Source organism: Chitinophaga agri (assembly GCF_010093065.1).
In the GTDB taxonomy this organism is placed as follows: domain Bacteria; phylum Bacteroidota; class Bacteroidia; order Chitinophagales; family Chitinophagaceae; genus Chitinophaga; species Chitinophaga agri.
Genome location: NZ_CP048113.1, coordinates 5,478,789 through 5,536,459 on the forward strand (window position 1 = coordinate 5,478,789; position 57,671 = coordinate 5,536,459).

At 45.1% G+C, this 57,671-nt stretch carries 52 protein-coding genes and 2 tRNA genes (2 of these 54 cut by a window edge); 24 read left to right on the forward strand and 30 right to left on the reverse strand.

The genetic code is table 11. The annotated features are described in order from the left end of the window. On the forward strand, positions 1 to 708 hold the 3' portion of the coding sequence (locus tag GWR21_RS21895) for a hypothetical protein (RefSeq protein ID WP_162333812.1). Its footprint begins 531 nt before the window's first position; the window shows 708 of its 1,239 coding nt (coding positions 532-1,239); the start codon falls outside the window, past its left edge; its stop codon occupies positions 706 to 708. Between the two features lie 159 nt (positions 709 to 867). On the opposite strand, the gene GWR21_RS21900 is transcribed toward GWR21_RS21895, so the two are convergent. The 9 genes from GWR21_RS21900 to GWR21_RS21940 all read right to left on the reverse strand — a co-directional run bounded on the left by GWR21_RS21900 (position 868) and on the right by GWR21_RS21940 (position 10,531). Then, the gene (locus GWR21_RS21900) at positions 868 to 2,436 is read right to left on the reverse strand and encodes a helicase HerA-like domain-containing protein (protein ID WP_162333813.1); all 1,569 of its coding nucleotides are present in this window, start codon (positions 2,434 to 2,436) and stop codon (positions 868 to 870) included. A 138-nt stretch (positions 2,437 to 2,574) separates the two neighbouring features. After that, on the reverse strand, positions 2,575 to 2,925 hold the full coding sequence (locus GWR21_RS21905; RefSeq protein WP_238429945.1) for a co-chaperone GroES: 351 nt from the start codon (positions 2,923 to 2,925) through the stop codon (positions 2,575 to 2,577). A gap of 102 nt (positions 2,926 to 3,027) precedes the next feature. Further along, positions 3,028 to 3,867, reverse strand: coding sequence for an MBL fold metallo-hydrolase (locus GWR21_RS21910; RefSeq protein ID WP_162333814.1), 840 nt, complete (start codon positions 3,865 to 3,867; stop codon positions 3,028 to 3,030). A 35-nt stretch (positions 3,868 to 3,902) separates the two neighbouring features. Further along, positions 3,903 to 5,207, reverse strand: a complete 1,305-nt coding sequence (locus tag GWR21_RS21915) for an MFS transporter (protein WP_162333815.1) — start codon at positions 5,205 to 5,207, stop codon at positions 3,903 to 3,905. Positions 5,208 to 5,285: 78 nt separating this feature from the next. Continuing rightward, complete coding sequence (locus GWR21_RS21920) at positions 5,286 to 5,906, reverse strand: ABC transporter ATP-binding protein (protein WP_162333816.1); 621 nt, start codon at positions 5,904 to 5,906, stop codon at positions 5,286 to 5,288. Further along, the gene (gene lpxA / locus GWR21_RS21925; protein WP_162333817.1) at positions 5,903 to 6,697 is read right to left on the reverse strand and encodes an acyl-ACP--UDP-N-acetylglucosamine O-acyltransferase; all 795 of its coding nucleotides are present in this window, start codon (positions 6,695 to 6,697) and stop codon (positions 5,903 to 5,905) included. Before lpxA ends, GWR21_RS21920 begins: the two co-directional genes overlap by 4 nt. A gap of 9 nt (positions 6,698 to 6,706) precedes the next feature. Continuing rightward, positions 6,707 to 8,122: a bifunctional UDP-3-O-[3-hydroxymyristoyl] N-acetylglucosamine deacetylase/3-hydroxyacyl-ACP dehydratase gene (locus GWR21_RS21930; protein WP_162333818.1), complete on the reverse strand. Its 1,416-nt coding sequence runs from the start codon at positions 8,120 to 8,122 to the stop codon at positions 6,707 to 6,709. A 33-nt stretch (positions 8,123 to 8,155) separates the two neighbouring features. After that, positions 8,156 to 9,205: a UDP-3-O-(3-hydroxymyristoyl)glucosamine N-acyltransferase gene (gene lpxD / locus GWR21_RS21935; protein WP_162333819.1), complete on the reverse strand. Its 1,050-nt coding sequence runs from the start codon at positions 9,203 to 9,205 to the stop codon at positions 8,156 to 8,158. Between the two features lie 99 nt (positions 9,206 to 9,304). Continuing rightward, complete coding sequence (locus tag GWR21_RS21940; protein ID WP_162333820.1) at positions 9,305 to 10,531, reverse strand: HD domain-containing protein; 1,227 nt, start codon at positions 10,529 to 10,531, stop codon at positions 9,305 to 9,307. A gap of 295 nt (positions 10,532 to 10,826) precedes the next feature. On the opposite strand from GWR21_RS21940, the gene porX reads away from it, so the two are divergent. From porX to GWR21_RS21975, 7 genes are all read left to right on the forward strand, one after another. Then, the gene (gene porX, locus GWR21_RS21945) at positions 10,827 to 12,380 is read left to right on the forward strand and encodes a T9SS response regulator signal transducer PorX (RefSeq protein WP_162333821.1); all 1,554 of its coding nucleotides are present in this window, start codon (positions 10,827 to 10,829) and stop codon (positions 12,378 to 12,380) included. Positions 12,381 to 12,411: 31 nt separating this feature from the next. Then, positions 12,412 to 12,747 (forward strand): hypothetical protein, encoded by a 336-nt coding sequence (locus GWR21_RS21950; protein WP_162333822.1) that lies wholly within the window; start codon positions 12,412 to 12,414, stop codon positions 12,745 to 12,747. After that, positions 12,744 to 13,508 (forward strand): MBL fold metallo-hydrolase, encoded by a 765-nt coding sequence (locus GWR21_RS21955; RefSeq protein WP_162333823.1) that lies wholly within the window; start codon positions 12,744 to 12,746, stop codon positions 13,506 to 13,508. Before GWR21_RS21950 ends, GWR21_RS21955 begins: the two co-directional genes overlap by 4 nt. A 178-nt stretch (positions 13,509 to 13,686) precedes the next feature. Then, positions 13,687 to 14,052 carry a hypothetical protein gene (locus tag GWR21_RS21960; protein ID WP_162333824.1) on the forward strand — a complete coding sequence of 122 codons (366 nt, stop codon included), beginning with the start codon at positions 13,687 to 13,689 and terminating at the stop codon, positions 14,050 to 14,052. A gap of 109 nt (positions 14,053 to 14,161) precedes the next feature. Beyond that, positions 14,162 to 15,091 carry a ComEA family DNA-binding protein gene (locus GWR21_RS21965; protein WP_162333825.1) on the forward strand — a complete coding sequence of 310 codons (930 nt, stop codon included), beginning with the start codon at positions 14,162 to 14,164 and terminating at the stop codon, positions 15,089 to 15,091. After that, the gene (locus tag GWR21_RS21970; RefSeq protein ID WP_162333826.1) at positions 15,088 to 16,227 is read left to right on the forward strand and encodes an acyl-CoA dehydrogenase family protein; all 1,140 of its coding nucleotides are present in this window, start codon (positions 15,088 to 15,090) and stop codon (positions 16,225 to 16,227) included. The genes GWR21_RS21965 and GWR21_RS21970 overlap by 4 nt, the downstream gene beginning before the upstream one ends. A 192-nt stretch (positions 16,228 to 16,419) precedes the next feature. Beyond that, positions 16,420 to 18,045, forward strand: a complete 1,626-nt coding sequence (locus GWR21_RS21975) for an NADP-dependent glyceraldehyde-3-phosphate dehydrogenase (RefSeq protein WP_162333827.1) — start codon at positions 16,420 to 16,422, stop codon at positions 18,043 to 18,045. A gap of 415 nt (positions 18,046 to 18,460) precedes the next feature. Here the strand turns inward: GWR21_RS21975 and GWR21_RS21980 are convergent, their stop codons facing one another. After that, entirely contained in the window at positions 18,461 to 18,670 is a 210-nt protein-coding gene (locus GWR21_RS21980) for a hypothetical protein (RefSeq protein ID WP_162333828.1), read from the reverse strand. Positions 18,671 to 18,757: 87 nt separating this feature from the next. Here GWR21_RS21980 and GWR21_RS21985 point away from each other — a divergent pair, with 87 nt between their 5' ends. Then, the gene (locus GWR21_RS21985) at positions 18,758 to 19,453 is read left to right on the forward strand and encodes a hypothetical protein (RefSeq protein WP_162333829.1); all 696 of its coding nucleotides are present in this window, start codon (positions 18,758 to 18,760) and stop codon (positions 19,451 to 19,453) included. Positions 19,454 to 19,563: 110 nt separating this feature from the next. Here GWR21_RS21985 and clpX read toward each other — a convergent pair whose 3' ends face one another. The 9 genes from clpX to GWR21_RS22030 form a co-directional block, all read right to left on the reverse strand. After that, complete coding sequence (clpX, locus tag GWR21_RS21990) at positions 19,564 to 20,799, reverse strand: ATP-dependent Clp protease ATP-binding subunit ClpX (protein WP_162333830.1); 1,236 nt, start codon at positions 20,797 to 20,799, stop codon at positions 19,564 to 19,566. A 105-nt stretch (positions 20,800 to 20,904) separates the two neighbouring features. Further along, positions 20,905 to 21,609, reverse strand: a complete 705-nt coding sequence (clpP, locus tag GWR21_RS21995) for an ATP-dependent Clp endopeptidase proteolytic subunit ClpP (protein WP_162333831.1) — start codon at positions 21,607 to 21,609, stop codon at positions 20,905 to 20,907. Next, positions 21,599 to 22,975, reverse strand: coding sequence for a trigger factor (locus GWR21_RS22000; protein WP_162333832.1), 1,377 nt, complete (start codon positions 22,973 to 22,975; stop codon positions 21,599 to 21,601). The genes clpP and GWR21_RS22000 overlap by 11 nt, the downstream gene beginning before the upstream one ends. A gap of 232 nt (positions 22,976 to 23,207) precedes the next feature. Then, a tRNA-Leu gene (locus GWR21_RS22005) sits at positions 23,208 to 23,289 on the reverse strand. Positions 23,290 to 23,392: 103 nt separating this feature from the next. Further along, positions 23,393 to 24,310 (reverse strand): arginase family protein, encoded by a 918-nt coding sequence (locus tag GWR21_RS22010; RefSeq protein WP_162333833.1) that lies wholly within the window; start codon positions 24,308 to 24,310, stop codon positions 23,393 to 23,395. Positions 24,311 to 24,399: 89 nt separating this feature from the next. Further along, entirely contained in the window at positions 24,400 to 25,599 is a 1,200-nt protein-coding gene (locus GWR21_RS22015; protein WP_202928977.1) for an MFS transporter, read from the reverse strand. 37 nt (positions 25,600 to 25,636) lie between these two features. After that, positions 25,637 to 26,806 (reverse strand): M20 metallopeptidase family protein, encoded by a 1,170-nt coding sequence (locus tag GWR21_RS22020; RefSeq protein ID WP_162333834.1) that lies wholly within the window; start codon positions 26,804 to 26,806, stop codon positions 25,637 to 25,639. A 17-nt stretch (positions 26,807 to 26,823) separates the two neighbouring features. Further along, positions 26,824 to 27,828, reverse strand: a complete 1,005-nt coding sequence (locus GWR21_RS22025) for a helix-turn-helix domain-containing protein (RefSeq protein WP_162333835.1) — start codon at positions 27,826 to 27,828, stop codon at positions 26,824 to 26,826. 108 nt (positions 27,829 to 27,936) lie between these two features. Beyond that, on the reverse strand, positions 27,937 to 29,103 hold the full coding sequence (locus GWR21_RS22030) for a DUF1624 domain-containing protein (protein WP_162333836.1): 1,167 nt from the start codon (positions 29,101 to 29,103) through the stop codon (positions 27,937 to 27,939). 120 nt (positions 29,104 to 29,223) lie between these two features. On the opposite strand from GWR21_RS22030, the gene GWR21_RS22035 reads away from it, so the two are divergent. Beyond that, a complete protein-coding gene (locus tag GWR21_RS22035) occupies positions 29,224 to 29,583 on the forward strand; it encodes a SnoaL-like domain-containing protein (protein ID WP_162333837.1) in 360 nt (119 codons plus the stop codon). Between the two features lie 361 nt (positions 29,584 to 29,944). Here the strand turns inward: GWR21_RS22035 and GWR21_RS22040 are convergent, their stop codons facing one another. Then, positions 29,945 to 30,427 carry a DUF4240 domain-containing protein gene (locus tag GWR21_RS22040; protein ID WP_162333838.1) on the reverse strand — a complete coding sequence of 161 codons (483 nt, stop codon included), beginning with the start codon at positions 30,425 to 30,427 and terminating at the stop codon, positions 29,945 to 29,947. A gap of 182 nt (positions 30,428 to 30,609) precedes the next feature. On the opposite strand from GWR21_RS22040, the gene GWR21_RS22045 reads away from it, so the two are divergent. Next, positions 30,610 to 32,541: a gamma-glutamyltransferase family protein gene (locus GWR21_RS22045; RefSeq protein ID WP_162333839.1), complete on the forward strand. Its 1,932-nt coding sequence runs from the start codon at positions 30,610 to 30,612 to the stop codon at positions 32,539 to 32,541. A gap of 288 nt (positions 32,542 to 32,829) precedes the next feature. Here GWR21_RS22045 and GWR21_RS22050 read toward each other — a convergent pair whose 3' ends face one another. Next, a complete protein-coding gene (locus GWR21_RS22050; protein WP_238429947.1) occupies positions 32,830 to 34,155 on the reverse strand; it encodes an amino acid permease in 1,326 nt (441 codons plus the stop codon). Between the two features lie 110 nt (positions 34,156 to 34,265). On the opposite strand from GWR21_RS22050, the gene GWR21_RS22055 reads away from it, so the two are divergent. The 3 genes from GWR21_RS22055 (at position 34,266) to GWR21_RS22065 (ending at position 39,785) form a co-directional block, all read left to right on the forward strand. Continuing rightward, positions 34,266 to 34,339, forward strand: a tRNA-Ala gene (locus tag GWR21_RS22055). Positions 34,340 to 34,613: 274 nt separating this feature from the next. After that, positions 34,614 to 38,921, forward strand: a complete 4,308-nt coding sequence (locus tag GWR21_RS22060) for a T9SS type B sorting domain-containing protein (RefSeq protein WP_162333841.1) — start codon at positions 34,614 to 34,616, stop codon at positions 38,919 to 38,921. 111 nt (positions 38,922 to 39,032) lie between these two features. After that, complete coding sequence (locus tag GWR21_RS22065) at positions 39,033 to 39,785, forward strand: helix-turn-helix domain-containing protein (RefSeq protein WP_162333842.1); 753 nt, start codon at positions 39,033 to 39,035, stop codon at positions 39,783 to 39,785. A gap of 80 nt (positions 39,786 to 39,865) precedes the next feature. Here the strand turns inward: GWR21_RS22065 and GWR21_RS22070 are convergent, their stop codons facing one another. From GWR21_RS22070 to GWR21_RS22090, 5 genes are all read right to left on the reverse strand, one after another. Beyond that, positions 39,866 to 40,285 (reverse strand): response regulator, encoded by a 420-nt coding sequence (locus tag GWR21_RS22070; RefSeq protein ID WP_162333843.1) that lies wholly within the window; start codon positions 40,283 to 40,285, stop codon positions 39,866 to 39,868. Further along, the gene (locus GWR21_RS22075) at positions 40,269 to 41,366 is read right to left on the reverse strand and encodes a sensor histidine kinase (RefSeq protein WP_162333844.1); all 1,098 of its coding nucleotides are present in this window, start codon (positions 41,364 to 41,366) and stop codon (positions 40,269 to 40,271) included. Before GWR21_RS22075 ends, GWR21_RS22070 begins: the two co-directional genes overlap by 17 nt. Before the next feature lie 65 nt (positions 41,367 to 41,431). Further along, a complete protein-coding gene (locus GWR21_RS22080; protein ID WP_162333845.1) occupies positions 41,432 to 43,558 on the reverse strand; it encodes a sensor histidine kinase in 2,127 nt (708 codons plus the stop codon). A gap of 20 nt (positions 43,559 to 43,578) precedes the next feature. After that, complete coding sequence (locus tag GWR21_RS22085; protein WP_162333846.1) at positions 43,579 to 44,289, reverse strand: hypothetical protein; 711 nt, start codon at positions 44,287 to 44,289, stop codon at positions 43,579 to 43,581. A gap of 107 nt (positions 44,290 to 44,396) precedes the next feature. Continuing rightward, entirely contained in the window at positions 44,397 to 45,500 is a 1,104-nt protein-coding gene (locus tag GWR21_RS22090) for a ThiF family adenylyltransferase (RefSeq protein WP_238429949.1), read from the reverse strand. Positions 45,501 to 45,916: 416 nt separating this feature from the next. Between GWR21_RS22090 and GWR21_RS22095 the strand changes: the two genes are divergently transcribed. After that, positions 45,917 to 46,657, forward strand: a complete 741-nt coding sequence (locus GWR21_RS22095) for a superoxide dismutase (RefSeq protein WP_238429951.1) — start codon at positions 45,917 to 45,919, stop codon at positions 46,655 to 46,657. Between the two features lie 62 nt (positions 46,658 to 46,719). Here the strand turns inward: GWR21_RS22095 and GWR21_RS22100 are convergent, their stop codons facing one another. The 3 genes from GWR21_RS22100 to GWR21_RS22110 form a co-directional block, all read right to left on the reverse strand. Continuing rightward, positions 46,720 to 48,345 (reverse strand): ArnT family glycosyltransferase, encoded by a 1,626-nt coding sequence (locus tag GWR21_RS22100; protein WP_162333848.1) that lies wholly within the window; start codon positions 48,343 to 48,345, stop codon positions 46,720 to 46,722. A gap of 28 nt (positions 48,346 to 48,373) precedes the next feature. Continuing rightward, a complete protein-coding gene (locus GWR21_RS22105) occupies positions 48,374 to 49,036 on the reverse strand; it encodes a phosphatase PAP2 family protein (protein WP_162333849.1) in 663 nt (220 codons plus the stop codon). Between the two features lie 155 nt (positions 49,037 to 49,191). Next, positions 49,192 to 50,628: an LptF/LptG family permease gene (locus tag GWR21_RS22110; RefSeq protein WP_162333850.1), complete on the reverse strand. Its 1,437-nt coding sequence runs from the start codon at positions 50,626 to 50,628 to the stop codon at positions 49,192 to 49,194. A 190-nt stretch (positions 50,629 to 50,818) separates the two neighbouring features. Here GWR21_RS22110 and GWR21_RS22115 point away from each other — a divergent pair, with 190 nt between their 5' ends. Continuing rightward, the gene (locus GWR21_RS22115) at positions 50,819 to 51,430 is read left to right on the forward strand and encodes a hypothetical protein (RefSeq protein WP_162333851.1); all 612 of its coding nucleotides are present in this window, start codon (positions 50,819 to 50,821) and stop codon (positions 51,428 to 51,430) included. Between the two features lie 14 nt (positions 51,431 to 51,444). Here the strand turns inward: GWR21_RS22115 and GWR21_RS22120 are convergent, their stop codons facing one another. Next, positions 51,445 to 51,825 (reverse strand): START-like domain-containing protein, encoded by a 381-nt coding sequence (locus GWR21_RS22120; protein ID WP_162333852.1) that lies wholly within the window; start codon positions 51,823 to 51,825, stop codon positions 51,445 to 51,447. A gap of 369 nt (positions 51,826 to 52,194) precedes the next feature. Here GWR21_RS22120 and GWR21_RS22125 point away from each other — a divergent pair, with 369 nt between their 5' ends. From GWR21_RS22125 to gatA, 8 genes are all read left to right on the forward strand, one after another. After that, the gene (locus GWR21_RS22125; protein WP_044218015.1) at positions 52,195 to 53,064 is read left to right on the forward strand and encodes a sigma-70 family RNA polymerase sigma factor; all 870 of its coding nucleotides are present in this window, start codon (positions 52,195 to 52,197) and stop codon (positions 53,062 to 53,064) included. A gap of 219 nt (positions 53,065 to 53,283) precedes the next feature. Next, positions 53,284 to 54,609 carry a signal recognition particle protein gene (gene ffh, locus GWR21_RS22130; RefSeq protein WP_162333853.1) on the forward strand — a complete coding sequence of 442 codons (1,326 nt, stop codon included), beginning with the start codon at positions 53,284 to 53,286 and terminating at the stop codon, positions 54,607 to 54,609. A gap of 131 nt (positions 54,610 to 54,740) precedes the next feature. Next, entirely contained in the window at positions 54,741 to 55,181 is a 441-nt protein-coding gene (rpsP, locus tag GWR21_RS31955; RefSeq protein ID WP_162333854.1) for a 30S ribosomal protein S16, read from the forward strand. Between the two features lie 81 nt (positions 55,182 to 55,262). Beyond that, positions 55,263 to 55,784, forward strand: coding sequence for a ribosome maturation factor RimM (rimM, locus tag GWR21_RS22140; protein ID WP_162333855.1), 522 nt, complete (start codon positions 55,263 to 55,265; stop codon positions 55,782 to 55,784). A gap of 54 nt (positions 55,785 to 55,838) precedes the next feature. After that, positions 55,839 to 56,510, forward strand: coding sequence for a tRNA (guanosine(37)-N1)-methyltransferase TrmD (gene trmD / locus GWR21_RS22145; RefSeq protein ID WP_162333856.1), 672 nt, complete (start codon positions 55,839 to 55,841; stop codon positions 56,508 to 56,510). Positions 56,511 to 56,620: 110 nt separating this feature from the next. Next, entirely contained in the window at positions 56,621 to 56,968 is a 348-nt protein-coding gene (gene rplS, locus GWR21_RS22150; RefSeq protein ID WP_162333857.1) for a 50S ribosomal protein L19, read from the forward strand. Between the two features lie 240 nt (positions 56,969 to 57,208). Then, positions 57,209 to 57,394: a Sec-independent protein translocase subunit TatA/TatB gene (locus GWR21_RS22155; protein WP_238429953.1), complete on the forward strand. Its 186-nt coding sequence runs from the start codon at positions 57,209 to 57,211 to the stop codon at positions 57,392 to 57,394. Positions 57,395 to 57,589: 195 nt separating this feature from the next. Then, positions 57,590 to 57,671, forward strand: the 5' portion of a protein-coding gene (gene gatA / locus GWR21_RS22160; protein ID WP_162333859.1) for an Asp-tRNA(Asn)/Glu-tRNA(Gln) amidotransferase subunit GatA. 1,358 nt of this gene lie beyond the right edge of the window; only the first 82 of its 1,440 coding nucleotides appear in the window; it begins with the start codon at positions 57,590 to 57,592; its stop codon lies off the right edge, out of view.

A 57,671-nucleotide genomic window follows, 5' to 3' on the forward strand; every position in this document is an offset into this window, starting at 1 on the left:
GATGTCACTGGAATTGATACTTACAATATCAGCCTATTACAGCGCAGTAACCTGGAGCGTGCTATCCGGCTTATAGCCACGCATTGTCCTGTATTCTATCGCCTGGTATGCATGACGAACGGAAAGATCGTGATCTTCGACAGTGCGTCTGTCGACAGCTTTGTAGCCAGCGATCTTCAGGGAACGATCTTTATAAATGCGAATGAGCGCAGTAGTGTCGCCTTTTTTCTGGATGACCTGGTACATCAATGGTCGCATAATATGCTGAACGCTTACCTTTTTGACAGGCATGAATATTTTCTGATCAATCCTGAGTTAAAGCAGTTATCAGATTATACAGGGGCAGTAGCTGATCCGGGAAACATTTATGATGCTTTCCACAGTTTGTTTACGGTAGCAAGGCGTGTGCAATGCTTCGATATACTGTTCCGTTTAAAGGAGGAGTTTTCCAGGCAGGAGCAGCATGAACTGATCGCCCGTTATTGTGATCAGAGCAGAAGATACGATATAGGAATGCAGAAGGTGGTCTTATCAGAAGTATACACCCCTGCAGGTGAACATTTATATACCTCCCTGTATGACAGTATTGAAAGAACGTTGGATCAGATCAGGCATATCCTGGACCGGGCGGACCTTTCCAACCAGGTATTCACATTCAGTTACCCCAGCTTTTGCGTACTGAATGATTACTCAATAACCAGTGAGTAACACGCTTCCTTCCTGGTATATGGCTATGAACGATCGGGAGCGCTGTAAAGACATTCAGATTTACCTGTTTTTAGCCTTATTAGCCAGTTTTTATAGGCAGGACGGTAGTAAAGGCAATCCCGGTGCATCCGGTTTGAAATTTAGCCGTTATTTGAATGTTCAGAACCAGCTACTTTCTTTCTTACTGCTTTTGCCACCCAGCCCAAGGGCGCCCAGCAGACTACGGGTAATGATATTGGCGGCGGTACGACCTACCTGTCTGGCAGTGGAGCTGGTGAGTACGGTTTCCAGCACGCCTTTCTCTTCTTTCTTTTTGCCACTATTGCCTTTAGCTGCCGCATTTTCCTCTTTCGCTGCTGTTGATTTTTCCGCTGCTTCCTCGAGTTTAGCGGTCAGGATCTCATAAGCGCTTTCATTGTCCACTTCCCGGTTATATTTCTTCACCAGTTTAGATGTATGAACAAGTGCTTCGGCTTCTGCGTCAGTCAACACATCCATACGGGAGCGTGGCGATACAAGCATGGTTGCGGCGAGGGGCGTAGGCTGGCCTTTTTCATTGAGGCAGGTAAAGAGGGCTTCACCTATACCTATCTGCGTCAGGAGGTCATCTGTTTTATAGTATTCCGATAGCGGATAGTTCTCAGCTGTCTGTTTGATCGCCTTCCTGTCATTCGCAGTAAATGCGCGCAGTGCATGCTGTACCTTCATACCGAGTTGTCCCAGCACTGCAGGAGGGACGTCCATAGGGTTTTGTGTACAGAAGAAGATGCCGACACCTTTTGACCGGATCAGTTTAATGATAGTTTCTATCTGTTGCAGCAGGGCAGTACTGGCCTCCTGGAAAATGAGGTGTGCTTCATCAATGAACATGACCAGTTTTGGTTTTTCCAGGTCTCCTTCTTCCGGAAGGGTGGCATAGAGTTCAGCCAGGAGGCTTAACATGAAGGTGGAAAACAGTTTTGGGCGGTCCTGGATATCGGCTACTCTTACAATAGAGATCATACCACGTCCGTCATCACTGATGCGCATAAGATCGTCTACTTCAAATGAAGCTTCGCCAAAGAACAGGTCAGCGCCCTGCTGTTCCAGTCCTATGACTTTCCTGAGAATGGTACCGGCAGAAGTCGTAGATATCTTACCGTAGTCTTTTTCCATGGCAGCTTTTCCTTCATCACTTACATATTGCAGTACTTTTTTGAAGTCTTTCAGGTCGAGCAGAGGAAGTTTATTATCGTCACAGTATTTAAAGATCATTGATACCAGGCCTTCCTGTGTATCATTCAGCTCAAGTATTTTGGAGAGCAGGATTGGTCCGAATTCACTTACGGTTGCACGCAGGCGGGCGCCTTTTTCATTGCTCAGCGAGAGTAATTCTACGGGGTAGGCAGCAGGCGACCAGCTGCCACCTATTTTCTGATAACGTTCTTCAATTTTGGGGTTACTGGTACCGGCAGCAGCCATTCCACTAAGATCCCCTTTAATATCCATCAGGAGCACAGGTACGCTGGCATCACTGAGCGCTTCTGCAATGACCTGCAGGGTTTTGGTTTTACCTGTTCCGGTGGCACCGGCAATGAGGCCATGTCTGTTCAGTGTTTTCAGCGGAATGAATACATCTGCACCGGTTACAACGTCGCCATCCAGCATGGCGCATCCCAGTTTAATGTGTTCACCTTTAAAGAAATAGCCGTTACGGATGTAGTCGTGGAATGCTGCTTTCGTAGCCATGGGGTAATTTTTACTGAAGTTAACGAAAAGCGATTTCGGACAACCCTAATGGACAAAAAAATTACGAATGCCTGTTGCGTAAAAGGTTGAGCTTTAAACGCAACTGACATTCGTAATACCTGAAGGATACACCCGTTATTACAGGTCTTCTTCACGTTCCAGCAGCAGAATAGCACCCTGCGGAACGATATAATATTTTTCTCCCTGATAGGAAACTTCGGTAGAGCCGCTGAGGAGGAAGATCGCAAGGTCGCCTTCTTTGGCCTGTAACGGAATGTATTTGACTTTATCTTCTTCCGCTTTCCATGCTTCATCTTCTTCAGAAGGAAGCGGCAACGCATAACCGGGACCTGTTTTGATCACATATCCCTGTTGTACCTTTTCTTTTTCCTGCATACCGGGTGGAAGGTATAAGCCGCTTTCTGTGCGCTCATTTGCAGTCGTCAGTTTTATCAGTACTCTGTCTCCTACTACTATTAGTTTCTTCAATTTATTGTCTTGAGTCAAATGTATAGCCATGGTAAAATAACCTCCTGTAAAGATATTACAAAATGTGTGCAGCAGGGACGCGTGGTGCCAATATGGCACTCTTTACAGATCAGACAGGCGTAAGGTATCGGCTATTCTGATGCCTTTGTCTGTCTGTTGCAATGTGCAGCACTCTGTCACAGGATCGTGTTCAAAAAACAAAATATATTTATTCTCAAGGGCTTCCTGCAGGAAGCTTTTTTTCTCCTGTAGGGTCGTGAGCGGGAACATATCATAGGCCATTACATAGGGAATGGGAATATGTCCCTTGCTTGGCAGCAGATCAGCCATATACAGGATTGTCTGGTCTTTGTACTGGATCTGTGGCAGCATCATAGAGTCAGTGTGGCCATGTACGAAGCGGATATTAATGTCATTGCTGAAAGGAATGCCTTCCTCTCTTGGAATGAACTTTAGCTGACCACTTTCCTGTATTGGCAGGATATTGTCTTTAAGAAACGACGCTTTTTCACGTTCATTGGGTTTTGTCGCCCATTGCCAGTGTTCTTCATTACTCCAGTATGCCGCATTCTTAAATGCTGGCACCAGTTTATCGCCCTGTCTCTCTATACATCCACCGCAATGGTCAAAATGAAGATGTGTCAGGAACACGTCTGTTATGTCATTACGGTTAAAACCATGCTTTGCCAGTGACTTGTCCAGCGTATCATCTCCGTGGAGATAATAGTGGCTGAAGAACTTCTCATCCTGTTTGTTACCGATACCGGTATCAATGAGAATAAGGCGGTCACCGTCTTCTATGAGCAGGCTGCGCATAGCCCAGGAGCACATATTGTTTTCATCAGCCGGATTGAGCTTATTCCAGATGCTTTTGGGCACTACGCCAAACATAGCGCCACCGTCCAGCTTAAAATGTCCTGTCTCTATTGTATATAAGTTCATGATGTGATGCGTTTATGAGCTGAAGTTCGTGAATTTCAGCTTTTTGCGGTGAGGCTATTTTGTTTCCTTTTAGCGGAGAACAGCCAGAGCAATCCGATGATGAAGAACAGGATCAGTGCCAGTACGGAGTTACGCATGCTACCGGTCAGCTCATGGATATAGCCGAAAGTGATAAGGCCTATAGCCACGGACAACTTTTCCAGTACGTCATAGTAACTGAAGAAGGAGGCGGTATCTTCTGTTTCCGGCATCAGTTTGGCATACGTGGAGCGGCTGAGTGATTGTACACCACCCATTACCAGGCCTACGGCGACAGCGAGCATATAGAAGTGGGTTTCTGTTTGCATGCGGTAACCAGCGAGGCAGATACCGATCCATAATACGATAACCGTCATCAGTACGGGAAGGTTACCGTATCTGCCGGAGAGTTTAGCCATGCCCCAGGCGCCGAGTACAGCAACGATCTGGATAGCCACTACAGCGATGATCAGGTTGGTAGGACGCAGGTGTAACTCTTCGCTGCCGAAGATAGTCGCCGCCATCATCACAGTCTGGACGCCCATGCTATAAAAGAAGAAACCACGCAGGAAGCGTTTGAGCACAGGCATCTCTTTTACCTGCGCATATACTTTCTTCATCTCCTGGAACGCTTCCGTAATAGCATTGGTTTTATGTTCCTGGATCGTGCCTTTGGATGAAGGCAGACGGATAAAGGTGATCTGTGCAAAGCCTATCCACCAGATACCGGTAAGGAGGAAGGTAATGCGTACAGCCAGTTGACCATCTATCCCGAATGATTCGCCATTAGAAACGAGGACAAAGCCAATGATCTGCAGGAGAACGCTGCCGATATAGCCCATAGAGAAGCCTTTGGCACTGATACGGTCACGGTCTTCCACTGCCGCGATCTCAGGCAGGTAAGAGTTATAGAACACAAGCCCGCCGCAATAACCCAGCGTAGCCAGTATAAAAAAGATAACGCCGTATTCGACATCGGGATTGGGCCCTTTCAGGTTATACAGTGCACAGCAGCAGAGACCACCGAGCCAGGTGAACATCATCAGGTATCGTTTCTTATTGCCTCTGGTATCGGCAATGGAGGAAAGAACAGGAGACAGGATGGCTGCTAATATAAAGGCTGCGGCCATGGCATAATCGTACAGGGCCGAATTCACGAAAGATTTACCGAAGAAGGATACGTTGTTACCTGTTGCATCTGATTTAGTAACGGAGGTAAAGTAAATAGGGAAAAAGGTAGTGGTAATTACCAGGTTGTATACCGAGTTTGCCCAGTCATACATCGCCCAGCCATTGATTACTTTTTTACTGGCAGTTTGCATATTGAGTAAGTAAGTTAGTATTCAAATATAAGAAACAAGACGTTTGTGACGGCTGATGCAGTCACGGCAGAGAGGAGCTTATTTATAATCCTGTATGCTGATCCGGTTGGGACACATGAAATATTCCTGTTCATCATTGGAACTCACGATGATCAGGCGGTCGCCGCTATAGTCAGTGATCAGTTGCTGATAAAGCCGGATACCTGCGGCATCCAGATTGGTACAGGGCTCATCCAGGAGCAGCACGGGTACATCAGAGAAAATGGTCAGCGCCAGTTTGAGGCGTTGTTTCATGCCGGATGAGAAGTTGCGGACCTGTTTGTGCATGGATTTCTCCAGGCCAACGATGGCCACCGCATCAGCAGGTTTAACAGAAGGTATGAAGCTTTTGAACTGAAGGTGGAATTGGAGGCTTTCTGCCAATGTAAATTCTTCGACGAGTTCGAGATAAGGAGCAGCGATGGCACATTGCCGGAAGAACTGATCAGGGCTGAGCAGTTCTTCCGGTGCGCTATGGTAAGTAACGGTACCTTCATTCTGGTGAAGGTGACCGCTGATAACCTGTAGTAAAGTTGATTTTCCCGAGCCATTGGGGCCAAGTATAGCATATCTTCCGCCCTGTTCGAAAGTGGCGGAAACACGACGGAAGATCCAGTCGTAGTTAAAGCGTTTACCTGTCTGGTCGAGTGTTATTTTCATTCGTCGCTGGCTAGTGACGTATAACCTTTCATAATACCCCGGCCGGATTCACGGATAAAGGAGAGTATTTCATCTCTTTCGTCAGTGGCAGGATATTCCGCTTCGATGATACTGATCGCTTTTGACAGCTTGTATCCTTTTACGAATATTACACGGTAGATATCGAGGATGTGATTGATCTTTTCCAGAGAGAAGCCTCTTCTTTTGAGACCGATAGAATTGACACCTACATAAGACAGCGGTTCACGTGCTGCTTTTACGAAAGGCGGTACATCTTTTCTCACGAGTGAGCCTCCTGTAACGAAGGCGTGATCGCCTATTTTACAGAACTGCTGTACGGCAACCATACCAGCCAGTACCACGTGGTCTCCCACGGTGATATGACCAGCCAGGGTGGTGCTGTTAGAGAATACGCAGCTGTTACCTACTTCGCAGTCATGGGCAATATGGCTATAGGCCATGATCAGACAGTTGTTGCCGATCACAGTTTTCCATTTATCCCTGGTACCGCGGTTAATAGTTACATACTCTCTGATGGTGGTGTTGTCTCCTATTTCTGTTGTGGTTTCTTCGCCTGCAAATTTGAGGTCTTGCGGGATAGCGGATATTACAGACCCCGGGAAGATACGGCAGTTCTTGCCGATCCTGGCGCCTTCCATGATAGTTACGTTTGAACCGATCCAGGTTCCTTCACCGATTTCAACATTTTTGTGAATCACGGTGAACGGATCGATCTTTACGTTTGGTGCCACTTTGGCGTCCGGGTGAATGTAAGTAAGCGGATGGATCATTGCTATGGTTTAGCTTTCTCTTGTTTTAATGATTTGAGCGGTCAGGTCGCCTTCTGTTACTACCTTATTGCCTACAAATACAGTTCCTCTCATTTCCACTATGCCTCTTCTGATTGGGCTCAGCAACTCCATCTTCAGGATCATGGTGTCTCCCGGGAAAACTTTCTGTTTGAACTTGCAATTGTCGATCTTGACAAAATAGGTATCGTAATTATGAGGATCAGGAACTGTGCTGAGCGCAAGAATACCGCCACACTGTGCCAGTGCTTCCACCTGTAATACGCCCGGCATAACGGGGTTACTTGGGAAGTGGCCCTGGAAGAAGGGTTCATTGAAGGTAACGTTCTTAATACCTACAACCTGTGAATCGGTAAGATCGATGATCTTGTCCACCAGCAGCATCGGGAAACGGTGCGGCAGTGTCTTTTCGATACTAGGCACATCAAAAACTGCAGGTTTACTTGGATCGTAAACAGGCACATCTTTAATATGCTTATTCTTCTTGATGTATTGCTTGATCTTACGGGCAAACTCCACGTTAGAAGCATGACCTGGACGGTTAGCAATGATGTGCGCCTTGATAGGAACACCTACCAGTGCGAGATCTCCTACAATGTCCAGCAGTTTATGACGTGCCGGTTCATTCGGGAAATGAAGCTGAATGTTATTGAGGATGCCTTCTCTCTGTGCTACGCTGATATGCTCACGTTCGAACACTTTCGCCAGATGGCTCAGCTGTTCTTCACTTACGGCCTTATCCACGATCACGATGGCGTTATTGATATCGCCACCCTTGATCAGGTTATTGGAGATCAGGTATTCGAGTTCATGCAGGAATACGAAGGTGCGGCAAGGTGCTACTTCTTCTTTAAAATCCTGCAGGCTATTGAGATTCGCATGCTGTGTGCCGAGTATAGGAGAGTTGAAGTCGATCATACAGGTAATGCGGTAATCTACAGCAGGTAAAGCTACCATTTCCACATTCTTCTTTTCATCGTAGAAGGTGATATTAGTATCGATCGTGTACCATACTTTTTTCGCATCCTGTTCAGTGATACCAGCTTCTTCTATTTTCTGGATAAAAGGGTAGGAACTACCATCCATGATAGGGATCTCTGGTCCATCTACTTCAATGTGTACGTTGTCAACACCGGTGCCAACGAGGGCTGCCATGATGTGTTCAATAGTACTAACGCGGGCGCCATTGTGTTCAAGGGTAGTGCTGCGGGACGTATCTACTACATAATCCACATCGGCTTTAACTACAGGCTGTTCCGGCAGGTCCACACGCTGAAATTTAATACCATAACCGGGATTAGCCGGCTTCAGGGTCATATTTACATGCGCACCTGTGTGTAAACCAACACCCGATATTGTAACTGGAGTTTTTATCGTGTGTTGATTAGACGACTGTTGATTATTCATATTTAGTTATAACTGTTTATCCTACTTTAATCATCAAACACCTTCCCGCACGGAAAGCAGTTGTTTTACCATGTCTTCCAATTCTTTCACGCGTTTTTCCAGATCGGGCAAATTTCTAAAAATTGCCTGACTTTTCAGGGAACTTTTATAATCAAAAGCCGGGGAACCCATAAGGGCCGTATTCGGTTCTGTTATTGATTTGGACAGGCCGCTCTGTGCATTGATCTTAGTGCCATCAGCCAGCTGGATGTGACCCACCAGGCCTACCTGACCACCAATCACACAGTTCTTACCAATTTTAGTACTGCCGGAAATGCCTGTCTGTGCAGCGATCACGGAGTTAGTATCTACATCCACATTGTGCGCGATCTGGATGAGGTTATCCAGCTTTACGCCCTGACGGATGATAGTGGAACCCATCGTGGCACGGTCAATAGTTGTGTTCGCACCGATTTCCACATCATCATGGATGATCACGTTACCGATCTGTGGTACTTTCTTGTAAGTGCCATCAGGCTGAGGGGCAAATCCGAAACCATCTCCACCGATCACACAACCAGCGTGCAGTATTACGCGGCTGCCCAGTACACAGTTCTCATATACTTTTACACCTGGGAAAATGATGGTATCATCCTTTACGATCACATTATCACCCAGGTATACGCCTGGATATATCTTTACATTGTTACCCAGTACGACGTTCTCACCCAGGTAGGCAAAAGCGCCGATGAAGACATTTTGTCCGGTCTTAACAGACGCGGGAATATGGGACGGCTGTTGAATGCCCGTCTTATTACCCATGATCTGCTTATATTTTTCGAGGAGAAGGGCGAAGGCGCTATAAGCGTCTTTTACCCTGATAAGCGTAGATTTAACAGGTTTTTCTGTCACAAGGCTCTCATTCACGATAAGTATAGAGGCATTGGTCGTATAGATAAACTCTTCGTATTTAGGATTGGCGATAAAACTGAGCATCCCTTCACCCGCCTCTTCAATCTTGGCGATGTTACTCACTTTTACGTCCGGGTTGCCTTCCAGCTTACCATCTAACATGGTAGCCAATTGTAATGCGCTAAACTGCATAGTTATTAATTAATAATGTTATCCGAATCTGACCAGCTATCAAAACACTTCCTTCGCCTATCGTATTTTTTTTATTCTTAATTGATAATTAGCCATTCATCAGATTTTTGGATGACAAATGTAGAATTTTTTTACGGGTATAGCCAGCGTGTGACTAATCAGGGGATTATCAATGGAAGAAATGTCTTTAACAGTGCCGTCTTTGAAAAGAATATTGATTTTCTCGTTATTCATATTATATGTACTAAGACAGGCTGTGCCTGTAAAAACAAAGTAGTCCAGATCGGTACCACTAATGCCATATTCCCGTTGCACCTTTTGTTTCAGCAGTTGGATACTTTCCATATCAAATGCTTCACTATTCAGGATGCATTTATATAAATTCCTGTCGATGAGCCAGTTACATAATAAAGAGAGTACCTTGTCCGGGTGTTGCGCCCATACTTTGATCGCTCCCATGATATCATAATCGTCCAGCAAACAGAACTGTCGCAGACACGCCGGCTCTTCTTCAAAGTTTGCGGCAGTGATCGTGTGATAGAGAAAATACTCTAACGCAGGGGAGGCGAAAAGAGTTACACCCTGCAATGCCAGTTCTTTAGCTCTGCGTAAGATCTTTACCAGCATATTTTCAGCGCTGAGCACTGTTTTATGCAGATATACCTGCCAATACATGAGCCTTCTCGCTATAATGAACTTTTCTATTGAGTAGATCCCTTTTTCCTCCACCATCAGCTCTCCACGGTGTACTGTCAGCATCTTTATAATCCTGTCATAGCTGATCACTCCTTCAGATACACCCGTATAGAAGCTGTCTCTGTTGAGGTAGTCCATTCTGTCCACATCGAGCTGACTGGATACCAGCTGGTGTAAAAAAGTCTTATGGTAACGGCCGTTGAATATATCTATTGTCAGCGTCAGCGCGCCATCCATCTCCTTATTCAGCTCCTCCATCAGCCACTGGCTGATCTCTTCATGCGATACCCCTTCGATAATACCGTTCTCCAGCGCATGTGAATAGGGTCCGTGTCCTATATCATGCAAAAGTATGGCCATCTTTGCAGCAACCTCTTCTTCTTCAGTGATTTCGACCCCCTTTCCCTTCAGTTCGGACAGGGCGCAGCTCATCAGATGATAGGCCCCCATGCTGTGATGGAACCGGGTGTGCATTGCGCCGGGATAAACCAGATGTGCCAGGGCCATCTGATGGATCCTGCGCAGGCGCTGATAGTAAGGATGGGAAATCAGTGTAAAGATCAACGGATGGTCTATTGTAATAAAACCATACACCGGATCATTCACAATTTTACGCTTGCGTTCTGCCATTTACCGTTCTCCTTTAGCTCGGACAAAGCTACGTTAAGGAATTATTATCTGTAACTTTTTCTAATGTATAGACGCACGTGGAAAGTCTTTCCCCTATCTTCCCCTCTATTTTAACTAAATTTATGATCGAAATTATTAATATTTAATAACTGGCAATGGAACATGTTGTTTTTTAACAATTTATTGTGCCCATCGACTGCAGTGGGAACGGTTTTTGACAAAATGAAATGTTAACTTGAGAACGATAGTTGCCAGTGCAAACTAAATTTAGCTTTACCATAAACACCATACTTGAATGAGTCAAATAAATATACTTTGGGTAGATGACGAGATAGAATCACTGAAATCACAGATCATGTTCCTGGAAACAAAGGGTTATAAAGTATCCGCACTTACAAACGGGTACGATGCCCTCGAATTTCTGCGTGAGCAGGTGGTAGATGTGGTACTGCTCGATGAATCTATGCCAGGTATAACTGGTTTGGAGACGCTGGGCAAGATCAAGGAGATCGACCAGCAGATCCCGGTTGTCATGATCACCAAGAATGAGGCAGAAAATGTAATGGACGAGGCAATAGGTTCCCAGATCACCGATTATCTGATCAAACCGGTGAATCCGAATCAGGTATTACTGTCCCTGAAGAAGATCATTGATAACAAGCGCCTGGTAGCTGAAAAGACGACCATCGCTTACCAGCAGGAGTTCCGCAGCCTGTTCATGGCGCTCAACTCCAACCCTGACTACAACGAGTGGATGGATATTTATAAGAAGCTGGTATACTGGGAGATGGAAATGGGGAAGACGAACAATCCGGAAATGCTGGAAGTACTCACTACCCAAAAAGCAGAAGCCAATACGGAGTTTGCTAAATTCATCAGCCGTAATTATGCCAGTTGGGTACATCCAAAGGCAACAGAAGCGCCGGTGATGTCTCACACCCTTTTCCGTGAGAAGATCGTTCCTGCTCTGGATAGTGAAGTGCCAAATTTCGTTATTATCATCGATAACCTCCGGCTGGACCAATGGAAGGCTATATTGCCGATCTTCCTGGAATCGTTCCGGCTGGTACAGGAGGATACTTTTTACAGTATCCTGCCTACTTCCACACAGTACAGCCGTAACGCCATATTTGCCGGTATGCTGCCAGTAGACATCGAAAGCCGTTTCCCGCAGGAGTGGAAGAATGATGACGAAGAAGGGGGAAAGAACCTGTATGAAGAGACTTTCCTGGCCGATCAGCTGCGCCGCCTGAAAATGGACAGCCGGTTCTCTTATACCAAGGTGACCACCCACAATGACGGTCAGCACCTGGTCAACAATATTCATAACCTGATGTCGTATCCCCTGAATGTGATTGTGTATAATTTTGTGGATATGCTTAGTCATGCGCGTACTGAGATGGAGGTATTGAAAGAGCTCGCTGCCGATGAAATGTCCTACCGTTCTATTACGGCCAGTTGGTTTGAGCATTCGCCGCTTCATCAGGCACTGAAGAAACTGGCAGATAAAAAGATCAACCTCATTATAGCTACCGACCATGGTAATGTAAGGGTGAAAACGCCTGTAAAGGTGATCGGCGATAAGCAGACGACGACCAATCTCAGATATAAACATGGCCGTAACCTGAATTATGAGGCGAAGGAAGTACTGGCTTTCCGTGATCCTAAAGATGCAGGGCTGCCTCGTCCAAATGTCAATTCCTCCTACATTTTTGCAAAGGAGGACGGCTATCTTTGTTATCCGAACAATTATAACTACTTCGTTAATTTCTACCGGAATACGTTCCAGCACGGCGGTATTTCACTGGAAGAAGTGATCGTACCGGTAGCCAGACTGGTGAGTAAATAGGGACTCCGGGCTTTTTCCTTATTTTTGTTGAATGAATTTTAAAGTCACGCCTAATAACCTGACCCGCCTCGAAAAGATCTTTGGAGAGGCTAAGTACGAGTTGCGTTTTGAAAAAGGAACGTTTAACTCCGGCTATTGTGTACTCGAACACAAGAAGGTGGTTGTTGTTAATAAATTCCTGAACCTCGAAGGCCGTATTAATACCCTGTTGGATATCATTGGTTCTATGGAGCTCGATGAAAACCTGCTGACACCTGAATCGCTGAAGCTGTACAAACAGATCATTGAAAACAGAGCAACGCCGGATGCTGCAGATGGCAATGCTGAGGAAAAATCACCTTCACCCGAACAACCTTCAGAAAATTGAAAGTAACTTTTTTAGGAACAGGTACATCACAGGGCGTTCCTGTTATCGCCTGTGGCTGCCAGGTATGTGTTTCCTCTAATTCAAAGGACAAGCGTCTGCGCAGCAGTATCCTGATCAGTGATACGCCCGCTGGTAATATCGTTGTAGATACAACTCCTGACTTTCGATACCAGATGCTGAGAGCTGGTGTTAAGCACCTGGAAGCAGTGCTGGTCACCCATTCTCACAAAGATCATATTGCGGGTATGGACGATATCCGTGCTTTTAACTATTTTCAGCAACGCGCAATTGATATCTACGCTACGGAGTTCACCCAGCAGGTCATCCGTAACGAGTTTTCCTATGCGTTCGCAGAACAGAAATATCCCGGCATTCCCGAACTTAACCTCCGCACGATCGGCAGTGCTCCATTTAATGTCAACGGACTGGATATTGTACCTATTAACGTAATGCATCACCTGATGCCGGTACTGGGCTTCCGTTTCAATGATTTTACCTACATCACTGACGCCAATTTTATAGCAGAAGAGGAGAAAAGGAAGATTGTCGGATCAAAGGTTCTGGTGCTCAATACACTCCGAAAAGAAAAACACATCTCTCACTTTACACTCGACGAAGGCATTGCGCTGGCCAGAGAGTTGGATATTCCCCAGGTTTATTTTACACATATCAGTCATCAGTTGGGGCTACATGAAGAAGTTTCTGCTGAACTACCTCATGGCATGGCGCTGGCATACGATGGGCTGGAAGTCATCCTGTAACTTTCCAGATAAGGTCTCCGTTTAAATAGAAACACCTTTTTATGCGATCTGCAACAGTTTCACTGCTTGTAGTGGGTCTGTCCTTTTATACGCTGCCTGTGATTAACATGAAGATCAATATTCCGGATCAGACAGAGGATGGAAAAGCAAGGTGTTGCTGATTTAAATATCCCTTATTATGAAGTTTACATGTACGCTACTGGTATTATTTGCCTGTCTGCTGACTGTCTCCGGAGGTTGCAGTAAAGACAATATTGAAGAAAAGACCATTATACAGAAAGGACTGATCGGCAAGATTGTCTATTCTTCCTGCGCAGCTACTGTTGTGCAGGTAATGAACAAAGATATAGGTGTAACATGGACCAACTGCCATGATCGGCAGGTATATGAAAACGTACTCAGTGTTGCGATCATCAATCGTGCAGGGATAGCAATAGGAGAGGAGTTTCATTTCAACATTATTGAAAAAGAGCCGCAAATCGTTTGTGATATGCTGGATTGCGGTCCTATCGCCAAAGAGACCATTTTGATCACTGGGCGATAAAGTAACGCAGGAACGCTATAAACCTATTATTCCCTGGTGGGATTAACTTCGCATTAACCATTTTCGGTTGTTTATACGCTAACTTGCCCTGCTTTAAAATTGTTAACCCATGAAGCAGGTTTTGTGGAAAGTCTATTGCAGTTTTTCCAGGAAGGAACGGCATGGTATAGTGTTGTTACTTATGCTGACGATTATTTGTGCAGGCATGCCTGTTTTATGGGAGTATTATGTGCCAGTTGAAATAATAAAACAAGACAGCACGTTGCTGGCTGAAGTCAGTGCTTTCCGCAGGGCTTTATATGAAACAACATCCCCGGTTGATACTACAAGTAGTAGTGACAAACCTGTAAAGCGATTTTATTTTGATCCGAATACACTGGAGGCGACGGGCTGGAGGGAGCTGGGAGTCAATGAGCGTACTGCCCGGACCATACAACGATATATTGCTAAAGGAGGCAGATTCCGTTCGAAAGAAGATCTGTTACGTATTTATGGTCTGCCGCCGGTTTTGGGCCGGGAGCTGATGCCATATGTGATCATTGCTACTTCAGGCCACAAATGGGACACAGGGGCTCACCGACAACGTCAGTCTGCTTCAGGAACGGTGTTTCAACCAGGGAAACGTCACCTGGAACTGGACATTAATATCGCTGATTCTACACAATGGGAGGCATTGCCGGGTATCGGGCCGGTACTGGCAGCGCGCATAGTGAAATTCCGGAACAGGCTGGGAGGATTCTATGAGATCGGTCAGGTACGCGAGACATTCGGACTGCCGGACAGTACATTTAACAAAATTCAACCTTATCTCAGATTGTATAAGGTTTCACTAAAAAAACTGGACATCAACCAGACGGATGAAAAATCTTTGGCACAACATCCATATATCCGTTACAAACTGGCGCGGTTAATTATACTGTATCGTAGTAACCACGGGCCTTTCAGCCAGCCGAAGGATCTTCTTGGCATACCATTGGTAGATGATAGTATTTATCGTAAAATTGAACATTACATCAAAACAGAAAATTCCCCATTATGAACTTTGAGCCCACAGAAATGCAGCAGCAGATTACGCAGGTGATTAGAGATTTCGGAAAGACACACATGCACCCCTATATCCTTGAATGGGATGAAAATCAAACGTTTCCGGTTCAGTTATTCAAACAATTAGGAGAATTGGGACTCATGGGAGTACTCGTTCCTGAAAAATATGGCGGTAGCGGACTCGGATATCTGGAGTATGTGACTGTCATCAGCGAGATCTCAAAGGTCTGTGGTGCTATCGGATTGAGTGTAGCGGCACACAACTCTTTGTGTACGGGGCACATCTTGCAGTTCGGTTCTGAAGAGCAAAAGCAACATTATCTGCCCAAACTGGCGAGTGCTGAATGGATAGGTGCCTGGGGACTTACAGAACCTAATACCGGCTCGGATGCGATGAACATGAAATGTGTCGCACACCGAGATGGAGATGAGTGGGTGCTCAACGGCACGAAATGCTGGATCACTCACGGCAAAAGTGGGGATGTAGCAGTCGTGATCGCGCGCACGGGCGATGTGAGGGATAGTCACGGTATGAGTGCTTTCATCGTGGAGCGTGGAACACCTGGTTTTAGTGGCGGGAAAAAGGAAAATAAGCTGGGCATGCGCGCATCTGAAACCGCTGAGATGATATTTGATAATTGCCGTATACCGGCTGCGAATATGCTGGGTAATGAAGGGGAAGGGTTTATCCAGTCAATGAAAGTACTGGATGGCGGACGTATCTCAATCGCGGCACTTTCCCTGGGTATTGCCAAGGGGGCTTATGAAGCAGCCCTGAAATATGCCCAGGAACGACATCAGTTTGATAAGCCGATCGCCAGTTTCCAGGGCATCTCTTTTAAACTGGCAGACATGGCTACTGAGATCATGGCGGCTGAGTTGCTGACCATGCAGGCAGCTGATGATAAGACAAGAGGAGCGAAGGTGACCAAGCATGCAGCGATGGCGAAATATTATGCTTCAGAGGTGGCAGTTAAGACTGCCAATGAAGCTGTTCAGATATTTGGGGGGTATGGGTATACGAAAGATTTCCCCGTAGAGAAATTTTATCGTGATGCAAAGCTTTGTACGATCGGAGAGGGTACTTCCGAGATACAGAAGCTGGTAATTGCCAGAGAAGCGTTGAAATAGCGATCAGCTATTAATACTAACATTAGCAGGGCGTATCAACTATGGTTGAGACGCCCTTTTCTTTTTATGTTACTATTCGTGCCATTAATAGTATAAAAGACAGATTCCGGGATGAATTTCAGCTATTGAGATGGAGGGACTATCGTCTGTGGCGTCCTTTTCTTATCTTCATTTTACTAAATTAACTATGTCATGAGCTTTGAAGAACAACTGCATCACATGTTCCCAACTGAGGACGCTATACCCGCCGAGTACCGGTTACCGGGGGAATTACACCAGCGGGAGTATCTTTCAGGAGGTGAGATGAAACCATGGAATGGCGATGTGCACACCGTGTTATCTCCGATCTGTATTCAGACAACAAACGGACTCGAGAGAAAAGTGATCGGTTCTTACCCTTTATGCGGACAGGAAGAGGCGATGGCGGCCCTGGACGCTGCCGTTCTGGCTTATAATGATGGCCGTGGCGAATGGCCCACTATGACGGTTTCTGAGCGTATTGCCTGCATGGAGAAATTCACGGGTAAAATGATCGAGAAGAAATCTGAAATCGTGAAACTCATTATGTGGGAGATCGGCAAGTCTTATACAGATTCCATTAAAGAGTTTGATCGTACTGTAGAATATATCAACACTACCATAGACGCATTGAAAGACCTGGACCGTAATTCGAGCCGTTTTGAAATAGAACAGGGTATTATTGGGCAGATCAGGCGCTCTCCATTGGGCGTAGTGCTCTGCATGGGACCGTTCAACTATCCATTGAACGAGACTTTCACAACACTGATCCCCGCACTGATCATGGGTAACACGATGTTGTTCAAACCGCCGAAACACGGCACCTTATTACATTATCCGCTGCTGGAAGCATTTGCGTCCTGTTTTCCTAAAGGCGTAGTGAATACCATCTATGGCAGAGGAAACGTAATTATCGGTCCGCTAATGGAATCCGGTAAGATCAATGTCCTGACACTGATTGGTAGCAGTAAGGTGGCTAATCAGCTGAAGAAGATGCACCCGAAAGTGAACAGGTTAAGGGCTATACTCGGACTGGATGCCAAAAATGCAGCCATTATTTCCGATAAGGCTGACCTGGACCTGGCAGTGCAGGAAACGGTGTTAGGCTCACTGTCGTTTAATGGACAACGTTGTACAGCGCTGAAGATCATCTTTGTACATAGTAAGATAGCGGATGTCTTCCTGCAGAAGTTAAGCGCAGCAATTGGTCAGCTAAAAGTAGGCATGCCATGGGAAAAAGGGGTATTTCTGACGCCGCTGCCTGAACCGCAAAAGCCTGCTTATCTGAAGGAATGTATTGACGATGCGCTGGCGAATGGTGCGAAGGTGATCAATGAGCATGGAGGTGCCTCCTATGAATCGTTCGTGTACCCAGCGGTGTTATATCCGGTAAATAAAGAGATGAAATTATACAGGGAAGAGCAGTTTGGCCCATTGATCCCGGTATTACCATTCGACGATATAGAAACGCCTATTGAATACCTGATTGAATCTGATCATGGTCAGCAGGTAAGTATCTTCTCTAATGATGCAGATGAACTGGCATCGCTGATTGATCCGTTGGTGAATCAGGTAAGCCGTGTAAATATTAACTGTCAGTGTCAGCGTGGGCCTGATGTATATCCATTCACAGGCCGGAAGGATTCTGCGGAAGGGACATTAAGTGTACCAGATGCACTACGTGCATTTTCAATTCGTTCAATGGTTGCGACAAAACAGACAGAAATGAACAAAAATTTGCTCAATCGCATCGTAAATGATCAAACTTCTAACTTTTTGTCAACAAAATATATATTTTGAGCAAAAAAATATTGCTCGCAAAATTGAACAATATTACCCTATAAGTTAGTAGGTTAATCATGTTATAATATAATAATATGATGTGTGCTGTCCTTTTTTTTTGCAAAAAAGTGACTGTTAGATAATTAGGGTGATGGAATTGTGAATTAAGAACGTTAAATTTGGGTTAATTCATCACTCTTTACCATTTATCAACCTTCAACAAAAGAAAGACAATCGAAACATTTTTACGCAACCCACAAGGAAAGCATCCGTTTCAAAGCGGATGTTTTTTTGTACCGCGAAAGAATTAGTTAACGATCGCTCTACTGTTAGTAAAGTCCCTGGCATGTATTCGACTGCCGGATTATTTAAACGGAAAAGGCCGATCTGTCTCAGACAGATCGGCCTTTTATTATCCTGCAAGCCTGGTTAATTAGTGTTCCAGGAAATCGTTGTCTTTGTTTTCATCAGTTGTGCCACTGGCGCCGGCTCTTTTTTCAATATCGGCAAACCATTTCTCCACGGTACCTGACAGGAACACAGGCACTTTACCCCTTACATACTCTTTCAGTATTTCGAAAGTCTTTACTGCCTGTTCATTGGAGAGGCCTGCTTTTTCTTGTAGTTCTTTTAAGAGGTCCATATCGTATTGCTTTGAGTTTAAAGGTAATGAGAAAATACAGGATGTATAAATTATATTATATTTTTGCCCGACGTAAGCCCTATCCCTATGCGCAGAATCCCTGTTGGAATACATTATTTTACCAGAAGAGTATTATCTAAAGAAGAAGCTGGTATTATTCATTTGATGCCTGGTGTGTTACAGCTTGAATACATCCAATATTACTTTCACATTTACCTGATCCCTGTAATACCGACCAGTGCTGGCTGGTATGCACGGTATGAAGATGGGACATTGGAAAAAATGGAGAATGACATAGCGAAACAGCTCAACGAGATCTATCATCCCCGTTTTTCTTTGTGGGCATGCCTTGGGCCACTAGGCCTGGCTGCAGCTATCATATTAGCATTCCTTGGACGGGTGCTTTTTGATTACTACACCAGTTTCGACCAGTTTGATAACAGTCGGGATGACCGTCAGGCGTTGTTTGCACATGTACTTGAACCTGCCATAGGTGACTATTATTTCTTCGATAGTAATGTAGGAAGCTGGGGCGCCGCGAAGGTGACGGCGTTTAATGAGGATACTGTACAATTATTGGTGTTACACCGGCCAGGCTATGAATGGAAGAATGAGGAAGTGGCAAGCGATTTTGTTAATAAAGAGCTGCCTGTATTGCGTATCGACAAGGTAGCACTTGCGCAGCTGATAGATATGAATGCAGAAGCTGATACGCTGCTGATGCGTGTAGCCCTGAATAAGTGTCGTTTAAAGGCTATTCAGCACTATATTAATAAGGACTGATGGTAGATGTCATATGATAACATTCTAGCGTTATTTATTGCTATAAAAGGAAATGGTCCGCCGTCGGCGGACCATTTCTTATTTCCCTGTAGTATTAGTATAAAAAGTTATTACGCAACTTTTAACTGAACCAAAGTGGATTTATCCAGTTTTTCTTCTGCATACGCCCTTGTCAGTACGAAAGTGCTTTCATTGGAAGATGGCAGATTAAACATAGCGTCGCTCAGTACAACTTCGCAGATAGAGCGGAGACCACGGGCGCCAAGTTTATATTCCATTGCTTTTGATACGATATAATCAACTGCATCATCTTCTATCACCAGGTCAATACCTTCCACTTTGAAGAGCTTTCTATATTGTTTCACCAATGCATTCTTCGGCTCGGTCAGGATCGCCTTGAGGGCTTCGTGATCCAGGGAGTTCAGGTAAGTAACTACCGGCAGACGACCCAGTAATTCTGGTATCAGACCGAAGGCTTTGAGGTCCTGAGAGTTCACATAGCGAAGTATGTGTTTCTTGTTCTCTTCTTCTCTGTCAGTATTAACATTGAAGCCGATACTATGCGTCTGTACCCGGCGGCTGATGATCTTGTCAACACCGTCGAATGCACCACCACATATGAACAGGATATTTTGAGTGTTCACTTTAATAAGTTTCTGCTCTGGGTGTTTACGTCCGCCCTGTGGAGGAACGAGTGCTTCTGTACCTTCCAGCAGCTTCAGCAGGCCCTGCTGAACACCTTCACCACTTACGTCACGGGTGATGGAAGGGTTATCACTTTTACGGGCGATCTTATCTATTTCGTCGATGTATACGATACCACGTTCAGCGGCTTCGACATCATAGTTACATACCTGGAGCAGGCGGGTGAGAATGCTCTCCACATCTTCACCGACATATCCGGCTTCTGTAAACACGGTAGCGTCTACGATAGTGAATGGAACGTTTAGCAGACGGGCAATGGATTTCGCCAGGAGGGTCTTACCGGTACCAGTTTCACCAACCATGATGATATTGGATTTTTCAATTTCCACATCATCATCACCTACTTGTTGGTTCAGTCTTTTATAGTGATTATAAACGGCTACAGCCAATATTTTCTTTGCATCGTCCTGACCGATTACATATTCGTCCAGGAACTTCTTGATCTCAACCGGTTTTGCCACTTTAGGAACAAAGTGGGAAGGCGCTTTTTTGCCTTGCTGCTGAAACAGCTCCTGTTCTATGATCTCCTGAGCGTTTGCCACACAGTTCTCACAGATATGACCTTCTGCACCTGCAATCAGTATCTGCACTTCATCTTTTGAACGGTTGCAAAATGAGCAACGGATTTTGGACTCTTTCATAGCTTACAAAGGTACGTTAAAAGGGGGAAAGGGTAATTATGAATAAAAAAGGGTGCGAAAATGTCTTTTCAGCACCCTTTTTCAATTTACCTTTTCCGTAATCTATTATTGCGGAGTGTTATTTTCCTGTTGTTTTCTTGGATTTCTTGTCAGTACGTCATCGATGATACCGTACTCTTTTGCTTCATCAGCAGTCATCCAATAGTCACGATCAGAATCTTTTTCCACTTTCTTCACTGGCTGACCGCAATGGCCGGCAATGATTTCGTTCAGCTCTCTTTTCAGCTTTACGAACTCACGGGCAGTGATTTCAATGTCGGAAGTCTGACCTTCTGCACCACCATGAGGCTGGTGAATCATAACCCTGGCGTGTTTCAGCGCAGTTCTCTTACCTTTTGTACCAGCTACCAGCAGTACAGCGCCAAAAGAGGCAGCCATACCAGTACAGATAGTTGCCACATCAGGAGCGATGATCTGCATCGTGTCATATATACCTAAACCTGCATAAACGCTACCACCTGGGCTGTTGATATACATCTGTATATCACGGGTACGGTCTGTAGATTCCAGGAACAGTAACTGAGCAGTAATGATATTTGCTACGTAATCATTTACAGGGTCGCCCATGAAAATGATACGGTCCATCATCAAACGGGAAAACACGTCCATGATCGCCATGTTCATCGGGCGTTCCTCGATGATGTTTGGTGTCAGGGCATTGATCTGATGACGGGTATAGCTATCTACTACCAGGCTGCTGATCCCTCTATGCTGGATGGCATATTTCCTGAATTCGTTATTAATGTTCATGATGGTGATGTTTATTAGGTAATTTAGCAAATTCTTCGGCTGTTACTTCCTCTTCCTTCACATTTACCTTTTGTTCTGCCCAATCAAACAATTTTTGGGTTACCATTTCGCGGTAGGTTTGATCCACGAATTTCTCATCCTGCAGCAGGCGCTCCATATAGCTGTCCAGCCAGTCAGCACCATCGGTAGCGGCAGCACCACCAAAGTAGCCCATAACTTTCTGCTTAGCAGCTTCTTTTACCTCATCGAATGAAACGTCCAGCTGATTTTCGCGGATCAGTTTATCGCTGATAAGTGTCCAACGTAACTGATGATCAAAACCTGGATATTCTTTGTCAGCTTCTTCAGCGGTTTTTGGTTTTTCACCGCCAGTCTGCAGCCAACGTTTCAGAAAATCCTTAGGCAGCTCAATAGGAGTCTCGTGAACCAGCACTTCGAACAGGTCGTTGTGCAGGCGGTTGCGACTTTCGGCATCCCAGGATTTTTCTATTTCTGATTGCAGTTTTTCGCGGAAGGCTGCTTCTGTCGTGATTTCTTCATTAGCAAACACTTCTTTGAAGAACTCTTCGTTCAGTTCTCTTTTTTCGATTAATTCTATTTTATTGATAGTCAGCTTGTAGTATTTAGCAGAGATATCTTCGTGCAGACCCAGCACTTCGTGTTGGAACCATACTAATTTATCTGCATCAATAGCAGCTGAAGTCAGCACCACAATGCTGTCGTCTTTTTTCTTACCCTGCAGTTCTGCCTGGGTAGCAGCAGAGAAATTCTTTACCAGGAAAGAAACTTCTTTCTGCAGACCGCCTTCTACAGCGTTACCCTGCGCGTCTGTTTCAACAACATTCAGGCCGAGTACGTTATTTTCGGAAGAAATTGCCTCAACCTCAGCAGATTTGCCACCTCTTAACTGGAGGCGCTCAATCTCTTCGTTCAGCATTTCAGGAGTGGCTTTGATCTTGTAACGGGTCAGGGTTGTTTTGCCGCCTTCTAGTGGAGTTACATCGAAAGTTGGTTTGAGACCGATTTCGAAATCAAAGTTGTATTCGGATGGATTATTGTGATCGAAAGTTCTCGCTTCTTTGTCAAGAGTCAGAGGCTGGGCAAATATTTCCACCTTTTCGTTCTGGAGATATCCCATCAGCTCTTTTTCCACAGTTTTCAATACTTCATCCGCAAAAATAGCTGGACCATGCATCTTTTTCACCATGCCTGCAGGCACCATGCCTTTACGGAATCCTGGTATATTGGCGGTTTTGCTGAGTTGCTTTACTGCTTTGTCAAAATTCGGAAGGTAATCTTCCTGGCTCACTTTCACAGTGATCTTATCATTCAATAAACCGATGTTTTCTCTGGTAACGGTTGCCATAATAGTTTAAATGTTCTTGTATGAAGCAATAATAATTCCTTGTTTGTATTTTCTGCCATGAAGTCACAAAGGCACGAAGGAATGGCAGATGTGTGGGAGTTACTTGGTGACTAAGCGCCTTAATGGCAATTTTCAAAAGCCGGATGCCGAATGGCCTGATAAAAAAAAACGCTTAATGCTGAGGCGTCTCTGCGTTAAGCGGTCAGCATCTTGCATTAAGCGTCAAAAAAAGTGCGGGTGATAGGACTCGAACCTACATGCCGTGAAGCACCAGATCCTAAGTCTGGCGTGTCTACCAATTTCACCACACCCGCAACAACTATTTATAAGAACTTCTCCTCCAGTTAGACATCCTGGAAAAAGGACTGCGAAGGTATATTTTTTTATTGATAAAAAAAATCAGACACGGCAGAAATTTTACCTTACCGTCAAACCCTTTACTGCAGGCCTTAAAATGCCGGCCAGCTGGTCGGAAAAGGTCCTGGTATACCGGTCGTCCGGGTCCATGGTTGGGTCCAGGATCGTGACGTGCATGCCCCGGAAGTAGCCAGAAGCTATCAGCGGTGCCAGCGTATCTTCCAGCTCCATATAAGATAAGCCCCCTTCTTCCGGACTGTCCACACAGGGCATAATGTTGTTATCCAGTATATCCACATCCAGGTGGATCCAGAAACCATCCAGTCCGGAATGCCCTATCATTGTCAGGAATTCAGTCGTGATCGTATGTATCCCTTTTTCCCTGATAGCTGGCAGGTCATGATAAGTAACCTGGCTGTCGGTAATAAGTTGAACATACGCCGGAGCCAGCTCCCGGTTGCCATAGGCGTAAATATGTTCCTCCTCTATATATGGACACAGTTCATGGATATCCGACAATTTAGGATGCCCATTACCTGATACTATTGCCAGCCCCATACCTGCGGCACCGGCTGTACCCGAATGTGCCGGCAGCATATAATCATGGTGCCCATCCATGGCAAACAATCCGTAGTGCCCACCCGTACACCGGAGTCCAAGGGCTGTTCCGATAAGAATACTGCAATCACCCCCGATAACGATCGGGATAATATCTTTTTTTACGGCCTCACATACCTTTTCGGCCAGCAACTGGCTGTAGGAGTTAATGCCGTCAGCATTCCGGATCTGGCTTTCAGGGTCGATGTCCATTGTATATGGTGGAGCGGGAACGTTGATAACCTGGGAAATGCCAGTCTCTCTGGCGAAGCCGTGCCGGCGGAGGGCATCGGGTAAGAACTTGACGCCAGGTTCCACACCAGGACGTAACTCCTTTAAACCCAGGTTAGATGGGGCCTCAATGATCATAAAATGACGCATCAGTACACGATTTTTGTGTCTGTTAAAGGTGACAAAGGTCGTGTACCGAAGATAGGCGCTTTCATGCAAACCTCATTGCAGTGGTGGTATCAAATTTTTTGCATGGCTACTTCCAGACTGCGGGCTGCCTTTGCCTTGTTTTTGAAGAAGAGTAGAATATTGAGAGTGATCACTATACTACAACCTGCGCAAACAGCCGGCCAATGACCGACATTCCACAGGAACAGGCCCAAAGCAGAGCCGGTGGCGCCACCTATAAAAGTGGAGGTCATAAACACAGTATTGAAACGGTTCCTTGCCTCTGGTAGTATAGAATATATAATGGTCTGATTAGTGACCTGTACCGCCTGATGACCGACATCCAGGATGATAATACCTGCCAGCAGGAGGAATATACCACTGCCCGTGAAATAAAAGGCGATAAAGCTGAGCAGCTCACATACCAGTCCTATAATAATATTGTTCTTTGGGTCGCGGCCGTCACTGATCTTTCCTACCAGCGGGGCTGCCAGGGCACCTGCTGCTCCTGCCAGTCCGAACAGTCCGATCTCAAAGCTTTTGTAACCGAAAGGTGCTGCGGACAGGAATAATACCATTGTTACCCAGAACGCGCTGAGCACGGCAAAGGAGAGTGCATTGGTCAGAGCAGCCCGTCTTAGCAGCGGCTGGGTCATTGCATAACCCGCGACTGATTTCATGAGCTGCCCGTAGTTTCCAGTAAAAGACGGCTTGCTTACCGGAAAGCGGAATCGCATTAATATCAACAATACCGCACATATCGCGGCAGCAATATAATACATGGCCCGCCAGCCGTAAAACGATCCGATCGTTCCCGCCAGGCTGCGGGAAGCCAGTATTCCGACAAGCAGGCCAGCCATGATCGTGCCAATGATACTGCCTCGTTTATGGTCGGCTGACAGAGTGGCTGCCAGTGGCAGGATTAATTGTGGTATTATGCTGCAGACGCCGATCAATACGCTGGCTACCTGTAACACGATGAAGTTTGGTGCGGTGGCAGCCATTAATAAAGCCACGATGGCAGCGCCCGTTCCAAACAATATTTGTTTACGACGCTCAAGAATATCTCCAAGGGGTACCAGCAGCAATAGACCTAATGCGTAACCGATCTGTGTCAGATAGGTGATCCTTCCTGCAATACTTTCATGCAATCCCCATTCTTTTGACACTAATACGATAAGTGGCTGGCAATAGTAAATGTTGGCAACGATCAATCCTGCACAGGCGGCCATGAATGCCGTGTCTCCCTTTCCTAAATGTTTTTGTTCCATTCCCCTTAATTCTGATAAAGGCGCAAAGCTACGACAATTACCTTAAGCGCTCCAGGAGTTCAACAGCTCCACGGGCCAGGAAGGATGCTCCAAAAGGAATACAGGCCTCATTAAAGATCACCTTGGGATGATGCAGATAATAACCAGGAGAGGACGGATCCTGAGCGCCCAGCAGGTAAAACATGGAGGGTACTTTACGGGAATAATAGCAGAAATCCTCACCGGCCAGCAGTGGTACTTTTTCCAGTACGTTTTGTTCTGTAAAAACCCCGGTCAGACTACCCTGCAGATGCTGATGTATCTCCTTATTATTGAGTACGCTTGGTATAGTAAAATACAGATCGAAGATGATCTCTGTCTGATGGATTATCTGCAAACCATCCATGATTTTCTGTAAATGAGCGACGACCCCTTCATAAATGCCCAGGTCCAGTGCCCGGATAGTGCCCTCCAATACTACTTTATCGGCAATCACGTTAGGAGCCACTCCGCCATTGATCTTTGTAAATGACAGCACGGCGGTCTCCATCGGTGGCGTATGCCTGGAAACAATGGCCTGAGCGGACTGCACCAGTTGTGATGCAATCAGTACTGCATCTATGCCCAGCTGCGGTGATGCCCCTGCATGAGCTGCCTTTCCCCTTACTTCAATTGTAAAGAAGCCAGTGCATGCCAGGGCCGGGCCCAGTGCATAGGAGATCTGTCCTACAGGAAGTGATGGGTCTACGTGCAAGCCCAGGGCTGCCTGTACATCATCCAGATGCCCCGCTTCAACAAACTTCCGGGCGCCGCTTTTCTTTTCCGGGTCATTGGCCGGACCTTCTTCTGATGGCTGAAAGAGGAATTTTACAGTTCCACGGAAATCAGTCTCTTTTAATAATGCAGCCGCGCCTACGAGTATAGTAGTGTGAATATCATGGCCACAGGCATGCATTTTCCCATTTACGGTGGAAGAGAATGGAAGGCCGGTTTCTTCCTGCATGGGCAATGCGTCCATATCTGCACGAAGGGCTACACATGGTCCCTCACCCCGTCTCAGTGTGGCAATAACGCCAGTACCCGCAATATTTGATATGTAATCTATTCCCAGCCGGTCCAGTTCATGTTTCACAAGGCGGGATGTATTTTGTTCTTCGTACCCTAGTTCAGGTGTAGCGTGAATTTCTCTCCTGATCTTAATAAGCCTGTCCGTTAGTTGTGCGTCCATCGATACAGCATTTTCCGTCAAGTTAAGCGGTTTTTCCGATATTCTCTGGGAGAACAACGGTAGCGCTTGCGGAATACGGCTGTGAAATAGTTGGCGCCGCGGTAGCCGGTGCTGTAGCTGATTTCTTTAATACTTAGCGTCGTCTGGGAAAGTAAGATAGCTGCTTTTTTGAGCCGGAGATGTTCTATATATCCTCTGGGCGATACACTGAGCAATTCCTTGAACGCCCTCTCAAAACCGTTGATGTGCATTCCGGCCTGTTTACTTAATTCCGAGATGCTGAGCGGCAGGTGGTAATTCTCCTGGATGTACTGGCAGATCAGTCTGAGTTTTTGTGCCTGCTCTCCATTTTGCAGATATTTAGGTGTGAATGCGCTAAAGTAGAGCGTCAGCAGGTCCTGGATCCTTGCGTCAATAAAGGGCTTCATGTCGGTGGCTGTTTCGGGGGACTGCCGCATTTCAAGTAGTACTTTCATATCGTTGGCATCCATACGCGTCGCTGGTAATAAAGCAGCTCTACGCGCCTGCCGTTGATGCTGTTGATAGATCTCTTCAAACGAAGGATGATGCGCAATGAAATTCCGGAAGAAAGCAGGAGAAAATGAGATACATATCATTTCGTAATAACCGGGCCGCAGGTCCGCAGTATTCTGAGAATTGGAAGGAATGTAATAGATACCAAATTCTTTTTCGATCAGCATCAGTTTTCCTTTTCCCTGCAAGCGGCAGGATATATTACCCTGCAGGATACAATACATCGCCAGCATGGGTTGTGTGACGGTAGGCCGCAATCTTACCTTTTCCTTTACAAAGCAATGCTGCCAGCTGATCACCCAGTCAGGGTCTTTGACGTCTTGTGTGATGTAACTGCCAAAAGGGCCTTCTGCATAGGTAGTTTCCGTGGCCTGTGCGATCCGGTATTGCTGATATCTTTCCGGTAGGCTGTCCGACGTCCGGACATGTGACTGTATTTTTTCAGGCATCCCAAAGTGCAGCGCGGGGGGATATAAGCTGGATGTCATGTTCAGGCATTTAACCGGTGAGTGTGAATAATTCTGGTTGCATAAAATCTGGTTACTACCCAAATTTATACTCCGGTACTGCGATGATACTTCAGATGAAACCCGCTGCTAAATATACTTCAGCCACCACTGAACATGTGTTTTCCGGTATTGATGGAACCATTTACACGGCTTATATAATACAGCAACAACAGTGATCCATATCAGGTAGACCACCGGTAATGAATAACCGAAATCTGCGGGTCGAAATAAAAACGGAATATTAGGATCTACAATTTCGTTTGCTGTATAACCACTCAGGAAAAATGCAATCACCAATAAGAAGTGCAAAAGATAGAAATGCAGCACATAATAAAAGAAAGGTACACTACCATACATGCTGACAACATCTTTCCACTTTCCTTTTGCGTGTTCCAGCACTGCCAGTAATAACAGCGCCGGACCAAGTGTCATGCAAAGGAAGTCCAGTGATGGCGGATATTTGCTTACATCTATGAACTCCAGAAAGGTATTGAAGCCGCTTTGCTTTGCCTCCCATGGTGTAGGGTTGCCATACCGGTTAATAGTTCTGAGAATGATAAATAACAACGTTGCCGCGCTACCAGTCATCAGCAGAAAACGACGGCGTGTAGCGGCAGTAATGTCTTTTCTGAAAAAGTATCCGGCACAATATCCTAACAACATAGCGCCTGTCCATGGGAAGATCGCGTAGAAAGCAAAGATGAAACGATTATTGCCAATAGGGATAACAGTGCCGAAAGAAGTGAACAGTATTTTCCAGATATGACCTGGCAGATTGAAATAATCAAGAATATTGTGTCCAAAGAATAAGATAAGTCCGGCAATGAGTATTGCTTTGAACGAGACCTTCATTAATAATCCCAGCACGATCATGCTACAACCTATTGCCCAGATCACCTGTAGGATCAAGACATTGTATTGCGGGTTGAATGTAAGTCCTAGTGTGACAATGACCAGTTCCGCAATAATCAGCCAAAGCCCTCTTTTCAACAGGAAATCACTCGCGGCAGCCGGTGTCTTCTTTTGCGCAGCGAGATAGGCCGACATTCCTGACAGAAATACAAATATTGGTGCACAGTAATGCGTGACCCAGCGTGTAAAGAATAACCACGGGGTTGTTGTGTCTGTATCAAGCGGGTCTGCGGTCATTGCCGTATCGTGAAAGAAGTCACGTGTATGGTCAAGTGCCATAATGATCATAACAATACCACGCAGAATATCTATAGACGCAATACGGGAATTGGCGGGCTGCATATGTTGTGTGATTTACCGGGGTGGTGGATACTGTTGTGAATATAATGATGTTTTGCGCAGCAGGCAATACTTTCCTGAAATTGACTTAATTTAGGGTACACTCCAAAATCCATGATTGTTATGACTACACAAGAAATTGCTAACCGCCTTGTAACCCTTTGTAAAACAGGTGAATTTGCTACAGCCCAGAAAGAATTGTATGCAGCCGATGCAATCAGTATCGAACCATATGCAACACCTGCATTTGAGAAGGAAACAAAAGGACTGGACAAGATACAGGAGAAGATTGCAAAGTTTGATGGCATGACGGAAACTGTTCATAATATTTCTGTTTCTTATCCGATAGTAGCAGGTAATTCGTTTGTCATTTTATTAAAAATGGATATTACAATGAAAGGCCAGGAAAGGACAGAGATAGAAGAATTGTGTGTATATGAAGTAAAAGAGGGGAAGATCGTTTCCGAGCAGTTCTTTATGTGATAAGATGTGTTAACTTTTCGGGAGCGCATCATCAGCGGACAATGTAAAGAACACGAAACAGGATATTAACGATAGCTTTCTACATGAAGATAGCATCGGACTGGAAATTATCACCGCCAAAAGTTGCTTGTCTTTTACAGTAATGACCGTAAAAGCAATTGGCTTCGAACTAAGATTCTCTCAAACAACTCACTTCATGAAATACTTTACTGAACATGCCGGTGTAAGACCGGCTACTCTCCGCCAGCAGTCATCCGTATAGGATGCTGATGACTAGTCTGGAGGCTGCTCCCGAAGGTACAGCTGCTGCGGAAAAATATTAATAATAAAGAAGGGCCGTTGTCACACGGCCCTTCTTTATTTACCAGCCCCTTGAATTAGAGCCGGACTCAATACAATGCAGGCAATATCGTTCGAACTCTTCACCGAATTTTTCCTCATACACATCATAGCCGATAGTACCTATCTCTCCGGCAGAGACGTTCATAGTAGCGACTGACGGATTTTCATCCACCATATCGTAATACTGTTCTCCCATACCTACGATGAAACTCCTCCTGTTCTGGAAGCCCTCATCTGTTCCGCCGGTACGTTCATGAATTTCTTCACGATCAATATGGAAGAGCTTTTCTTCCATCACATGATTGAATTTTGTTAGTTCCCCGTCGTCCAGGTAAACAAGCTGCTGCCGGATATGGTCGGCAATGTCTGTGGAAACGATGGTTCCCAGCTGCCTGATCAAGGTGGGATCATTGGTCGTAAGCGCTGTTTTCCTTAAATCAAATAAATCTCTATCTGTTGTCCACGCCGTTTCAATGATTTCCCAGAATCTTGTTGCGTTCATAAAGACAGATTTTATATATGTCGTGGAATAAATGCCGGTATCACCAATGTATTTTTACTTGGCACCTTTACTATAACAATCAAGGGAAGGCAAAGTTCATCTCATATTTTAGAAGTATCCCCTGCTATTTTATTATTTTGTCAGTTCCTGGATAATAACACCTCTAAATAGAAAATTATTTTATGAAACAGTTCTTTTTTCTTGTCATCCTTTTATCCCTCGGGTTGACAATGCATGCGCAACAGACGCAGAAACCGCCACTACATGGTCGTCACTGGATGGCGGTTACAGGGAAACCTCTGGCAGCAACCGCCGGATCGATGATCTTTCAGAAGGGTGGTAATGCGGTAGACGCTGCCTGTGCCATGCTGGCGGCCACCTGTACGATGTGGGACGTGCTGAGCTGGGGAGGCGAAACGCAGGCGCTTATTTATAATCCCAAAACAAAAAAAGTCATAGCGATCAATGCGCTGGGCGTGGCGCCAACTGGAGCCACCCCTGAGTTCTTCAAGGGAAAGGGATATAATTTCCCACCGGAATATGGTCCGCTGGCGGCTGTTACGCCTGGTACGCCGGGTGGACTTTATTACATGCTGGCTGAATATGGTACGCTGAGTCTGAAGGAGGTGCTCGCCCCTGCCATGGAAATGGCTGCTGGCTATCCTATAGAAGCGCAGACGGCTAACAGCATGGAAAGAAGCAAAGACCGCCTCAAGCAATGGCCATATAGTAAAGCGGTATTTCTGACACATCCCGGTGAAAAGAGAGAAGCACCTGAACCGGGAGAGATCTTCGTACAGAAAGAACTGCTGTCCACCCTGACGAAAATGGTAGAAGCGGAACAGGAAGCCCTGAAGAAAAAGAAATCCCGAAAGGAGGCGATCATGGCTGCTTATGACAGGTTCTACAAGGGCGATATTGCCAGGGAATTTGTTCGTGGATGCCAGGAACAGGGCGGATTGATCACAGAGCAGGACCTTGCCCGCTGGAAGCCTGTTGAAGAAGAACCGCTGCATGTAAATTATAAGGGCATAGAGGTATATAAACTGCAGTCCTGGACACAGGGGCCGATGCTGCTGCAAAGCCTGAACATCCTGGAGAATTTTGACCTGAAAGGTATGGGTTATAATTCTGTACTGTACATTCATACGCTTTATCAAACGATGAACCTGACCTTCGCTGACAGGGACTTCTATTACGGTGATCCTTACTTTACGCCTAAGACGCCTATCGAGGGATTATTAAGTAAAGCATATGCGAAGGAAAGAGCGAAGCTGATCAATCCCGGTCATAATGATCCTGCGCCTTTGCCAGGCGATCCTTATCCGTTTGAGGGTAAGAAAAACCCTTATCTGCAACTGATACAGCAGCGTCAGTCACTGACTGATACTACTTTACAGAAAAAGCCTGCAGGCTTTGTACCTAAACACGATGCAGCAGGTTTACTGAACGTTCCCGCCACGGATAATATGTATGCTGCCAATGATATTGACAGTGCCTATATGGACAGGTTATGGAGGGGTACGACGAGTGTGGAAGCTGCAGACGAAGATGGTTGGGTTGTATCTATCACCCCTAGTGGTGGATGGACGCCTGCTTGTATTGCTGGTCATACTGGTATAGGGATGAGTCAGCGGTTACAAAGTTTTGTACTGGACAGCACGCTGTGTCCATTCAATGTGGTGACGCCCGGTAAGCGCCCCAGGGTAACGCTGACTCCCTCCATGGCTCTGAAAGATGGCAAACCTTACCTGTCTTTTGCAGTGCAGGGTGGTGATACACAGGATCAGAACCTGCTGCAGTTCTTTTTGAACGTGGTAGAGTTTGGAATGACCGTGCAGCAGGCCACGGAGGCGGCTAATATTAACACCAATCAGCTTTGGCTGTCATTGGGTGGTACCAGTATGAAAGATCGTATGCCACATCCCGGCAGCATATTGCTAAATAATAATACGCCTGATTCGGTGAGAACTATGCTGAAAAATATGGGTTATATACCCAGTTATAGCGAGCGTACCAGCGGTCCGGTAAATGCAATATTCCTGGATATCCGGCATGGTTCATTATGGGGTGGTAGTAGTAATCATGGTGAGGATTACGGCATTGGCTGGTAAGTAAAAACCTTTTTCTTTATGATCGTGATCAGTGCTGTTAATTAAACAGGTGGATCAGTGAAATAAATCTGCGGGAGCTGAAAGTATATCGCTAAGTGATAGGAAATGAACAGATGAAATTTGAGACGTTCCTTGTTTCAGCGGTATTGGTGTGAATGGCGGGTATGTAATAAGGATGGGGGGGCGGGATATTATTAATCAGTTTTAAGTTTATTCTAAGGAGTTGTTAAGGTAGCCGGTCCTGTTATAAATGTTTTTTGTACAGTAAATAACAGGACCGGACATATGCTATAACATATTGTCAGTCCGGGATTGATTTTTAGCAGTCATCCACAGATATAACGGAATTCCTGTCATTTGCAACAGGAAGCCGTAAAATATAGTTTTTTGCCCTGCGCTGGCAATTGCCCAAAACACATAACTGAACGAGATCACAAAGAGCAGAATACATTGTACCCATTCACCGGTCGTTAGTTGTTGTCCTGTTGTACGGAGTATGAAGTAAGATGCGGTGGAAAAGAGGTAAGGGATCAGTACTGATAGTGTAGATAGTAAAACCAGGAACTTGAACTGGTCTACCAGCCCTTTGTTGTAATTCATGATCATAAATATGGAGATCAGTATGCTGCTGAAGAACATGCCCACGTAGGGTACTCCTTTCTTATTCTCTTTACCGAAAATGCGGGGAAACAGGTTATCCTTTGCAATTGCAAAAGGTAGTTGCCCCTGAATTAATATCCAGCCATTCAGTGCACCAAAGGCCGCAATTGCCACACCAGCACTTACCAGGAAGCGTGCGTTAGGACCCCACATTATTTCTGCTGCATCGGCAAAAGGCGTCAGGCTACGCTGCAGTTGTTCCGGCGGGATGATGCCCATCACACTCACAGTGCCCAGTATATATACAATGGTCACTATAATTAATCCCAGCATGGTAGCGCGGGGAATGGTCTTTTGCGGATTTGCGACCTTGTCTGCCGGAACCGTGGCTGACTCAATTCCCACAAAAGCAAACATCGTAAAGGTGACTGTATTAGAGAGCACCTCAAACAGGGAGGTACTGGTATTGTTGAAAGGAGGGAAGTTGTCTGTCCTGATGAAGAATAATCCGCCAAAAGCGACTGCGATCAGCGGTATCAGCTTCAGGATGGTCGTAGTCAGTTGTACCCCGCCCGATACCCTGACGCCTGCGTTATTGATCCAGGTGAGCAGCCATATTGACGAAAGTCCCGTGAATACTGCTGCGAATGTACTGGTAGATAACACCGGGATGAATGTACTCAATGCGCTGACGAATCCCACTGTAATGGCAGCATTTGCACACGCCACGGCGATGTAATATCCCCAGGCGATGGAAAATCCCATATAGTCGCCAAACCCTCTCCGGGTATAGGCGTATGGTCCGCCAGTGACGTTAGGCACGATGCGGCTGAGGTTACCAAATATTTTCACCAGGAAAAAGCATCCGATAGCAGAGATCACCCATCCAAGCAGACTAACACTGCCGAAGGAGGATAATGCAGCTGGTGCGAGGAAGATGCCAGCGCCGATCATGTTGCCCACGATCAGGGAGGTACTGGTCAGGAGACCTAGTTTGTTCTTGTCTTTGTTCACAGATTGTAGTGTATTGGTAGCAAAAATAGGTTTTGGGCGAGAAAATGGAATTATTGTCAGGAATATTTGCTGATTTCCGGAAAAAGTATACATTTGCACACCATTAAGCAGGGGAATTAGCTCAGTTGGCTAGAGCGCTTGCATGGCATGCAAGAGGTCACCGGTTCGACTCCGGTATTCTCCACAGGTAAAAGCTCTCAAATTTCTTAGTAGTAGGAATTTAGGAGCTTTTTTCATTTTAACAGGAGTTGCGTTTTGTAGCCTTATGCCTAACATTGGTTCCGGTCCGTTTACCCAAATATCAGCAGTCCTTATGCCTGGTAAGCAAGGCGCCCCTTCTCAGGGTGTTTGTATTTATTAGTGGTAAATTGCTCCCTTGATGCTGGACAAGCTTATCCTGTGTTGTAAAGCTTTTATACGAGATGCCCTGACATATTCCCTATATCAATTTGTTCGAAATGGTCAAGAAAATTATCCTGCTCCTTATTCTTATTACCGGTATGTTCACCCGTGCCGATGCACAGTATGCTGATATGGGTAATGGGGTGATCAGGAACCATATATGGTGGTTTAACTGGAACGGATTTTCACTGTTTAACGGTGCTTCACGTAGTTTCACTACAGCTGATGGTTTAGACGTTGTTATTGCTTTTTCGCAGGTAAATGGTTTGAGACCTGCACCGAAGGTGATGAATACCTGGTCGGGAGCTGTGCTGCACTACCTCTATGATTTCTCGGACCCTAATATGATGCCCGCGTTGTACACCATGAACAACGGGCAGAGTTGCTATTTTACCATGACCATTACTGCTACACGTAATGGACAGCCAGCGCCTTTCACTTTTCTTGCGGCGGATGCGGAAGGCAGTTTGAGTCCAGTAGAAAACACTACATTTATTAGCAGTGGGGGGAACTGGAGTTACCTCGATTTCTTTAGAAACTCATCACAGACGGGCAATCCTGTAACTGGTTGCGGTACACAAACGATCACGATTACGGATACACAGGGTTCCATGGATGGATCTCCTGTGGGACAGAACCCTTTAATGGCTACAGTTGCGCCATCCAGTGGCGTATTGACGGTAGACGTAAAAATGGAGACGACTGTACCCGGTGGCATGGGGGTTGCTTTTGGTATCTATGCGCCACTGGACAGAGGTGATCTGCCTGCCAGTTATGGTGCGGCAAGGCACCTGTTAAAATATACGCGGGGCAATGGCTGTAACTTCAATCCGCCTTTTCCTCCCGCCACCCAGGATGCCAGTCTGATACTAGGGCATGTAGTGGCTGATGCGGACCCATTTGATAATGTAGATGATAATTTCAATGGTTTTGATGAAGAGGCTATCTCTGCATTCCCCGACTATACTGGCAACGGTTCTTACACGCTGCAGGTGCCATTATCTAATACAACAGGCGCTAATGCCTGGTTAACCGGAAGTTTTGATTATAACAGGAATGGGGTGTTTGATATGGATGAATCGGTGACAGTGATGGTGCCGGCAAATGCCACTAATGCTACCTTGAACTGGACAGGTTTGCCGGCGGTATTCCCGGCGGGTAACGGCGAGCTGTTTGCTTTCAGGTTACGTTTGGCATCCAATCTGCCTGCAACACAAAGTACAGCTATCACGGCAACAGACGGAGAGGCAGAAGACTACATGACGAGAATCAACGCCCCCTGTGCTGCCAATACAAATGCAGCTACCACCGCCATTTGTATCGGCAGTTCTGTGCAATTGCAGGCATCAGGTGGTGTTATGTATAGCTGGAGCCCTGCTACCGGATTGTCCGATGTAAGTATCGCTAATCCTGTTGCTTCTCCTACGGTTACAACAGACTATGAGGTGTTGGTAGCCGATGCGGGAGGATGTGGCGCAAAAAGTACGGTACGGGTAGTTGTCAATGATCTGGTTGATGTAAATACGCGTACAGATACTACGGTGTGCGCCGGTACTCCGGTACAGCTGACCACCATTTCTACAAATGGTACTACTTTCAGCTGGGCGCCCGCTACAGGTCTGAGCAATGCGAATACATTATCTCCGGTTGCCACCCCTGCTACCACCACGCGTTATATTGTCACTGCAGATAATGGGACTGGTTGTATCAGTAAGGACTCCGTGCTGATCACTATTTATCAGCCATCTCCCAAGACTGTTACACCTACCGATAGTACGATTTGTGCGGGAGCTCCGCTTACCCTACAGGCTACAGGCGGAGAAGTATATGAATGGCTGGAAAATGGTGTGCTGTTACCCGAAACTGGTAGCTCAATCACAGTTTCACCAGGTCAGACCAGTTCATATACAGTGAATATCATCAGTACCAGTTGCAGTACCAACGATAGCTATGTTGTTCCTGTTACTGTAAATAATCTGGCGGATGTATCCACCCGGAGCGACACAGTGATCTGTACCGGTGCCTCCGTACAGCTGACCACTACATCAGTTGATGGTACCACGTTTAGTTGGTCGCCAGCCACAGGATTGAGCAATGTGAACGTATTATCCCCTGTAGCAACACCAATGATCACTACGCGGTATGTAGTTACTGCAGACAATGGTAGCGGTTGTATTAGTCAGGACTCTGTATTGATCACCGTTAATCAGCGACTTACAGGATCTGTAACACCTGCTGACAGTACGATATGTGCGGGTGCTCCGGTGACTTTACAGGCTACAGGGGGAGATCTATATGAATGGTTGGAGAACGGTGTTATGCTACCGCAAACAGGTGATCAGATCACCGTATCACCCATTCAGAATAGTACCTACACAGTGAACGTCATCAATAACGTTTGTAGTACCAGTGAAAGTTTCGTAGTACCGATTACTGTTAATAATGTTGCCGATGTCGATACACGGCTGGATACTACTATCTGCGCAGGAGCATCGGTTCGGCTGCTTACCCGTTCGGTGAATGGTATTACTTTCAGCTGGACGCCTGCCACAGGCCTGAATAATGCGAATATATTATCTCCGGTAGCGACACCTGCTGTTACTACGCGATATGTAGTGACTGCTGATAATGGTAGCGGTTGCATCAGTCAGGACTCCGTACTGATCACCGTTAATCAGCGACTGCCGACATCAGTGACGCCTGCCGATACAGCTATCTGTGCAGGTGCTTCAGTGTTGTTACAGGCGACTGGTGGAGAGCGTTATGAATGGCTGGAAAACGGGATTGTATTACCACAAACAGGTAGTTCGATCACCGTATCTCCCGCACAGAACACGACTTATACCGTTAATGTCATAAACAGTACATGTGGCACGAATGACAGTTATGTGATCCCGTTAACAGTAAATGATATCACAGATGTCAGCACTATTGCAGATACTGTAGTTTGTAACGGTACCCCTGTACAATTACTTTCCAGCTCTGTTAATGGTACTATTTTCAGTTGGGTACCTGCTACCGGATTAAGCGATGCTAATGCGTTATCTCCCGTGGCTACACCTGCAACGACCACCAGGTATACGGTTACGGCAGATAATGGCAGTGGCTGTACAACGCAGGCTACCGTGCTGCTTACGATCAATGACCGGATCCCATCTTCTGTGACGCCTGCTGATACAGCTATCTGTGCGGGTGCCTATGTGGTATTACAAGCAAGCGGCGGAGAAACGTATGAATGGCTGGAGAACGGCATCGCCTTACCGCAAACGGGTAGTGCGATCACTATATCTCCTGCGCAGGGGAGTACTTATACTGTTAATATCATAAATAATACGTGCGGTACGAATGAAAGCTATGTGATCCCTGTCATAGTAAATACCATAGCAGACGTTGTCACTATTCCGGATACAGCTGTTTGTAATGGTACTCCCGTACAATTAGTTTCCAGCTCCGTTAATGGTACCACTTTTAGCTGGGTGCCTGCTATTGGATTAAGCAATGCCAATGCATTATCTCCGGTGGCTACACCTGCTGCTACTACCCGTTATACAGTTACTGCGGACAATGGAACTGGTTGCACCAGTGAGGCAACAGTACTGCTGACGATCAACCAGCGTCTGCCTACTTATGTTACTCCGGGAGATACTACTATTTGTGTCGGAGCATCACTTACCCTGGCAGCCAGTGGTGGCGAAGCATATGAATGGCTGGAGGACGGTGTGCCGTTGAGCGAAACAGGTAGTTCTCTCGTTGTTACACCTGACCAGGGTACTATATATTCGGTGAACATCCTTAATAATGCTTGTGGTATCAATGAAAACTTTGTGATTCCGGTAACAGTAAATGAGCTGCCTGTTACAGCTGTTACCAGTACGAATGAGATTGATTGTTCCCGTCCATCAGCGATGCTGCTTGCTACTGGTGGTATAAAGTATGTATGGGACAATGCGGGAGGCATCAGCAATACGCAAATCGCTAATCCGATGGTGTCGCCGGCAGCAACGACCACTTACTATGTCACAATAACGGATGAAAACAATTGTACTGCCCGTGATTCAGTCACCGTATTGGCGGATTATACAGTAGGGTTAAGTGTGTATCCACTACCATCTGCCTTTTCACCGAACGGTGACGGCAAAAATGATTGCTTTGGTCTGAAGTATTGGGGGGCGATACAAACACTTGATTTCAGAGTATATGACCGATGGGGCGTGCTGGTGTTTAGTGCGCAGCAAGCAGGTGCATGCTGGGACGGTACTTTTAAAGGAGCGTTGCAACCGGTTGGTTCATATGTGTATGTTATACGAGCTAAGACTGCTTGTGGGGAAGTAGAACGGAAGGGAGTGGTGACATTGGTGCAGTAAGGTGTTTTTGAAATACTGACGTACAATAGTTGTTGTCGACAATAAAAAAGAGTTATCATATAATGGTAACTCTTTTTATTAGTGTAATTTAGAGAAGCGTTAACTGCTTTAATGGCTTCGAGACTTCACATGAGCTACCGCCAATATAAACCTCATCCCGCATTATCCGAATACATCGATGCATTCTGGATAGTGGAAGGAGAAGGTCAATCGCTTATCAAATCTAATATTTTGCCTGATGGCTGTGTTGATATCATTATCAATATGGGCGATCATTGCAGGAATGATAGTGGTGCAGTCACTATGGAGTCAGGGGGGGCATATTTGGTTGGGACAATGACGACTTCGAAGGTATCATTCGTCAATGCAGACAATAAGCTGGTCGGTATCAGGTTTAAACCAGCCGCATTCGCAGCGTTTTATAAGTTCTCCCCACTGCATGCAATTACTGACCGGACAATTGAATTTGAGCGGGCTCTTTCGCCTGATCCGGATAAACTGATCTCCAAACCTATACCATACCTAAATAGCTTCTTCCTGAGCAGATATGTGCGTCCCAGACATTGTCTTTCATCAGTCGTGCAAGACATTAAAATGTCAGGTGGGCAAATTGCCATTAGTGAACTGGCGAAGCGGCATCACATGACGGCCAGACAACTGGAAAGGCATTTTCAGCAATACATTGGTACAACGCCCAAAGAGTTTACAAATATTGTACGTTTTCAGTCCGCCGTTTCCCAGATAAAACAACAGCCGGACAGGAGAAGTTTATTATCTATTGCTGTTGATTGTGGATACTACGATCATGCTCATCTGACCAATGATATTAAAAAATACGCTGGATTTACACCCTCTCAGATTTGATGGTTTGCTTATATTGTAAAGCTTGAACGGCGCAGCTGTAAAGTCCATTTATTATTTAGTAATAATATATTGCAGAGACATTATTGTATCTCCCTGAAGATCTCATTTATTGCGTTCTTCAACTCTGTTATTAGCAGCGGTTTTTTCAGCAGCTTAAACACCATCGGATTAGCGTAAGTGCGACTAAGATCTCCATAATCCAGGGAAGATGAAACCATGATCACATGACACTGCGATTTGATCTTGGCCGGATAACTGTAGAACGCTTCCAGGAATTCGAAACCATCCATCTCAGGCATTTGTATGTCCAGCAGCAATACCGTCGGGGGAATGCGGGGTAGCGAAATATTAGAGGACAGGAATTCGAGTGCCTTGTTTGCGTTATTAAATGCAAGCACAGTCCTGCTGATCTGTTGCAACGTTATCAAACGCTCATGCAGCAGCAGATCAACTTCATTGTCATCAATCAGTATAACGCGTAAATCAGGAATCGAAATCATTTCTGTTTGGAATGCTTATTTCAAATAGGGTACCTTCTCCATACTTTGACTCAACGTTGATAGTACCGCCAATTTTATTCAACGCTTCTTTCACGATATATAATCCAATACCACTACCTGGTTTGTTGTTATTCTTGGAGCGGAAGAACATTTTAAATATATTATTGAGGTGTTCACTTAGTATACCAATACCATTGTCTTCAATACACAGGGTGGCTTTATGTGGTTCCACCTTTACTGTCAGATTTACTTTCGGATGGCTTTCATCCGGTTTCTGATACTTTACTGCATTCGAAATAAGGTTATTCAGAATAACGCTGATGCGGAAAGTATCTCCTTTAAAGTCTACCGGCTGATCAACTTCCACCTGGAATTCGATGGCCGTGTTCTGATGCCGGAATGAGGCGATACATTCCTGGATCAGATGTTCAAAGGTAATCTTCTCATACTCAACATCCAATCTTGAATTACGATAGTATTCAATGATCTTTTGGATAAACCCATCCAGCTTGAGGATACATACTTCAATCATGTTGAGGTATCCGTTCGGATCTGTTACGGAATTATCCAGGCGGCTAAGGTTGATAATACCAAGCACGGACATCAGCGGAGAGCGAAGGTCATGGGAGGTGGAATAGATGAAGCGGTTTAGCTCATCATTGATCTTTTCCAGCTCCAGGATCTTTTCTTTCAGTTGCCTGCGGGTATTATATATCTCAAAAGCATTATTAATGGTACGATGCAGTTCTATCTCGTCCCATGGTTTTTTGATATAGGAGAAGATGTGACCTTTATTGATAGCGTCAATGATATCTTCTACGTCCGTATAACCTGTCAGCAGGATGCGCATTGGATCTGGCAGGGTGTCTTTTATCTCATTGAAAAATTCAACCCCGGTGGATACTGGCATCTTTTGGTCCGCTATGATGATATGGACGTCAATGCTTTTGAGTAATTGTTTGCCTTCCTGTGCGGAATTAGCGGTGTAAATTTCATAACTTCTCCGGAATCCTGCCTTAAAAGCATTGAGGTTATGAACTTCATCATCAATATACAAGATCCTGATACGGTTGTCTTTCATCCATTTTGGTTTTGCCGCAGGTTCAATTTTTTGATTGACTACATGGATTTTCCTGCGTGGGTATACTAAGACGCCTGAGCAGTTACACTCATGGGTAAATATATAATAAATTCTGCACCTTTGTCCGGCGCGGTGATCACTTCAATGCGTCCATTGTGCTTTTCAATGATGCTGAATACAATGGAAAGACCTAATCCGGTTCCTTCGCCAACGTCTTTTGTGGTAAAGAACGGATCGAAGATTTTCTGTTTCACCTGCTCAGTCATTCCGGGGCCAGTGTCTTTTATACTAATGAGGGCCAGGCCATTCTCTTCCCTGGTAGTGATCGTAACCGCTTCTTCCCGGTCCTGGTTGTTGGTCTTAATAGCGTTGAATGCGTTGGTCAGGATGTTCATGAACACCTGGTTTATCTTGCCGGCATAACATTCTATTTTGGGTAATGAGCCATAGTCTTTAATCACTTTTACATTTGAGGGGATATTATTTTTGAGCAATACCAATGTGCTGTCGATTCCTTCGTGCAGGTCTACGGATTTTACATCACTTTCGTCCAGTCTGCTGAAGGTACGTAATCCGCGGACAATTTCCGAGGTTCTTGACGCACCATCTTCAATACCTTTAATGAGTGAGGAAATCTCTTCGTGAATATAATCAATATCTATCTGTTGTTTATAGGCCGCAATTTCTTTCAGAGTCCCCTGGATGTCCGGACTGTTTGGCAGTTCATCATATTTATCCAGTAAAGATCTGATGTCCTGAATATCGAGCTTGAGGGGCTTTATATTAGATGTGACAAAATTGATCGGATTATTTATCTCATGGGCAATACCGGCTGTCAGCTGACCGAGGGAAGCCATTTTTTCTCTTTCCACCAGCTGGGTCTGGGCTTCTTTCAGGTTTTTCAGTGCTACGTTGAGTTCTTCATTGGATGTTTGTAGCTCTTCTGTGCGTTGCGTCACTTTTTCTTCCAGGATGATATTTTGTTCTCTTACCAGGTGTTCATTTTCCTGGGAAGCGCGGAGGGCTTCGGCTTTGAACAGGTTGATCTTGTAAGCCAGTGCAAAAGACAGCAGAAGGGCTTCCATACCTGAACCGATCTGTAATGCGTAGTAGGTGAATTCATTATATGGCAGCACATTGGCATTTCTTAGTACGAATACCAGTACGCTGAGCAGGAACACGGACCATGCGATCAGGAAGAAGCGCGCAGAGCTATATCCTTTCAGGCTCATTCGCAGAGATACATAGAAGACAGAGACTGCTGCGGCTCCTACTACCATTTGTACCCATATCTGAGCAATAATGAACTCGTTCATCAGGGCAGGTATGAAACAGCCGAGATAGAGGTAGATGAGTATATTGATCAGCCGGTGGCCGGGCTTGTAATATTGTTTGGTCAGCAGGAACTGTTGTATGAACAATAGCGCAGTCAGGCCGTTCAGTATAGGTACGAGTACTGTCGCATGCTGTGCGATCCAGGGACTATCAGGATAGAGGAAACGAAAGGTATAGCCCTGAAGCGTGGCTTGTGTCAGCCCGACAAATACGTTATACGATACGTAGGTCAGGTAGCTATTGTCTTTGGTGGATATATACAGGAACAGGTTATAGAAAGACATGGCCAGTATAACCCCGATGTATAAGCCAAATATCAGTTCGCGGTAATCGTTCTTTTCAGATACCTGATCCCGGGTACCCACGTAGATGGGTAGTTGTAGTTGTTCTCCGGCAATCACCCGCAGATAATACTGTCGTGTTGTATTAGGTGGCTGATGGAGAGGGAAAATATAGTTCTGGTGGTCTACAGGTCTGTTGCTGTAGCTGGTGAACTCTCCCAGCCGGGTTGTTTTGTAAGTGCTGTCGGGTAGTAGTTCGTACAGCGTAATATCGTCGATGGTGGGGTATTCTACTTCCAGTAACAGGTCTTTCAGTTCAGACTCGTTGGTAATAGAGAAGCGTACCCAGTGGGTATAGGAAGTGATCTGTAAATTAGGTACGTTTTCACCCGGTGAGCTGAATGATTGTCTGCTGACGGCATTGATATCCAGTGAATTCGTTTTGTCGGTGTATATTTCGAGGTATTTACCGATCCGGGTTAAGGGCATATTATTTCGGTATACGAAAGGGGGGGCCGCCTGCAGTTGCTGGTAACCTAAGATAGCAAGTAGCAATAGAGCGATAAATCGGAACATGCGTTAAATTTATAGAAAATTCACCGTTCACTCTTCACATTGGAGAATTGTAAGTTTGGAATTTCGAGGTGATAGCTTACCTCGTAGGAGCCTTTGGGGCCAACTTCCGTTTTAGTTTGTATCAGGTTTTCCCTCAGATCATAGATAAGTTCTTTTTCTTTAGGGTCGGCGTGTTCAAGTCGGTTGACGTCGTCGATCAGCATGGCGGTGGCGATGAAGTCGTCTTTCGGATAGAAAAAGGTGCCTTTATCACCCAGTGATTCATCAATAACGAATCCAACCCGTTTTCCTATACGGGTTGTGATAGGGGCGCACAATACGTGGAAATTGTCAATGGGCAGCTGAGCTGCAAGCACAACGCCGGCGCGTGCCAATACCTGGCTGCCTATTCCCATGCCGGCTACTTCCTTGGAGTTCCACATGGCACAGATCTCTGCACTGCCTGGTTTTACCAGATCATATATTTTCGGATCATACTTGCCAATAGCCGTTTCGATGGGCAATGGAATAACGCCGTCAGCCAGTTGCACACGTGCTCCACCGTATGTTTTAGTACGGGTCTCGTCCTCTACAATAATTACAATGCTATTGTCATGATGCATCCAGTCCGCGTTGCCGGAGGTAATTTTAGCAATGCCAAAATAGATCTCCAGCAAACGGAGATGCCCATTGTAAAAACGAAGACAGGCTTCCGGGTCGTCTGGCGCCTTAAAAGCCCTTACTGTAATCATGGTAGTGCATGTGGGTACTCTTTAAAAAGGATCAGTGCGGGAGATACGGTTTTACCCCATTTCGCTTTCGATTGCAAAATGAGAAATGGTCGCTCATCCCTGTATGATTAAACAAGAATTTGTTCAAAATCCACGTAATACCTGCCTGAGCTTTTGAAGTGATCGAGCAGAATCCTTCTGCAGGTATCGGTTACTACTGCCCCACCTAATACCACAGAGGAAGCCAGCTGTGGCCAGGTAGTGATGGTTTTTCCAATCTGGCCTAAAGAGTATTTCATTCTTTCTGACATATCATCCAGGGCGACCATAGGGCGGAATATGGGTAGTTTCTCTGCATCCGTTAGTCCGCGCAGGCTTTTCAGATCTATATCGGGAATAAAACCATGGAGTAAAGGTCGGTCGGGTTCCAGGTCAAAACGTTCAACGTCCACCATTCCCCGGTCATTGGTATCCATTACAACGGGAACACCAAGCGCTTTGGCCTTCATTCTGCTCAGGATCTTGATATCTATACCGTCACATTCTTCCACCAGTATGTCCAGGTTACCGCCTTTGGTAAAGAAATCGTCCAGGTTTTCTTCAGTAGCGCCGTCTTTGAAAATGACTACTTTGATGAATGGGTCCAGTTCTGCTATTTCACGTGCTGCAATGATCACTTTATGTACCTGTATGCTATGAATACCTGTACGGATCCTGTTCATATTGGTCAGCTCGACTTTGTCAAAGTCTGTCAGGCGTAATTCGCCGCAAACCCTTTCCATAGCCAGTGTTAATGCGATGGATTGTCCGACGGAAAGGCCAATAATGCCAATTTTCTTACTGTTGAGCAGGGCAATCTCCTCATCAGTGATCTTTTGTTTATTACGGCTGGTTCGTAATTCAATAAAGTCCTTTTCATCTACAATATGTACCACCCGGTGTGACCAGGGGTAGTAAACCCATACACCAACGGCATGAATTGGTGTAGTACCAACATATTCCCTGATCTTTTGTTCAGATTCTTCTTCCGTGAGTCGTTTGGTCGGATTGCGTATTTTCATCAGCTCCCTCAGTTGAGAGTAGATTTCGTCATACACTCTGATATGAGGGTTGTTTTTCAGCAAAGCCAGTAAATCGACATATTGTTCTTCGTGCTGCAATCGATAAAATACTGGTGTGTAATTATCTGGCTCGGTCCGTTGCTGATTGATATAATGCTCTAGTTCTGTCATTTTGCCTGGCATAAAATTTTATGAACAATGATGGCAATAATAAATGGTATATGTTAAAGTATGGTTTGTTAGTATGAGTTTGATTATGGCATGGTATGGGCCCTGGTGACAAAGGCAAGCTCGTTAGTTTTCTATATATAGTACATATTCACTATGTAGTTCGGGATAAATGTTGTTTTAGTATACAAGAAAAATAAAAGTTAAAGTTTCACATGAAAGCGTATGGTAAAATAACAATTAATTTCAAAAGATTGCGAAATGTTGCGGTTATTTTAATGAGAATCCGGGTTTAAGTCGCAATTGTTTGATGACCGGCTGGGCTCATGCAATAAATTTCTATAATATTGGTGCAGAATTTGCTGCCCGTTTGCAGTAAGATTCAAGTTCTTTATCATCATAATTTAATGCCTAAGTATATGAACAAGAGAGAATTTATTAAGCTGGCAGGCCTGGCAGGCGTAGCAGCTCTTGGTAATCCATCAGGTATAATGGCCGCGGCTCCGGCTACTCATAAAGGAATATCTATCCTGGGTACCGATCAGAAAGCACCTTTTTCTGTGCCACCGTTAGCTTTTGGATTTGATGCCCTGGAGCCGCACATCGATAAGGCAACAATGGAGATTCATCACGATAAGCACCATGGCACGTATGTTAAGAACCTGAATGATGCCGTAAAGGGATCACCTTACGAAAATCTTACACTTGAGCAGATATTGGCGAAAGTGAAACCTGAAGACAAGGCAATCCGTAATAATGCTGGCGGACATTTTAACCATTCCCTCTTCTGGCGGTTATTATCTCCACAAAAAACAACTCCTTCTGATAAGCTGAAAGCAGCGATCACGCAGACTTTTACTTCCTGGGAGAAGTTCCAGGAGATTTTTAATACAGCGGCGAAAGGCGTGTTTGGCTCTGGCTGGGCATGGCTTATTGTTACGCCAGGTAAAAAGCTGTCTATCATCTCAACACCTAACCAGGATAATCCACTGATGGATAACATCGTGAAAGAGCGTGGTACACCGATCCTGGCGCTGGATGTATGGGAACATGCCTATTATCTAAAATATCACAACGTGCGTGCTGATTATGTGACAGCCTTCTGGAATGTGGTTAACTGGAATGAAGTGGATAAATTATACGCAGCTGCGGTTAAATAATCTTTGCTCATGCAATAATAAAAAAGAGGCATCGTCTGATGCCTCTTTTTTATTGATAAAGTCTATTTCCTTTTGAAGAACACAAACCCATTCTTTTCTCCTACTATTTCCAGGTTAGGGTCAGTACGGAAGGGACTACTATCCTGTATGCGGCAGATGAACCAGGTGGGCTTATCCACAGCCCCACTCAGCAGCCAGTCTGTATTGTAATAATTCTGGTTGGCCGGTGGTAGCTTCTTAGTATAGAAAAGATGTGCATAACTATGGTACATGAGCACCTGTACATAATCGTCCTTTCCTTCAAATGACTTAAAGAAGTCGATGGCAGCACCCTGTGAATAGCGTTCTATCTTGGGCGTGAAATGCACGATCGTGATCTGAATGGCCAGGATGGTGCTGAAGAATATACATAGCAGACCTGCCTGTAGCTTTTTCCTGAACAGCAGTACGGTGCCTATAATAATAAGTAGTATATAGCCTGCGCCGTAAGCTGTTTCCCATATGGACCAGGGTACCTGTGCCTGCAGGTTGGCCTGTGCAAAACGATCGTGGATATGCGGAATGAGCAGGTCTTTGTAAACACCCACTACTGGCAGCAGGGTAATCGCCAGGCCTATTGCCAGGCCGATCAGCAGCATTACAATGATATTCCAGCCATGTAGTATTAGCTTCTTTTCTGCGATACGGTGTACCTGCCATGCGGCGAGGAAGCTAAGCGGGAAGTAACAAAGAGAAGAATAGTGAACGATCTTGGTCTCCACGATAGAAAACAGGACCAGTACCACCCAGAATAACACCCACATCCAGATCTTGAAATCCTTCACTTCCGCTGCATAAGAGCCCGAATAGATAGATTTCTTTTTGCCGCTCCTGATGTAGGAGAGGAGGAAGACACTTGCCGGAAAACATCCGATCAGTAATACGATCCAGTGATAGAAGAAGGAACCACCATGACCTGCGTCTTTGGTAGTGAAGAGCCTTATCTGATAAGTGATAAATTCCTGTACGAACCAGAAGCCGTGAACCATGATCTCATAGCCGAACCACAACGAAGTTGTGATAAATGCAGCCAGCATGATCATGCCTATCTGCGCAAGACTGATACCGATCTTTCCCTTTTTATACAGCCAGTAGAACAGGAGCGTGAGTATGCTGACAAGGATCGCTACCGGACCTTTCGTGAGTACGGCTAATCCCAGGAAGATACCGCTGATGATCGCCATACGGGAAGGGCGCGTGCTATAGCTGGTACGATATGCACAGTAGATCGCCAGGAAAATAAAGAAGTTGAAAGTAGGATCGATAATGCCTGACTTAAAGTAAAAGTGAGGTAACCATGAACCGGCATATGCCAGTGCCCACCACATACCGAACTTGTCATCAATCAGTTTCTTACCGATGCCAAACAGGGTGACCAGTGTGGCAATACCTATGATCGCATTAGGAAAGCGGGCAGCAAATTCGTTCACCCCAAACAGCTGCATACTGATAGCCTGTAGCCAGATAAATAAAGGCGGTTTTTCCCAGAAGGGTTGAAAGTCGATCTGTACTCTGGCATAATCATGACTAACAATCATCTCCCTTGCAGCTTCTGCGAAGTTGATCTCGTCCCAGTCAAACAGGTGCACAGCACCCAGAAAGGGTACGAAAAGAACAGCAGCTACAATGGCAATCAACAGGTATTTCATAATTCAGGCTATCAATAAAATAAACGAATCAGGTCAGGCTGATCACCGGTTCTGTGACCACTTCCGGTGATGGCATTTTTCTGCTCTGATGGAACAGTGCATAAACAATCAGGCTGCTTGTTGTGCCAATGATACTACCGACATACACATCTACAAAGAAATGCTGTGCCAGGTAAATTCTCGAATAGGCTGCCAGCAACGCTAGTGTTAAGAACGCAAATCCGGAGAATTTATTCCTGCATATGAGTGCTAATAAAGTGCACATAGCGAATGCAGTTGTTGTATGTCCGGAAGGAAAACTACAGGAACCGTGTACAGTTACCCATTTAACGGTATGTACAAAAGTTTCCGCATCTGCAAAATACAACGCAGGTCTCGGTTCGTTGTAATAATGTTTTGCTGTTTGTACAATGATTGTTGTAATTAATAATACAACGCCAGCGGAGAAGAACAATTTGTATTGGCGGAGGACCAGTATAAGCGCCAGCATTACCCCAAAGGTAATTCCATCTCCGATGTAGGTCATGCCTGACATGGCAACATCTGCCCACGGAGCGTAGATGTGGTTAATGCCAAGAAATAGTTCATCATGTGTGAAATAAATCTGCAGCAGTGCACCCGCAACGATCCATAACAGGAATGGCAAAAAAAATGGAGCATTTTTGCCCAGCAGCATAGGTAGTGTTTTCATAGTTGTAGGTTGTGACCCGCCATCAGGCGTAGCGGAGCAGACGGATCTTCAGCATCATTTTCTTATAGCAGGCACAGGTTTACAGTGCTGGACAGTCAGTACTGTTCAGAGAAAATGTGAAGATCTTGAAGCTGGAAGCTAGTGGCCTATGGCTGTCAAGTTGTAGGTTTTGGACTTTTTTTTCTAAAGAGCTTTTTTATTTTATTGAATATCCTGAGATAAAACTCCTTGTTGAACAGATTGGAATCGTTCAGGGCTTTATAGATCAGGAACATCGCAATAGGCATAAGGACTATGTTGGAGAGCCACATACCGCTCCAGGTGGCCATAACGTCTTTTCGGGCCATCTTCTCTCCAACCATGAAAAATATATTAAAGATCACAAAGAACACAACAGCAAATATCAGTGGGGTACCCAAACCACCCTTTCTGATGATGGAACCCAGCGGAGCACCAATGAGGAACATGACGATACAGGAGAATGCCAGGGTAAATTTACGCTGCCATTCTACTTTGTGCAATAGTAGTGTACTGTGCTTATCACCAAATTCTCTTGCAGGCCCTTCCAGGTTATTCTGACCATCACGGAGGTTTTGTTCAGTTCTTTCGAGTGTATATCTGAGTGATTTTTCAGGAATGAAATCTCTGAAACTAGCCGCGTTCAACGGTGGTGCTTTGGCCAGCCATCCAGTATCGGCCCATTTGTAGAACGCATAACGGGTGGTGATGTAAGCATTGACAGTACGCGTAAACAGTTTTTCCTGTTTGTACAGGGAGTCAATGGCTTTATCGAGCTGCCGGACGTTCAGCATCTGCTGGTTGGAGGCAAAGAGGCCCATATCCAGCCGGCTGAATGCGAAAGAGCTAAGGTCGAATGCTTTTTTATATTCGCGGAAGCCCAAACGGATCAGTTCTCCGGGCGTTGTGGAACTACGGTTATTTCTTTCTTCGTAGCGCCATCCTTTTTCGAGAATGAAGTAGAGGAAGCGTTTATCAGCCGAAAGCAGCATGGTTCCCTTTTCTGCAAGGATCACCTTATCGCCGCCACCGGGCGTATGATCGATGATCATCACCTGATGGATCGTCTTGTTGTCGCTTTCCTTCTGTGCCACCTTAATGGTGTAATCAGGAATATCCGTATAAAAGACACCGGCTTTGATATTGAAGGCAGGTTTTGAGTTGGTGATATCGTACAGCAATGATTTGGCGCGAAGGTTAGCTACCGGCATTGCGTAGTTGTTGAAGAGAAAAGCCAGTATGGCAACAACAGTACATACGAGCAGCAAGGGCCGCATAAAACGGGTCAGTGAGATACCTGAGGATTTAAGGGCGACGAGTTCAAAGCTTTCACCAAGGTTTCCGAAGGTCATGATGGAGGAGAGCAGGACGGCCAGTGGTAAGGCAAGAGAGACCAGGTTGGCACTGGTGTAGGAGATCAGCTCAATGATCACTGTGGTGTCCAGCCCTTTACCTACCAGGTCGTCTATATACTTCCAGAGAAACTGCATCATCAACACGAATAGTGTCACAAAGAAAGTGGCCACAAAAGGCCCCATGAATGTTTTGATGATGAGCTTGTCCAGTTTTTTCACTTTCCAGAGTAATTTGTTTATATCCTTTGCTTTAGTGTTTTCCCGGCAGTATGCAGTGCGTTGGCAATAATCGGCCGAAAGGCAAATCTAAAGCATACAAATTTAATATGATTTATGGAAGTGGGGTAGGGCGAATACTAAAATTACCGTTAAATTTCTTTCAAAGCGCGTCAGTGGCTAATTTTACAGGATGGAAATTACTTCACTTACAGCGGAAGAGCAGGCTTTGGTGGTAAACGCCGATTGGTTATACCTTAAAAACGGGATCTTAGAGAAGGTAATGACATTAATGGGGCAATTGCACCAGGCACTGGAGGCAGCGCCGGTAACAAAAGAATTCCTGTTCCCTGATGGCCTGTTGGCAGCCGGGGGAAAAATATCAAGAGGAGAACGTTACAGGGAGTTGCCCTATATCATTCTGGATTATCCGCGTTTATTCAGTAAGGACAATATTTTTGCGTTCCGCACCATGTTCTGGTGGGGACATTATTTCATTGCCACCCTGCATCTGGCGGGGGAGGAAAAAGAAAAATATGGTCATATGATTGCATCAGCCTGGCAGCAGCTGGCTGAGCATCGTTTTCAGGTATACCTTCTCGAAGATCCCTGGCAGCATGACTTTGAAAATGGGAATTACAAATTAATATCAGCCATGTCGGAACTGGAATTTAAGCAGTTAATTGACCGACGTCCCTTTATTAAACTTGCTAAACCTTATAGTTTTGAAGACTGGGGAAAGATTATACCGGAGATAGTAAGAGATTATACTCTTCTGCTTCGGGGACTAATCAGTATCAGTTGATCAGTGTTGGCTGGTTAGTTACCGATTCTGTGGAACAGGTCTTTCACCTGGTAGTCCCATAACTGGCTCTGGTCAGCAATCTCTTTCTTTTCTGCAAAATCTTTAACCACGAGAATCGTTTCATTGGTCACTTCGGAGATCCTTATGCTGAATTCGAAGAATTCCTCTTTGGGAGCATGTTTCCAATGTAAACGGATAAACTCGTCTTCTTCCTGTTCCAGCACTTCTGCTTCTTCGGTGGAACCATTCCATGAAAAGGAGAAAACACTGTCCCTGTAATCTACTTTATCTGCGAACCACTCCTGCAAACCGGCTGGTGTGGAAAGGAATTCGTATAAGATACTGGGTGAGCACCGTACCGGATATTCCAACTCATATTGCACTTTCTTAGACATCGCTCAAGTAATTAGTAAATCAATAGCATCTGGCTGCAATTATAGAAAAATATTTATTCTGTCAAAATTATTTTGCATTTTTTTTTAATAAACCCTCAAATTCTTATACACTTTATAAATAACAATTCTATTATGAAAATAATGAATACATTAGCAATCCGCACTAATTGTTTTCACAAGCTTTTGTCAGAATGCCCTCTACCGACGCATCAGATATTGAGTTGTGAAAGGTGAAACGTTTTTGCTTGAAAATGGTTTAATAAGTAATTATTTTTTTTGGGTGCTATCTAAAAAAACTTATTTTTGTCTGGCATTCATCAAATAGGGTAACATTTTATTAACCTGTAACTGTTCCGATTTCTTATGTCAATGCGCCAACTCAAAATCACAAAATCCATCACCAATAGGGAGTCCCAATCTCTGGAGAAATATTTACAGGAAATTGGGAAAGTGGATTTAATTACGCCGGAGGAAGAGGTGAACCTTGCTATCCGCATTAAGCAAGGGGATCAGAGAGCTCTTGAGAAACTGACGAAAGCAAACCTCCGTTTTGTGGTGTCTGTTGCCAAACAGTATCAGAACCAGGGCCTGTCTCTCAGTGATCTGATCAATGAGGGAAATCTAGGTCTGATCAAAGCAGCACAGCGTTTTGATGAGACGCGCGGTTTCAAGTTCATTTCCTATGCAGTATGGTGGATCCGTCAATCTATCCTGCAGGCACTGGCTGAACAGAGCCGTATTGTAAGGCTGCCACTGAATAAAGTGGGGCTGAGCAACAAGATCAGCAAAGCATACTCTCAGCTGGAACAGGAATTTGAAAGAGAGCCATCTCCTGACGAATTAGCTACCATTCTGGAAATCAATACGGAAGAAGTGGAAGCCACCTTAGGTGTTGCTGCCCGTCACGTGTCTATGGACGCGCCGTTCATTGATGGTGAAGATAATTCACTGCTGGATGTACTGGCTAATCCGAATGCAGTCAACGCAGATGAAGAGCTGGACCACCACGATTCCCTGCGCCGCGAAATAGAGCGTTCTTTATCTACACTTACAGACAGGCAGAAAGACGTGATCATCCTATACTTCGGTATTGCGGTTGAGCATCCTATGTCACTGGAAGATATCGGTGAAAAATTTGGTTTGACCCGGGAAAGGGTTCGTCAAATCAAGGATAAGGCGATCACTAAATTGCGTACTACTTCCCGTAGCAAACTGCTGAGGAATTACCTGGGAAGTTGATTATTATTGCTCCGCAGTAATGCTGTAACTGAGAAATTAAGTTATTGATATAAACAGAAAGGTGAATATCTGCCAGATATTCACCTTTTTTTGTTATTTGTAGCTGTCTACTGGTTTACATGCTACTTTATATTATTTTTGCAGCCCTTGCCGCTGTAAAATCCTTTGACCGGGATCAGCAGCGAACAGCTAGTAGCTAAAAATTAAACAAGATCACAGATGTTCGAATCATTATCAGAGCGGCTCGACTCGGCGTTTAAACAACTGAAAGGCGAAGGCCGTATCAGTGAAATCAATGTGGCCTCTACGGTGAAAGAAATTCGCCGTGCGCTGGTGGATGCTGACGTAAACTATAAAATTGCGAAAGACTTTACTGATCGCGTAAGGGAAAAGGCCCTGGGTGAAAAGGTAATTACTGCCATTTCTCCCGGACAGTTGATGGTGAAGATCGTAAAAGACGAGCTGGTAGAACTGATGGGTGGTACTGAGGCTGAACTGGACATCAAGTCCACACCTTCTGTCATCCTGATCGCAGGTTTGCAGGGGTCCGGTAAGACTACGTTTTCCGGTAAACTGGCGAATTTCCTCAAATCCAAGAAAGGGAAGAAGCCACTCCTGGTAGCAGCAGATATTTACCGTCCGGCAGCGATCGACCAGTTGAAAGTATTGGGAGAGCAGATCGGAGTAGAAGTATATAATGAGCCGGAGAACAAAGATGCGGTGAATATCGCTCAGAATGCGCTGGCGCATGCAAAACAAAATGGTAATAATATCATTATTATAGATACCGCTGGTCGTCTAGCTGTTGATGAAGTGATGATGACCGAGGTTGCCAACGTGAAAGCAGCAGTAAAGCCTAACGAGATCCTCTTCGTAGTGGATTCCATGACAGGGCAGGATGCTGTGAACACAGCGAAAGCGTTCAACGAACGTCTGGACTTCACTGGTGTGGTACTGACCAAACTGGATGGTGACACCCGTGGTGGTGCCGCACTGACTATCAAATACACGGTAGAAAAGCCCATTAAGTTCGTGAGCATGGGTGAAAAGCTGGATACGCTCGATGTATTCTATCCAGAGCGTATGGCACAGCGTATCCTGGGGATGGGTGACATCACCACCCTGGTAGAACGTGCCCAGGCCCAGTTCGATGAGGAGCAGGCTAAGAAACTGGAAAAGAAGATCCGTCAGAACCAGTTTGACTTTGAAGACTTCCGTGAGCAGCTTCAGCAGATCAAAAAGATGGGTAACCTGAAAGATCTGATGGCGATGATCCCTGGAGTTGGTAAAGCAATTAAAGATATCGACATCAGTGATGATGCATTTAAGGGCATTGAGGCGATGATCGGTTCCATGACGCCATATGAGCGTAATAATCCGGATATTATCGACGGTAGCCGTCGCAAGCGTATTGCAAAAGGTGCTGGAAAGGATATTCAGGATGTGAACCAGTTCATGAAGCAGTTTGACCAGATGCGTCAGATGATGAAGATGATGAACAAGTTTGGAGCTAGTGGTAAGGGTTTAAGAGCTTTAGGGAGATAAGTTTTAAAAAAATATCTACAATCTGTAGATATTTAACAGAAAATATTTTGAACTATCAGCTTTAAAAAATACCTTTGCTGCCCCAATTAAATATTTTTTCGTAACTCGCAAAAAAATAACTCGAATTATTTATGCCAGTAAAAATCAGACTGCAACGTCATGGCGCTAAGAAGAGACCTTTTTATTTTATAGTAGTAGCCGATGCTCGCGCGCCAAGAGATGGTAAATTCATCCAGAAAATCGGTACTTACAATCCACTGACTGTGCCTGCTTCTATCAACATTGATACAGACAAAGCACTGCGTTGGTTACAGAAAGGTGCTCAGCCTACAGATACAGTAAGAAGAATCCTGTCTTTCAAAGGTGTTCTTTATCTGAAACACCTGTTAAGAGGTGTGAAACTGGGTCTGTTCGACGAGCCTACCGCTTTCCAGAAATTCGAACAATGGCAGGCTGAACACGAGCAGAAAGTTGCTGCCCGTCGTGATAGCCACAAGAAAGCAAGAGTTGCTGCTCCAATCGTGAGAAGAGTTGAAGATACTCCAGCTCAGTCAGAAGGAGGCGAAGCATAATTCAGCTTTTGAATCATATTTGAAAGGGAAATATTTGTACGCAAATATTTCCCTTTTTCTTAGCCGCAAGGCCATCGTATTATGAATAATTACTTCAGCATAGGGAAACTGGCATCAGTATTTGGTTTACAGGGTGAATTTATTCTCAAACACAGTTTGGGAAAAAGGAACGCCCTGCAGGGGGTAGAAGCTATCTTCCTGGAGGAACGGAAAAACAGCTTTATTCCTTATTTCGTACAGAAAGTCAGTGTGAAGGACCATGAACATGTGTTTATCAAACTGGAAGGAATAGATACAAAGGAAGATGCCCGTAAGCTGATACAGACCCAGGTCTACCTGTTAGAAGAAGATTTCAAGAAACAGACATCCTCATCCTCTCCACTATCTATGCTCGGTTTTCTTGTAAAAGATAAACAGCAGGGAGAACTTGGAGTGATCGAAGAAGTGATCGAAATGCCAATGCAGGTGCTGGTCAAGGTGACCTTCAGAGAGAAGGAAATGCTGTTGCCGCTAAATGAGCAGTCGCTTGTGAAAGTGGATAAAAAACAGCAGATCGTACATCTGGACCTGCCTGAAGGATTGCTGGACATTTACATGGACTAGCAGGCATTTATTATTCACTGTGACCTGCGTTGCAGGTTGATTGAATTATTAAGTATGAGAATAGATATCATTACGGTACAGCCAGGATTACTGGAAAGTCCTTTTTCACACTCGATACTGAAAAGGGCACAGACCAAGGGATTGCTGGAGGTGCATACCCATAATCTGCGGGATTATTCCAACCTTAAGCATAAACAGGTAGATGACTATCAGTTTGGCGGAGGTGCAGGTATGGTCATGATGCTGGAGCCCGTAGTGAATGCTATTGAAAGCCTGCAGGCCCAGAGACAATATGATGAAGTGATCTATCTGACGCCCGACGGGGAAACCCTGAATCAGAAGATTGCTAATCAGCTGTCATTGAAAGGCAATCTGCTGCTACTGTGCGGTCACTATAAAGGTATAGACGAGCGCATCCGTACACATTTCGTTACAAAAGAGATCTCGATCGGGGATTATGTATTGTCGGGAGGGGAGCTGGCGGCAGCAGTGCTGGTAGATTCTATCGGCAGACTGATACCCGGGGTACTGAATGATGAGACTTCGGCATTATTGGACTCATTTCAGGACAATCTGCTGGCACCACCAGTATATACCCGTCCGGAGGAGTTCAGGGGCTGGAAGGTACCTGATGTGCTGTTAAGCGGTGATCATAAGAAAATTGATATCTGGAGACACGACCAGGCGCTGGAGCGCACAAAGGAACGTCGTCCGGACTTGTTATAAATTTTGGTTGATTTTCAACCGTTTGGAAAATTATTATTTAATAAACCGGGTTGTTATTTGGAAGTTGTGTATTTCTCAATTACCTTTGCACTCCGATAAATATTTGAAAGATGAACGCTATTTCTTTTGTTCACGAGCAACTGTCAGGTAAGAAATCATACCCGAAGTTTAAGGCCGGTGATAACGTCACTGTAAACTATAAAATTGTTGAAGGTAGCAAGGAAAGAATCCAGTCCTTCAAAGGTGATGTATTGAAAATCCAGGGAACTGGTGCTACTGTAACTTTTACAGTTAGAAAGATTTCTGATGGTGTTGGTGTAGAAAGGGTGTTCCCTCTGCTGTCTCCACACATTGATGGAATCGTCCTGAATAAGGTTGGTAAAGTTAGAAGGGCAAGACTGTTCTACCTGCGTGAGCGCGCTGGTAAAGCTGCCCGTATCAAAGAGAAAAGGGTTTAGTATAAATACAGGGAAATTAGTGATAACGGGAGCCGTTTTTGGTTCCCGTTTTTTTTCATTTATTGAAAAGCCGGATCTTACCACGAGGGTAACTCTTAAAATAGTATTAAAACTTTGTAGGTCAATCCACGTCAGGCTAATTCCCGAATATATTTACCTATCTTTGTTTGCTTAACGTTTAAAACTGAGAAAATGATTGCCGCTTTTAAATCACCGTTTTTATTATTTCAGGAATTAGGTATGACAGAATTACTCTTGATCGCTCTGGTTGTATTGCTGCTGTTTGGTGGTAAGAAAATTCCAGAACTGATGCGTGGCCTTGGTAAAGGTATCCGCGAGTTCAACGACGCGAAGAACAACGTGCGTAAAGAGATCGAAGATGGCATGAAAGATCAGCCAGCTACGACTGACAGCAAGAATGCCTAATTAGTTCCTGTCTATCAGGACATCGGTTTTCTAAATTGATTCAAACGTGAATAGGGACGTAGTGTGCCTGTGAAAAGGAATGCAGTAGAACACTGTATAAATGTGCTATATACCATATGCCAACTGGAACCTATTCAGTAGCGGTTTTTCAAGTTTGACCTTATATTATTTTTCAAGCAATTAACTGGTTTGGCTTTGTCTGAATACAGCAGTATATCGGCTTTTCAAGAAGCATTATACGCCGGCAGAACAACCTGTACGGATATGGTACGGTATT

Excerpts from the sequence above, each read along its gene's own strand:
- GWR21_RS21980 (WP_162333828.1), bottom strand. The coding sequence starts at position 18,670 with ATGGACCTCTTAAAAGAACTACAAGAAAAAGCAGGCCTCTCCAATGAA.
- GWR21_RS22060 (WP_162333841.1), top strand. The coding sequence starts at position 34,614 with ATGGTCAAGAAAATTATCCTGCTCCTTATTCTTATTACCGGTATGTTC.
- GWR21_RS21965 (WP_162333825.1), top strand. The coding sequence starts at position 14,162 with ATGAAGCAGGTTTTGTGGAAAGTCTATTGCAGTTTTTCCAGGAAGGAA.
- GWR21_RS21960 (WP_162333824.1), top strand. The coding sequence starts at position 13,687 with ATGAAGTTTACATGTACGCTACTGGTATTATTTGCCTGTCTGCTGACT.
- GWR21_RS22065 (WP_162333842.1), top strand. The coding sequence starts at position 39,033 with ATGGCTTCGAGACTTCACATGAGCTACCGCCAATATAAACCTCATCCC.
- GWR21_RS22120 (WP_162333852.1), bottom strand. The coding sequence starts at position 51,825 with ATGTCTAAGAAAGTGCAATATGAGTTGGAATATCCGGTACGGTGCTCA.
- rplS (WP_162333857.1), top strand. The coding sequence starts at position 56,621 with ATGAACGCTATTTCTTTTGTTCACGAGCAACTGTCAGGTAAGAAATCA.
- GWR21_RS21920 (WP_162333816.1), bottom strand. The coding sequence starts at position 5,906 with ATGAAAATAACACTCGACCAGACAGGTAAACGCTTTAACTACGACTGG.
- GWR21_RS21970 (WP_162333826.1), top strand. The coding sequence starts at position 15,088 with ATGAACTTTGAGCCCACAGAAATGCAGCAGCAGATTACGCAGGTGATT.
- GWR21_RS21930 (WP_162333818.1), bottom strand. The coding sequence starts at position 8,122 with ATGAATAATCAACAGTCGTCTAATCAACACACGATAAAAACTCCAGTT.
- GWR21_RS22025 (WP_162333835.1), bottom strand. The coding sequence starts at position 27,828 with ATGACATCCAGCTTATATCCCCCCGCGCTGCACTTTGGGATGCCTGAA.
- GWR21_RS22085 (WP_162333846.1), bottom strand. The coding sequence starts at position 44,289 with ATGATTACAGTAAGGGCTTTTAAGGCGCCAGACGACCCGGAAGCCTGT.
- GWR21_RS22095 (WP_238429951.1), top strand. The coding sequence starts at position 45,917 with ATGAACAAGAGAGAATTTATTAAGCTGGCAGGCCTGGCAGGCGTAGCA.
- GWR21_RS22035 (WP_162333837.1), top strand. The coding sequence starts at position 29,224 with ATGACTACACAAGAAATTGCTAACCGCCTTGTAACCCTTTGTAAAACA.
- GWR21_RS22125 (WP_044218015.1), top strand. The coding sequence starts at position 52,195 with ATGCGCCAACTCAAAATCACAAAATCCATCACCAATAGGGAGTCCCAA.
- GWR21_RS21900 (WP_162333813.1), bottom strand. The coding sequence starts at position 2,436 with ATGGCTACGAAAGCAGCATTCCACGACTACATCCGTAACGGCTATTTC.
- ffh (WP_162333853.1), top strand. The coding sequence starts at position 53,284 with ATGTTCGAATCATTATCAGAGCGGCTCGACTCGGCGTTTAAACAACTG.
- GWR21_RS22070 (WP_162333843.1), bottom strand. The coding sequence starts at position 40,285 with ATGATTTCGATTCCTGATTTACGCGTTATACTGATTGATGACAATGAA.
- GWR21_RS22045 (WP_162333839.1), top strand. The coding sequence starts at position 30,610 with ATGAAACAGTTCTTTTTTCTTGTCATCCTTTTATCCCTCGGGTTGACA.
- clpP (WP_162333831.1), bottom strand. The coding sequence starts at position 21,609 with ATGAACATTAATAACGAATTCAGGAAATATGCCATCCAGCATAGAGGG.
- porX (WP_162333821.1), top strand. The coding sequence starts at position 10,827 with ATGAGTCAAATAAATATACTTTGGGTAGATGACGAGATAGAATCACTG.
- GWR21_RS22115 (WP_162333851.1), top strand. The coding sequence starts at position 50,819 with ATGGAAATTACTTCACTTACAGCGGAAGAGCAGGCTTTGGTGGTAAAC.
- GWR21_RS22080 (WP_162333845.1), bottom strand. The coding sequence starts at position 43,558 with ATGTTCCGATTTATCGCTCTATTGCTACTTGCTATCTTAGGTTACCAG.
- GWR21_RS22010 (WP_162333833.1), bottom strand. The coding sequence starts at position 24,310 with ATGCGTCATTTTATGATCATTGAGGCCCCATCTAACCTGGGTTTAAAG.
- lpxD (WP_162333819.1), bottom strand. The coding sequence starts at position 9,205 with ATGCAGTTTAGCGCATTACAATTGGCTACCATGTTAGATGGTAAGCTG.
- GWR21_RS21940 (WP_162333820.1), bottom strand. The coding sequence starts at position 10,531 with ATGGCAGAACGCAAGCGTAAAATTGTGAATGATCCGGTGTATGGTTTT.
- GWR21_RS22040 (WP_162333838.1), bottom strand. The coding sequence starts at position 30,427 with ATGAACGCAACAAGATTCTGGGAAATCATTGAAACGGCGTGGACAACA.
- GWR21_RS21915 (WP_162333815.1), bottom strand. The coding sequence starts at position 5,207 with ATGCAAACTGCCAGTAAAAAAGTAATCAATGGCTGGGCGATGTATGAC.
- GWR21_RS22155 (WP_238429953.1), top strand. The coding sequence starts at position 57,209 with ATGACAGAATTACTCTTGATCGCTCTGGTTGTATTGCTGCTGTTTGGT.
- rpsP (WP_162333854.1), top strand. The coding sequence starts at position 54,741 with ATGCCAGTAAAAATCAGACTGCAACGTCATGGCGCTAAGAAGAGACCT.
- clpX (WP_162333830.1), bottom strand. The coding sequence starts at position 20,799 with ATGAAAGAGTCCAAAATCCGTTGCTCATTTTGCAACCGTTCAAAAGAT.
- GWR21_RS22100 (WP_162333848.1), bottom strand. The coding sequence starts at position 48,345 with ATGAAATACCTGTTGATTGCCATTGTAGCTGCTGTTCTTTTCGTACCC.
- GWR21_RS22020 (WP_162333834.1), bottom strand. The coding sequence starts at position 26,806 with ATGGACGCACAACTAACGGACAGGCTTATTAAGATCAGGAGAGAAATT.
- GWR21_RS22090 (WP_238429949.1), bottom strand. The coding sequence starts at position 45,500 with ATGACAGAACTAGAGCATTATATCAATCAGCAACGGACCGAGCCAGAT.
- GWR21_RS21975 (WP_162333827.1), top strand. The coding sequence starts at position 16,420 with ATGAGCTTTGAAGAACAACTGCATCACATGTTCCCAACTGAGGACGCT.
- trmD (WP_162333856.1), top strand. The coding sequence starts at position 55,839 with ATGAGAATAGATATCATTACGGTACAGCCAGGATTACTGGAAAGTCCT.
- GWR21_RS22015 (WP_202928977.1), bottom strand. The coding sequence starts at position 25,599 with ATGGAACAAAAACATTTAGGAAAGGGAGACACGGCATTCATGGCCGCC.
- GWR21_RS21950 (WP_162333822.1), top strand. The coding sequence starts at position 12,412 with ATGAATTTTAAAGTCACGCCTAATAACCTGACCCGCCTCGAAAAGATC.
- GWR21_RS22105 (WP_162333849.1), bottom strand. The coding sequence starts at position 49,036 with ATGAAAACACTACCTATGCTGCTGGGCAAAAATGCTCCATTTTTTTTG.
- GWR21_RS21910 (WP_162333814.1), bottom strand. The coding sequence starts at position 3,867 with ATGAACTTATATACAATAGAGACAGGACATTTTAAGCTGGACGGTGGC.
- GWR21_RS22030 (WP_162333836.1), bottom strand. The coding sequence starts at position 29,103 with ATGCAGCCCGCCAATTCCCGTATTGCGTCTATAGATATTCTGCGTGGT.
- lpxA (WP_162333817.1), bottom strand. The coding sequence starts at position 6,697 with ATGATCCATCCGCTTACTTACATTCACCCGGACGCCAAAGTGGCACCA.
- GWR21_RS22000 (WP_162333832.1), bottom strand. The coding sequence starts at position 22,975 with ATGGCAACCGTTACCAGAGAAAACATCGGTTTATTGAATGATAAGATC.
- GWR21_RS21985 (WP_162333829.1), top strand. The coding sequence starts at position 18,758 with ATGCGCAGAATCCCTGTTGGAATACATTATTTTACCAGAAGAGTATTA.
- rimM (WP_162333855.1), top strand. The coding sequence starts at position 55,263 with ATGAATAATTACTTCAGCATAGGGAAACTGGCATCAGTATTTGGTTTA.
- GWR21_RS22075 (WP_162333844.1), bottom strand. The coding sequence starts at position 41,366 with ATGAAAGACAACCGTATCAGGATCTTGTATATTGATGATGAAGTTCAT.